Source organism: Winogradskyella sp. A3E31 (genome assembly GCF_046720935.1).
GTDB lineage: Bacteria > Bacteroidota > Bacteroidia > Flavobacteriales > Flavobacteriaceae > Winogradskyella.
Window position 1 is genome coordinate 403701 of the sequence record NZ_JBHNWH010000002.1, and the last position, 48522, is coordinate 452222.

The 48522-nt window shown below is 36.2% G+C and carries 35 protein-coding genes and 1 tRNA gene (1 of these 36 cut by a window edge); 12 read left to right on the forward strand and 24 right to left on the reverse strand.

Annotation, left to right across the window (positions count from 1 at the left end; all coding sequences use genetic code 11):
- From ACFEMA_RS04230 to ACFEMA_RS04270, 9 genes are all read right to left on the reverse strand, one after another.
- A protein-coding gene (locus ACFEMA_RS04230) for a gliding motility-associated C-terminal domain-containing protein (protein WP_411766767.1) crosses the window boundary here: on the reverse strand, positions 1–980 show its beginning. Its footprint begins 3172 nt before the window's first position; 980 of the gene's 4152 nt are visible here — the first part of the coding sequence; its start codon is at positions 978–980; its stop codon lies beyond the left edge, outside the window.
- A gap of 187 nt (positions 981–1167) precedes the next feature.
- Complete coding sequence (locus tag ACFEMA_RS04235) at positions 1168–2964, reverse strand: cbb3-type cytochrome c oxidase subunit I (protein WP_411766768.1); 1797 nt, start codon at positions 2962–2964, stop codon at positions 1168–1170.
- 28 nt (positions 2965–2992) lie between these two features.
- On the reverse strand, positions 2993–4057 hold the full coding sequence (locus ACFEMA_RS04240) for a cytochrome c oxidase subunit II (RefSeq protein ID WP_411766769.1): 1065 nt from the start codon (positions 4055–4057) through the stop codon (positions 2993–2995).
- 24 nt (positions 4058–4081) lie between these two features.
- Positions 4082–5464, reverse strand: a complete 1383-nt coding sequence (locus ACFEMA_RS04245; protein WP_411766770.1) for a quinol:cytochrome C oxidoreductase — start codon at positions 5462–5464, stop codon at positions 4082–4084.
- A 21-nt stretch (positions 5465–5485) separates the two neighbouring features.
- The gene (locus ACFEMA_RS04250; RefSeq protein WP_411766771.1) at positions 5486–5953 is read right to left on the reverse strand and encodes a c-type cytochrome; all 468 of its coding nucleotides are present in this window, start codon (positions 5951–5953) and stop codon (positions 5486–5488) included.
- 91 nt (positions 5954–6044) lie between these two features.
- Entirely contained in the window at positions 6045–6584 is a 540-nt protein-coding gene (locus ACFEMA_RS04255) for a DUF3341 domain-containing protein (protein ID WP_411766772.1), read from the reverse strand.
- An 8-nt stretch (positions 6585–6592) separates the two neighbouring features.
- The gene (gene nrfD / locus ACFEMA_RS04260) at positions 6593–8329 is read right to left on the reverse strand and encodes an NrfD/PsrC family molybdoenzyme membrane anchor subunit (RefSeq protein ID WP_411766773.1); all 1737 of its coding nucleotides are present in this window, start codon (positions 8327–8329) and stop codon (positions 6593–6595) included.
- Between the two features lie 85 nt (positions 8330–8414).
- Positions 8415–11516, reverse strand: coding sequence for a TAT-variant-translocated molybdopterin oxidoreductase (locus ACFEMA_RS04265; RefSeq protein ID WP_411766774.1), 3102 nt, complete (start codon positions 11514–11516; stop codon positions 8415–8417).
- A gap of 24 nt (positions 11517–11540) precedes the next feature.
- Positions 11541–12890 carry a c-type cytochrome gene (locus ACFEMA_RS04270; protein WP_411766775.1) on the reverse strand — a complete coding sequence of 450 codons (1350 nt, stop codon included), beginning with the start codon at positions 12888–12890 and terminating at the stop codon, positions 11541–11543.
- A 213-nt stretch (positions 12891–13103) separates the two neighbouring features.
- On the opposite strand from ACFEMA_RS04270, the gene ACFEMA_RS04275 reads away from it, so the two are divergent.
- Complete coding sequence (locus ACFEMA_RS04275; protein ID WP_411766776.1) at positions 13104–13478, forward strand: SPOR domain-containing protein; 375 nt, start codon at positions 13104–13106, stop codon at positions 13476–13478.
- 154 nt (positions 13479–13632) lie between these two features.
- Here the strand turns inward: ACFEMA_RS04275 and infB are convergent, their stop codons facing one another.
- The 4 genes from infB to ACFEMA_RS04295 form a co-directional block, all read right to left on the reverse strand.
- On the reverse strand, positions 13633–16299 hold the full coding sequence (infB, locus tag ACFEMA_RS04280; protein WP_411766777.1) for a translation initiation factor IF-2: 2667 nt from the start codon (positions 16297–16299) through the stop codon (positions 13633–13635).
- A gap of 69 nt (positions 16300–16368) precedes the next feature.
- Positions 16369–17601 carry a transcription termination factor NusA gene (gene nusA / locus ACFEMA_RS04285; protein WP_411766778.1) on the reverse strand — a complete coding sequence of 411 codons (1233 nt, stop codon included), beginning with the start codon at positions 17599–17601 and terminating at the stop codon, positions 16369–16371.
- A gap of 12 nt (positions 17602–17613) precedes the next feature.
- Positions 17614–18078 carry a ribosome assembly cofactor RimP gene (rimP, locus tag ACFEMA_RS04290; protein WP_411766779.1) on the reverse strand — a complete coding sequence of 155 codons (465 nt, stop codon included), beginning with the start codon at positions 18076–18078 and terminating at the stop codon, positions 17614–17616.
- Between the two features lie 183 nt (positions 18079–18261).
- Positions 18262–18334 (reverse strand) — tRNA-Gln (locus ACFEMA_RS04295).
- Positions 18335–18658: 324 nt separating this feature from the next.
- On the opposite strand from ACFEMA_RS04295, the gene ACFEMA_RS04300 reads away from it, so the two are divergent.
- Positions 18659–22054 (forward strand): DUF2723 domain-containing protein, encoded by a 3396-nt coding sequence (locus ACFEMA_RS04300; protein WP_411766780.1) that lies wholly within the window; start codon positions 18659–18661, stop codon positions 22052–22054.
- A gap of 8 nt (positions 22055–22062) precedes the next feature.
- Positions 22063–22815, forward strand: a complete 753-nt coding sequence (locus tag ACFEMA_RS04305; protein WP_411766781.1) for a polysaccharide deacetylase family protein — start codon at positions 22063–22065, stop codon at positions 22813–22815.
- On the opposite strand, the gene ACFEMA_RS04310 is transcribed toward ACFEMA_RS04305, so the two are convergent.
- The 6 genes from ACFEMA_RS04310 to ACFEMA_RS04335 all read right to left on the reverse strand — a co-directional run bounded on the left by ACFEMA_RS04310 (position 22795) and on the right by ACFEMA_RS04335 (position 30725).
- Positions 22795–23271 (reverse strand): hypothetical protein, encoded by a 477-nt coding sequence (locus ACFEMA_RS04310; RefSeq protein WP_411766782.1) that lies wholly within the window; start codon positions 23269–23271, stop codon positions 22795–22797. The two genes, ACFEMA_RS04305 and ACFEMA_RS04310, sit on opposite strands and share 21 nt — an antisense overlap.
- A gap of 133 nt (positions 23272–23404) precedes the next feature.
- Positions 23405–23701: a thioredoxin family protein gene (locus ACFEMA_RS04315; RefSeq protein WP_411766783.1), complete on the reverse strand. Its 297-nt coding sequence runs from the start codon at positions 23699–23701 to the stop codon at positions 23405–23407.
- Positions 23702–23833: 132 nt separating this feature from the next.
- Positions 23834–25075, reverse strand: a complete 1242-nt coding sequence (locus ACFEMA_RS04320) for a metallophosphoesterase (protein ID WP_411766784.1) — start codon at positions 25073–25075, stop codon at positions 23834–23836.
- A gap of 31 nt (positions 25076–25106) precedes the next feature.
- Complete coding sequence (locus ACFEMA_RS04325; RefSeq protein ID WP_411766786.1) at positions 25107–27587, reverse strand: beta-mannosidase; 2481 nt, start codon at positions 27585–27587, stop codon at positions 25107–25109.
- Positions 27574–28266 (reverse strand): copper homeostasis protein CutC, encoded by a 693-nt coding sequence (locus ACFEMA_RS04330; protein ID WP_411766787.1) that lies wholly within the window; start codon positions 28264–28266, stop codon positions 27574–27576. Before ACFEMA_RS04330 ends, ACFEMA_RS04325 begins: the two co-directional genes overlap by 14 nt.
- A 110-nt stretch (positions 28267–28376) precedes the next feature.
- Positions 28377–30725, reverse strand: coding sequence for a beta-N-acetylhexosaminidase (locus tag ACFEMA_RS04335; RefSeq protein ID WP_411766788.1), 2349 nt, complete (start codon positions 30723–30725; stop codon positions 28377–28379).
- 40 nt (positions 30726–30765) lie between these two features.
- On the opposite strand from ACFEMA_RS04335, the gene ACFEMA_RS04340 reads away from it, so the two are divergent.
- The 4 genes from ACFEMA_RS04340 (at position 30766) to ACFEMA_RS04355 (ending at position 37292) form a co-directional block, all read left to right on the forward strand.
- Positions 30766–33684, forward strand: a complete 2919-nt coding sequence (locus tag ACFEMA_RS04340; RefSeq protein WP_411766789.1) for a GH92 family glycosyl hydrolase — start codon at positions 30766–30768, stop codon at positions 33682–33684.
- A gap of 2 nt (positions 33685–33686) precedes the next feature.
- Positions 33687–34529: a hypothetical protein gene (locus ACFEMA_RS04345; protein ID WP_411766791.1), complete on the forward strand. Its 843-nt coding sequence runs from the start codon at positions 33687–33689 to the stop codon at positions 34527–34529.
- A 2-nt stretch (positions 34530–34531) separates the two neighbouring features.
- On the forward strand, positions 34532–36205 hold the full coding sequence (locus tag ACFEMA_RS04350; RefSeq protein ID WP_411766792.1) for an MFS transporter: 1674 nt from the start codon (positions 34532–34534) through the stop codon (positions 36203–36205).
- 79 nt (positions 36206–36284) lie between these two features.
- A complete protein-coding gene (locus ACFEMA_RS04355) occupies positions 36285–37292 on the forward strand; it encodes a N(4)-(beta-N-acetylglucosaminyl)-L-asparaginase (RefSeq protein WP_411766793.1) in 1008 nt (335 codons plus the stop codon).
- Here ACFEMA_RS04355 and ACFEMA_RS04360 read toward each other — a convergent pair.
- Positions 37289–38701: an aldehyde dehydrogenase family protein gene (locus ACFEMA_RS04360; RefSeq protein ID WP_411766795.1), complete on the reverse strand. Its 1413-nt coding sequence runs from the start codon at positions 38699–38701 to the stop codon at positions 37289–37291. The genes ACFEMA_RS04355 and ACFEMA_RS04360 overlap by 4 nt on opposite strands.
- A 180-nt stretch (positions 38702–38881) precedes the next feature.
- Between ACFEMA_RS04360 and ACFEMA_RS04365 the strand changes: the two genes are divergently transcribed.
- On the forward strand, positions 38882–39133 hold the full coding sequence (locus tag ACFEMA_RS04365) for a hypothetical protein (RefSeq protein ID WP_411766796.1): 252 nt from the start codon (positions 38882–38884) through the stop codon (positions 39131–39133).
- 147 nt (positions 39134–39280) lie between these two features.
- Here the strand turns inward: ACFEMA_RS04365 and ACFEMA_RS04370 are convergent, their stop codons facing one another.
- Entirely contained in the window at positions 39281–40825 is a 1545-nt protein-coding gene (locus ACFEMA_RS04370) for an Rne/Rng family ribonuclease (RefSeq protein ID WP_411766797.1), read from the reverse strand.
- Positions 40826–41140: 315 nt separating this feature from the next.
- A complete protein-coding gene (locus ACFEMA_RS04375; protein WP_411766798.1) occupies positions 41141–41431 on the reverse strand; it encodes an HU family DNA-binding protein in 291 nt (96 codons plus the stop codon).
- A gap of 133 nt (positions 41432–41564) precedes the next feature.
- Here ACFEMA_RS04375 and mutY point away from each other — a divergent pair, with 133 nt between their 5' ends.
- From mutY to gldD, 4 genes are all read left to right on the forward strand, one after another.
- A complete protein-coding gene (mutY, locus tag ACFEMA_RS04380) occupies positions 41565–42611 on the forward strand; it encodes an A/G-specific adenine glycosylase (RefSeq protein ID WP_411766799.1) in 1047 nt (348 codons plus the stop codon).
- A gap of 78 nt (positions 42612–42689) precedes the next feature.
- Entirely contained in the window at positions 42690–43136 is a 447-nt protein-coding gene (locus ACFEMA_RS04385; RefSeq protein WP_411766800.1) for a single-stranded DNA-binding protein, read from the forward strand.
- 22 nt (positions 43137–43158) lie between these two features.
- Positions 43159–44472, forward strand: coding sequence for a gliding motility-associated protein GldE (locus tag ACFEMA_RS04390; protein WP_411766801.1), 1314 nt, complete (start codon positions 43159–43161; stop codon positions 44470–44472).
- A complete protein-coding gene (gene gldD, locus ACFEMA_RS04395; RefSeq protein ID WP_411766802.1) occupies positions 44469–45041 on the forward strand; it encodes a gliding motility lipoprotein GldD in 573 nt (190 codons plus the stop codon). The genes ACFEMA_RS04390 and gldD overlap by 4 nt, the downstream gene beginning before the upstream one ends.
- A 74-nt stretch (positions 45042–45115) precedes the next feature.
- Here gldD and ACFEMA_RS04400 read toward each other — a convergent pair whose 3' ends face one another.
- Entirely contained in the window at positions 45116–46768 is a 1653-nt protein-coding gene (locus ACFEMA_RS04400; protein WP_411766804.1) for a choice-of-anchor J domain-containing protein, read from the reverse strand.
- Positions 46769–46781: 13 nt separating this feature from the next.
- Positions 46782–48522: TonB-dependent receptor domain-containing protein (locus tag ACFEMA_RS04405; RefSeq protein WP_411766805.1), on the reverse strand; the 1741-nt coding region annotated here is incomplete at its 5' end.

Sequence of the window (48522 nt, forward strand, 5' to 3'; positions counted from 1 at the left end):
ACTGTTCCTAAATGACCGTTGCTAGTCGCTAGAGGCCCTGTCCATGTACCAGTTGTATCTGGAGTTCCTCCTAATTCATCAAACAAATTAAAATCACTCACCGGAACACTATCTATACAATAGTCTAAACTAGCTGAAGTCCCTGGGTCTTCTGGTGTATCTATAGTTACAGTTACCGCAATTGGATTACTAGAACAAAACACATCCATGGCTTGCACATAGTATGTTGCACCATCAACTAATGGAGCTGTATTTGGCAACGGTGGTTGAATTGGATCACCAGAGCCATTAAGGCTATCGTACCATCTAAAGGCATCTGCCGTCCCTGGATCTAAATCCGCAACTGTTGGTGTTGTATCCGAACAAAAAAGTTGGGGACTTGGAGGTGTAGGATCATCAGGTGCTTCAAAATTGGCTGTGCTTCCTATTTCAATCTGACTTCGACATCCTGAGTTATCAACAAAAACGATATAATATATGGCACCACCAACAGGAATCGGGTCTGTACCATTTGCCATCATTGTTAAATCGAAGTCTGTAAAAACTTCAACAGAACCTCCAGGAGGAATACTCGATGACAGAATATCATCACTATAAAGCTGAATTGTTGGGTTTTCATTACTACAGTATATGGCATCCAAATTTTGATTGGTTGCATCAACTTGAAAATCTACGGTGATTTGTTCTCTTGCACCACATGTGCCAGAATTATCATCTGCGTAGTAGACGCCTTCCGAAACCAATTCATTGCTATTAAAAGGACTGCCTCCTGTAGCAACGTCATACCACACAATTCCATTGCCATTATCCGTAGCAAAGGTGTTTAAATCACTAAATGTAAAGCCTGAAGCATCACAAATAGGAGGTGGTGTAGGATCAGTAATTGTAGGGCATTGGGCATTTACAGAGAGTGAAGCCCAAAAGAACACAAAAACATAAAACATAGGTTTACCTATGCTAAAAGCGGTTGAAGTTTTCATGGTTAGTTTATTAGATTTTGGTTTAATAGAGTGCAATATATATAATTTTATGTATTTCACCGAATTTTTTTGCGTTTAATCTGCAAAAAAATACATTTTGTCGGACTTTAGGCACAAAAAAACCACATTCAAAAATCCTTTAAATGTGGTTTTTACTAAGCTAAATAGCTTATTATAAATGTTATAGCTAATGTTGTAATTCTTCTTCGCCTTCTTTTAATGGAATATTCTGGGGGACAAAATCTTCTTCATGTCCGGGCTTACTATAGTCGTAAGACCAACGATATACATGAGGAATTGGACCATCCCAGTTTCCGTGGATATGCTTTATTGGTGCTGTCCACTCTAAAGTATTCGATTTCCATGGGTTTTGTACTGTAGGTTTTCCGTAGAATATACTTCTAAAGAAATTATACAAAAATACCAATTGGAACACACCACCTACTAAAGCAAACATTGTAATCACTGCCTGTGTATTGGTAGTATCATCAAATAACGGGAAGTTAGAGTTGGTGTAGTAACGTCTTGGCAAACCTGCCATACCTATAAAATGCATAGGGAAGAAAACCCCATAAGCACAGATTGCTGTAACCCAAAAATGGAGATACCCTAAATTTTTATTAAGCATTCTACCAAACATTTTAGGGAACCAGTGGTAAATCCCTGCAAACATTCCATACAATGCAGATATACCCATTACTAAGTGGAAGTGAGCAACAACGAAGTACGTATCGTGTACATTGATATCCAATGCGGAATCACCAAGGATTATTCCTGTTAAACCACCTGTGATAAATGTCGATACCAGTCCGATAGAGAATAGCATCGCAGGGTTTAACTGTAAGTTACCCTTCCAGAGGGTGGTTATATAGTTAAATGCTTTTACTGCTGAAGGAATTGCAATCAATAAGGTTGTAAATGTAAATACAGAACCTAAGAATGGATTCATTCCTGAAATAAACATGTGGTGACCCCAAACAATTGTCGATAAGAACGCAATGGCCAAAATCGAAGCAACCATAGCACGGTATCCAAAGATTGGCTTACGCGAATTTGTCGCAATAATTTCTGAAGTAATCCCCAAGGCAGGTAATAGTACAATATATACTTCTGGGTGACCTAAGAACCAAAATAAGTGTTCAAACAATACTGGCGATCCTCCTTGATAATGCAATACCTCACCTTGAATAAATATATCTGACAAGAAAAAGGACGTACCAAAACTCCTGTCCATTATTAATAATAAAGCTGCAGATAATAATACCGGGAATGAAATAACACCAATAATTGCAGTTACAAAAAATGCCCAGATAGTTAAAGGTAATCTCGTCATAGACATACCTTTTGTTCTCAAATTGATAACCGTTACGATATAATTCAGTGAGCCTAAAAGCGACGAGGCAATAAAAATGGCCATAGAAACCAACCATAAGGTCATACCCATCCCAGAACCTGCCTGTGCCATTGGCAATGCAGATAACGGCGGATAAATTGTCCATCCTGCAGCTGCAGGACCTGCTTCTACAAACAAAGAAATGACCATAACAACACTAGAGACAAAGAACAACCAATAGGATACCATATTTAAGAATCCTGAAGCCATATCCCGTGCTCCAATCTGTAATGGAATTAAAAGGTTACTAAATGTACCACTTAGACCAGCCGTTAATACAAAGAATACCATAATGGTTCCGTGTATCGTTACTAAGGCCAAATAGATATCGGCATCCATAACTCCACCAGGAGCCCATTTTCCTAGTAATGCTTCAAATAATACGTTTGGCTTTTCTGGCCAAGCGATTTGCATTCTAAACATTAGGGACATCAAAACCCCAATAACTCCCATAATAGTACCAGTAATTAGGTACTGCTTGGCAATCATTTTATGATCTTGACTAAATATATATTTTGTGACAAAGGTCTCCTTATGGTGGTGAGCCTCTTCGTGATCGTCGTGAACGTGTGTTTCTGCTGTTGCTGACATAATCTCGTTATCTTTTTCTTAAAAACAATTAGTTGTTTAGTGAATTTGCAAAAGTAGTTTGCTCTGCTATCCAAGCATCGAACTCTTCTTGCGTTTCAACTATAATCTTCATTTGCATATTGTAGTGCGACTTACCACAAATTTTATTACATAATAGTAAGTAATCAAATTCGTAGGCCAAATCTTGTCCTCTTGCTTCAACTTCTTCTCTGTGCTCTACTCTATACTCGTTAATATTCTTTACTTTCTCTTGAATGTCTGGATTTGCACGCATCTCTTGTGTTGTCACCGTAGGTGTAAATGCAAATTGTGTTACCATCCCAGGTACGCAATTCATTTGTGCTCTAAAATGTGGCATATAAGCAGAGTGCAATACGTCTTGAGAGCGCATTTTAAATAGCACTGGTCTTCCGACAGGTAAATGTAATTCTGTTACAATAACATCATCCTGCGCATTAGGATCACTTTCTGCAACCCCAAGGATATTTGCTTTATCCAAATCTATTAATCTAACGTTAGCTTGGCCAAGAACATTGTCATCTCCACCATATCTTGCTTTCCAGTTAAATTGTTGTGCATATAACTCTACGACCATTGGGTCTTCGTCTTCAACATCGATATTCATGATGTCGTTCCAAGTGAATAAACCATAAATTATTAACCATGCCAATACTATAACTGGGATGATGGTCCATACAGCTTCCAAGGTATTGTTATCAGCATAAAACAATGCTTTTTTACCTTTTTCGCCTCTATATTTATAAGCAAAATAATGTAGTAGAAATTGGGTCACCGTTTGAACAAAAAAGATGATGATCATAGAAACAACCATAAGGTTATCTAGACCAGGACCATGTTCTGAAGCTGAGTTAGACATTAGTGGCAAATCCCCTAAATACACAAAACAGGCAATAGTCATGACGTAAATAAAGATGAGAAAGCCCATCATTAAATACCCATTTATTTTATTGTCTTTGTCAGTTGCTACCTCAGTATTGGAAGTACCGACTTGAGCCAAATCAAAAATCTTAACCATTTGCCAAATGGCTATGGCTACAAAAATTACGATTATAAAAATTAACAACGTTGTCATTATCTCTTCTGTTCTATAATTTAATTAATAATGAAAGTGTTCACTTTCCTTAATAAATGGGTTTCCTTTTGCCAATAATGGTGCTTTGCTGAGTGCTGTAAATACTATGAGTAAGAACAAACCTCCAAACAGTAATATAGCCCCCAATTCTGGAACACCAATAAACCATCTGTCACCTACTGTAGCTGGCATAATCATATTAAACACATCCACATAGTGACCGCATAATATAACGATACCTGTCATGATAACAAACCATGGAATACGCTTGTAGTCGCTATTCATTAACAATAATATTGGGAAAATAAAATTCATGGCTACCATACCAAAGAATGGTAAGTTATAATCTTCAATACGTGTGATAAAATAAGTGACCTCTTCTGGAATGTTTGAATACCAAATCAACATGAATTGTGAGAACCATAAATAGGTCCAAAATATACTGATAGCAAACATGAATTTTGCTAAATCGTGAATGTGACTATCGTTTACAAATTCCATTAAGCCTTTAGACTTTAAGTAAATTGTAATCATGGCAATCACTGTAATACCACTTACAAACATACTTGCAAACACGTACCATCCAAATAAGGTTGAGAACCAGTGTGGATCAACACTCATAATCCAATCCCAAGACATCATCGATTCTGTATAGATATAGAATACTAAAAACGCTGCTGAGATTCTAAAATTCTTTTTAAAGTTTCTATTATCGTCAGCTGAATCCTGTGCGATTGAAAACTTACGAGAAAAATATCTGTACAATGACCAGCCTCCTAAAAAGATTAAACCTCTAATAAAGAATCCTGTTTTATTTAACCAGCCAGATTTGCCTGCAACTAATTTATCGTAGTTCTCGTGCCCTTCAACAGTTATACCTTCTTTTAACCAAACAAATAAATGACTATCCGCTACAAACGCAATGGCCAATACAATTAATCCTCCAGGTAGTACATAATAGGTAATCCCTTCCATAACCCTGAATAATACAGGTGACCAACCAGCTTGTGAAGCATATTGTATTCCATAAAATGCTAGGACACCCAGTGCTATCATAAAGAAAAAGAAAGCTGCAACATACAACGCTGCGTAAGGTCTGTTATGAATTTGATGCAGTACGTGCTCTTCGTGACTCATTTTGTGTCCTTCTTCAGCGTGCGCTTCGTCAACGTCATGTCCATCAGTCACATGAGTTTCTTCGCCATGAGATTCGTCTGCATGCTCCTCTCCGTGAGTTTCAGTAGCATGACCTTCCCCATGATGGCTTTCACTTGCCAACAACTCTCTTACATCGTCTTCAGTTTGATAATGATGTGAATCCCAAAAACCATAACCAACACCTAATGCACCTAAGATCATTAAAATGATAGCTGTTATTCTTAATCGATTTGAAATTTTATATTCCATTATATAATCTTTATCTAAATCTTAATTTTCTAAATCAGCCTTTAGCTTTTCAACATAGGCTGTAACTTGCCAGCGCTCTTCTTCATTAAGTTGGTTGGCATAAGACCCCATTGTATTTCTACCATAATAAATAACATGGTAAATACTACCTGTAGTTATAGCTCTCCCTGCATCGTCATAACTTGGCACACCTAATATTTTTTCGCGATCTACTAATTTACCTTTACCATCCCCTTTGGTGCCATGGCAGATGCCACAGTATATATCATAAAGCTCCTTCCCTCTAGTGTAATCAACTTGTGTAGAATCTAAAGGGCTTGTCAACGAATCCTTTGCCAACTGGTAGCCTTCATTGGTATCTTCAATTTCGTATAAAGAACCACCTCTTGGTATAGTACCATTTACTGGCAATTGTGCTTCAACATTACCATTAAACACATCCGCTTGTTGATAGGTTTCATATCCAACAGACTCATACATATTAGGCATGTACTGGTAGTTTCTTCTGGCATTTTTTTGGCATGATGCAAAGCATATTAGTAAACCTAATACTACCGTTATTTTAAATACTGATTTCATATTAGTGTGCATCTTCTTCTTTATCTACAATATTAACTTCTACAGCCCCGGTATCTTTTAAAAAGTTAGCTAATTCCTCTTCATTATCATGTATAGCTATCTCCATTAAAAAGTGATCGTCTGTAGTTCTTAAATCAGGGTTTTCAGCTTTTTTAAATGGCCACATTCTACTTCTTAGGTAAAACGTAATTACCATTAGGTGAGCAGCAAAAAACACTGTCAACTCAAACATAATCGGCACAAAGGCTGGCATGTTTTCTATATAACTAAAACTTGGCTTACCACCAATATCTTGTGGCCAGTCTTGTATCATTATAAAATTCATCATAACAATAGCTACCGTCAACCCAACACAACCATACATAAACGAGGTTATAGCTATTCGCGTTGGTGCAAGACCCATTGCTTTGTCTAGTCCATGGACTGGGAATGGGGTATATATCTCTTCAATATGATGTTTCGCTGCCTTTACCTTTTTTACGGCAGACATCAGTACATCATCATCTGTATAAATAGCATGAATTACTTTTGAAGCTTCCATAGACTATATTAGTTGTTTATTAATTTTTTAGCTTGCCCTGCCCAATCATCACGCTCTGCTCTTCCTGGGAAAGAACCTGTAATTGAATCTAACAAGTCGTATTCTCTTTTGGTCATTTTACTTACTTGCTCGTATTTGTAAATACCAATACTGTTAAGGACATCTTCCATTTTTGGACCGACTCCACTAATCTTTTTTAAATCATCAGGCACATCCGTATCTGGATTGTATTTCCCAATTGTATCGAGAAGACTCGACACTTTCTCAGAATCTTTTGGTAATGGTTCAGTAGTTGATGCAGTAGCAGAATCTGAAGGTGCTCCAGATGTTCTTGCATCAGATCCGGTTCCTACCAAACTATCTCCACGATCTCTAATCTTTTTGTAGCGTTCTCCTGAAGATTTCAAGATTGTTTTTACCTCTGCCTGTGCAATTACAGGGAATGTACGTGAGTACAACAAAAACAATACAAAGAAGAACCCTATTGTACCGATAAATATCCCGATATCCACAAAAGTTGGTGAGAACATTGTCCATGACGATGGCAAGTAATCTCTGTGTAATGAGGTGACGATAATTACAAAACGCTCAAACCACATTCCAATATTTACGATAATAGAAATAAAGAATGAAAACATAATACTTGTTCTCAATTTCTTAAACCACATAAACTGTGGCGAGAACACGTTACAGGTCATCATTGCCCAATATGCCCACCAGTAAGGTCCGGTTGCTCTGTTTAAGAATGCATATTGTTCGTATTCAACTCCAGAATACCATGCGATGAACAGCTCTGTAATATAGGCCACACCTACGATAGAACCTGTAATCATGATGACAATATTCATCAATTCTATATGTTGTACCGTAATGTAATCTTCAAGGCTACATACCTTTCTCATAATGATAAGAAGCGTGTTCACCATAGCAAATCCAGAGAAAATCGCACCCGCAACAAAGTAAGGTGGGAAAATCGTAGTATGCCAACCAGGAATAACCGATGTAGCAAAATCAAAAGATACAATGGTATGTACAGAAAGTACTAAAGGTGTTGCTAAACCAGCCAATACCAATGACACTTCTTCAAAACGTTGCCAATCTTTTGCACGACCAGACCAACCAAAACTCAACAAAGAGTATATTTTCTTCTGAAATGGCTTTACAGCCCTATCTCTAATCATGGCAAAATCTGGCAATAAACCAGTCCACCAGAATACTAAGGATACCGATAAATACGTAGAGATTGCAAATACGTCCCAAAGTAATGGCGAATTAAAATTCACCCATAACGACCCAAATTGATTAGGGATTGGTAATACCCAATACGCCAACCATGGTCGACCCATGTGAATAATTGGGAATAAACCAGCTTGTACAACTGAGAAAATGGTCATAGCTTCTGCAGAACGGTTAATTGCCATTCTCCATTTTTGACGGAATAAGAGTAGTACTGCGGAAATCAGTGTTCCAGCATGACCAATACCAACCCACCAAACGAAGTTAGTAATATCCCAAGCCCAGTTTACAGTTCTGTTAAGACCCCAAACTCCAATACCAGTTGAAATGGTATAAATAATACAACCTATTCCCCAAAGGAATGCAACCAGCGCAATACTGAATACAATCCACCAGGCTCTGTTGGCTTTTCCTTCTACAGGTCTAGCAACATCGACAGTAACATCGTGATAGGATTTTTCCCCAGTTACTAAAGGTCTTCTAATAGGTGCTTCGTAATGAGACGCCATTTTTTAGTGTTTAAATGTTTATTTGTTTCGAAAGTTTAAAGTTTTAATTTTTTCAACCTTTAAACCATCTCACTTTTTTACTTTATTATACTTCTTTTGTATTTCTCACTTTAGTATGATAGAATACGTTGGGTTTTGTTCCAACACTTTCTAACAAGTGATACATACGGTCATCTTCTTTTAATTGAGCTACTTTACTCTCCTTGTCATTGATGTCTCCAAAAACAATGGCTCCATTACCACAAGCTGCAGAACATGCTGTTTGGAATTCTCCATCCTTAATCTCACGTCCATCACGCTTGGCATCCAAAATAGTTTTCTGTGTTTTCTGAATACACATAGAACATTTTTCCATCACACCACGAGAACGTACTACCACATCTGGGTTTAATACCATACGCCCAAGGTCATCATTCATAAAGTAATCAAACTCGTCATTTTGGTTATATAAGAACCAGTTGAAACGACGTACTTTATATGGACAGTTATTAGCACAATATCTAGTTCCTACACAACGGTTGTATGCCATGTGGTTTTGACCTTGACGACCATGTGATGTTGCGGCAACAGGGCAAACAGTCTCACATGGAGCATGGTTACAGTGCTGACACATTACTGGCTGGAAGGCGACCTGAGGATTTTCAGATGGGTTTTCCATCTCTCCAAATTCACTCAACGAACTACCTAAACCAGAAATATTTTCTTTCTTTTCATTATCACCTTCAAAAGACTCCTGAGATGAGTAATATCTATCAATACGCAACCAGTGCATGTCTCTACTTCGTCTCATCTCTGACTTACCAACAACAGGAACGTTGTTTTCTGCATGGCAGGCAATAACACAAGCTCCACAACCAGTACAAGCATTTAAGTCAATAGACAAATTGAAATGATGCCCGATAGAACGATCAAACGATTCCCATAAATCAACATCTGGTGATGTTACGGGAGTTTCTATATGGTTAAGAGACACTTGAGGAACGGCATTCCAATAATGCTTATCCTTTGTATTGAATATCTCTAAACTTGTCTCTTTTATAATATCCCCACGGCCCATAAGTGTATTGTGCAATTGCACACAAGCAAACTCATGCATACCCGATGCTTTGCTAATACTTATAGGTTGAGATGGATTAAAATTTTGATATAGTGGGTAAGCATTTACACCAGTCTGTAATTCTTCTTTTACACCTGCTGTTCTACCATAACCTAATGCCAATCCGACAGAACCTTTTGCTTGTCCTGGCTGAATTAGTACTGGCACATTCTCAATAGTAACTCCATTAACAGTCACATTAGCATAGCTACCATTAAGTCCACCATTGGCTACATTTTCATTAATTAGCTCAAGACGGTCAGCATCTGCTTTAGATACTGTTAAATAATTGTCCCAAGATGTTCTTGTAATTGGATCTGGGAATTCTTGTAACCAAGGGTTGTTTGCCTGTTGACCGTCACCCATACCTGTTTTGGTATATAAGACCAACTCCATGCCTTCACCAGAAGCAGCACTTGCCAAAGCTCTTGCTGCATTAGTTGTGGTTGGTGTTGGTTCAGTAGTATCATCGGATGTCGTGTCTTCAGCAACAACCTCTGAAGTTGTACCAACAAAAACACCATCGTGTAATGCTTGGTTGTAAGATGCTCCATTTAGGATGCTATCTTTCCAAGTGGCTTTTATATAATCGCTATATGGAGTATCATTATTGGTCCAGACCAATAAGGCTTCCTGAAATTGTTTTGTTTTAAATAACGGACGAATGGTAGGTTGCGTTAAACCATAATGCCCTGCTTTAATTTCTACGTCGCCCCAAGATTCTAAATAATGAGATGAAGCCGCTATATAAGTAAAGTTTGAAGCTGTTTCATCTTCCTTCATTGAGAAAGCTATAGATAGGTCAGTCTTCCCTAATCCTTCAGCAAAATCAGCCGGATTTGGCAAAGTGTACATTGGGTTAACACCCGCAGTAATGATTGCCCCAACATTTCCTACTTTCATGTCTTCAATTAAAGTCATGAGAGCTTTGTCACTTCCTTGTCTTGTAAGGATTACATTCTTAGTATCAAATGCCTTACTTCCTATAGATTCATTGATTTCAAGCGCAACGGATTGGGCATTTACATCTTGAATTCCCGTCACAACAACACCATTACTACCAGCTCTCTTTAATTCTGAAGCTGCGGCCTGTACTGCCTTTTCAACTGATTCCGGTAAATTACCAGATACTGAACCTCCAACAACATAACCATGTAATTTAGCCAAGGCTAATTTTTGTTGGCTTGGTGTTATTGGCACTCGCTTATCCGCGTTAGCACCAGATAAGGACATATTAGATTCAAACTGAATATGTCTAGACATTTTCCCATTAGCAGGAATACGCTTAGAAGAATACCCAGAATCAAAACCTCCACCTTGCCAATCTCCTAAGAAGTCCGCTCCCACAGAGACAATAGTCATCGCTTTAGAAAAATCGTAATTTGCTAAAGCACGTCTGCTGTATCTTGCCTGAAAGGCATCTAAAGCAGCAGATTCAGAAATAGCATCGTAAGACACATGCCTTACATTACTATATTGTGTTGAAAATTCAGATATTAATTTTGAAGTTGATGGGCTCGCAAAGGTTTGTGTTAACAACACAATAGCCTTACCTGAAGCCTGAACTTCTTTTAATTTTTGCGATGTCTCTGCATTGAAGGAATCCCAAGTAATTGGCATACCTTTCTTCATAGGTGCCTTTACACGTTGACTATCATATAATCCTAATACAGATGCATTAACTCTTGCATTGGCATGGCCATTAGTGGCAGCCAAAGTATTGTTCTCAATCTTAATCGGTCTTCCTTCTCTTGTCTTTACCAAAATGCTGGCAAAGTCATTTCCATCAGCAATTGTAGTTGCATAATAATTAGCAACACCAGGAATAATCTCTTTAGGCTGTACCACATAAGGGATGGACTTAACCACAGGCCCTTCACAAGCTGCTAATGATGCAGCTGCGGTTGAGAATCCTACATATTTTAAGAAATCACGACGCGTGGTTGAAGACGATTCTAAAGCTTCCTTATCGCCAAGAAATTCGTCAGTAGGAATTTCTTCAACAAATTCATTTTGCTGTAGCGTCTCAACAATAGAGCTGTTTTCGTTTAGCTCTTCAACACTTTTCCAGTATTTCTTGTTTGATGACATATTATATTGAATTACTTCTTATTATTAATAATGACACTTACCACATTCTAAACCACCCATCATTGCAACTGTCAATTTATCGACATTGTATTTCTTCGACAATTGCTCATGGATTTTATCGTAGTAGGCGTTATCTTTTACTTTTACTTCTGTCTCTCTGTGACAGTTAATACACCACCCCATTGTTAATGGAGAATGTTGGTACATCACTTCCATTTCCTCAACAGGACCGTGACAAGTTTGACACTCAATTCCTCCGACAGAAACGTGTTGAGAGTGATTAAAATACGCAAAGTCTGGCAGGTTATGGATACGGATCCACTGCACAGGCTCAGTCTCGCCAGTGTATTGTTGCGTGGTAACATCCCAACCAACTGCTTTATATAATTTTTGAATTTCCTTATTATAATCTACACCATATTCTTGTCCTTCTGCAAAGGTTTCTGGCGCAACTTCAGAAATACTTTTGTGGCAATTCATACAGACATTCAATGAAGGAATCCCCGAATGCTTACTTACTCGTGCTGAAGAGTGACAATACTTACAATCAATACCATTGTCTCCTGCATGTATTCTATGCGAGTAATGAATTGGCTGTACTGGCTCGTACCCTTGGTCAACACCAACCTGCATTAGGTAGCCATAAACAAAATACCCACTTGCTAGCAAAAAGAATATTGAAGTTACCAATACTAAAAACTGGTTTTGAACAAATGCTTTCCAAAGAGGAATGCCTTTTTCCTTTTCTTTAATAGCAATACCTTTTTCTTGAGCAAATCGTTTAAGTGTACGATTAACAAGAATCAACGCCAGAGCTAATAATGCAAATAACAATGCTAGTGCTCCAAGGATAATGTTATTTGAAGCTGAAGATGTTTCACCAGATCCATCTCCTCCGCCATTAACAACAAAAGGTTCTGGTTTTGGCTCAGCCGTGTACGCTAAAATATTATCAATATCTTGGTTAGACAACTGTGGAAACGCTGTCATTGCCGTTTGGTTGTACTCGTTGTAAATTTTATTGGCGTACGCATCACCAGAGGCTATAACGCCTGCACTATTCTTAACCCAAGCGTACATCCACTCACGATCTAAACCTTCTTCTTCTGCCAGACGTGTCTCAACATTTCGCAACGCCGGACCAGTCATCGGGCCATCTAATTTATGACATGATGCGCAGTTGGTATTAAATAATGCCTTACCAGCTGTAGGGTCTCCTGCAGATGCTGAAGCCTCAGTAGTGTCTTCTGCTGCTGTATCGGCAGTTTGTGTTTCTGCGTCCTGGGCCAAAATAGAGGTTGAAAACGTAAGTAATATAATAAACCCTAAATGAAGAATCTTTGAGGTTAAATTACGGTAGATCACCTGTTTCATATTATGAGTTGAATTATCTTCTAAACTTTGGTATGATTTTTTCATTTAAACTGAAAAAAATATGATTGTAAAAACTCATGCAAAAGTAAGATATAAAGTCGATTTTAGAAATGTTAGCGTTCTGTTAACTTCTAATTTATAAGCGTTCTAAATAACATTTATATGAGCAATTACGTTATTAAAATTTACCTTTGTAATCAATTAAAATAAGACATGAAAATACTTAAATATAAAATATTCATTTTTAGCGCTTTATTGGCTTTCTCGAGCTCTAGTTTTTCACAGAATGCTGAAACTAAAGTCATTCAAGACAAAAGCATTGACAAATTGCTAGAGTACAAGCAAGACATAAATACGAACATTATCTATAAAATTCAAATCTTTTCTGGGGAGCGCGCACCTGCTGAACGTATTATGAGCGAATTTAGATCTGTGTATGGGGATATTCCAAGTAGCATGGAATTTAATACTCCAAATTATAAGATTTGGGTAGGGAACTTTAGGGATCGTCTTGAAGCCGACCGAGCTTTAGTAAGGATTAAGAAGAATTATATAAGTGCCTTTATTTTTCAGCCCAAGACAAAATAACACTGTTCATTATAAGTATTTTTGTCATTCCTGCGAAGGCAGGAATCTAAAGTTTTTATATAGCTAATGGATTCCGCATCAAGTGCGGAATGACAAATAAAATAGAAAAGGGTCTCGAAATTCGAGACCCTTTTTTATATATTGAAAACTAAAATTATTTCAACTTTTTCTTTACCTCAACTTCTTGGAATGCTTCTATAACATCACCTTCTTTAATGTCGTTATAGTTTTTAATCTGCATACCACAATCGTATCCTTTAGAGACTTCTTTTACGTCATCTTTAAAGCGTTTTAATGACGCAAGCTCACCTGTGTAAACTACTACACCATCACGAATTAGTCGGATACCAGAGTTTCTATAAATTTTACCGCTAGTCACCATACAACCAGCAATGCTTCCTACTTTAGAGACTTTAAATATCTCTCTAATTTCGGCTGTACCAGTAACTTCTTCTTTCAATTCTGGTGACAACATGCCTTCCATCGCATCCTTAAGATCATTGATGGCATCGTAGATGATAGAATATGTTCTGATATCGATTTCTTCCTTGTCAGCAATCTGGCGTGCATTACCCATAGGACGCACATTAAACCCAATAATGATAGCGTCAGAGGCAGTTGCCAATAACACATCACTTTCTGTAATGGCACCAACACCTTTATGAATGATATTTACCTGAATCTCTTCAGTAGATAATTTTTGGAATGAATCCGTCAATGCTTCAACAGAACCATCCACATCACCTTTAAGAATAATATTCAACTCTTGGAAATCGCCAAGCGCAATACGTCTTCCGATTTCATCTAGTGTAATATGACGTTGTGTCCTAACAGACTGCTCACGCTGTAACTGTGTACGTTTGGTTGCAATTTGTTTAGCTTCACGCTCGTCCTCGAACACATTAAATTTATCACCTGCTTGCGGAGCTCCATCTAGTCCAAGTATTGAAACTGGTGTTGATGGGCCAGCTACTTTTACATTATTACCACGTTCGTCTTGCATGGCTTTTACCTTACCAGACGTTGTGCCTGCTAAAACGTAGTCTCCAACTTTTAAGGTTCCTGCCTGTACTAAAATTGTAGACACATAGCCTCGTCCTTTATCTAAATAAGCTTCGACGACTGTTCCGCTTGCAGCTTTATCAGGATTTGCTTTAAGCTCTAACAATTCAGCTTCAAGCAATACTTTTTCTAATAGCTCTTTTACGCCAGTACCCACTTTAGCTGATATATCGTGAGACTGAACTTTACCACCCCAATCTTCAACTAATAAATTCATGTTAGCAAGACCTTCCTTAATTTTTTCTGGGTTAGCAGCTGGTAAATCAATTTTATTAATTGCAAAAACAATTGGCACTCCTGCTGCTTGAGCGTGCGAAATAGCCTCTTTAGTTTGTGGCATAATATCGTCATCTGCCGCCGCTACAATAATCGCAATATCCGTCACTTGTGCACCACGAGCACGCATCGCCGTAAAGGCTTCGTGACCTGGTGTATCTAAAAATGCAATTTTTTGACCGTTCTCTAATTGAACACCATAAGCACCGATGTGCTGAGTAATTCCCCCAGACTCACCAGCAATAACATTTTCTTCTCGGATATAATCTAATAAGGATGTTTTACCGTGGTCAACGTGACCCATAACCGTTACAATTGGAGCACGAGGCTCTAAATCTTCTGGTTTGTCCTTAACCTCCTCAAAGGATTCTTCTATATCTGCAGTTATAAATTCCACATCGTAGCCAAATTCTTCAGCTACAATAGAAAGGGTTTCAGCATCGAGACGCTGGTTCATAGTTACCATCATTCCTAATGACATACATGCCGAAATGATCTCGGTAACACCAACATCCATCATTGTTGCAATTTCACCAACGGTAACAAACTCTGTTACTTTTAATGTTTTACTCTCAGCAGCTGCAATTTCTTGATCGATTTCAGTCTGTTGACGGTGCTGATCTCTCTTTTCTCTTCTGTATTTAGCCCCTTTTCCTTTATTGCTTTTTCCTTGAAGTTTCTCTAGGGTTTCTCGGATTTGCTTTTGTACATCTTCCTCGCTAGGTTCTTCCTTAACCGTTTTTGAACGCTGCCCTCTTCCTTTTGCTCCTCGCGATCTGTCCTTAGAGTAATTAGGCTTACTATCACCACCTTTACTTATACGACGCCTTTTTCGTTTACTACCTCCTTTTTTATCATCTGAAGGTTTGTCCTCTTTCTTTTTCTTAGGCTTTTCAAATTTTGAAAGATCTATCTTATTACCTGCAATGGTAGGACCTGATAATTTTTTATACTTAGTCTCTAATACTTCTTCGTCTTCTTCTGCCTCCTCTTTTTTCTCCTCTTTCTTAGCTTTCTCGACTTTCTTTTTTGGAGTTTCTTTCTTGGCTGCAACCTTTTCTTTTGGTTTTACCTCCTCTTTCTTTTCCTCTTTTTTCTCTTCAGCTTTAGGGGTATCTTCTTTTTTTGCCTTAGGTTTATCTAAGTCAATTTTACCAACTTGCTTAGGCCCTGACAATTCACTTTTGGCCTTAACAACCTCTTCTTTTTTCTTATCGGCTTGCTCTTTTTCTTCAAGTTCGCGCTCTCGTTTTAGTCGAAGCGCCTCCTTCTCTTTCTGCTTTGCTTCACTAACTTCCTGAGCTTTTTCACGCTTAGTTGCATCTGTCTGAAATTCATCAGAAAGCGTATCATAAACCTCTTGAGATATTTTTGTATTGGGGCTTTTCTCAATCTCGATTCCTTTAGACTCTAAAAAGTCTACAGCACGATCTAATGAGATATTTAGTTCCCTTAATACTTTATTAATTCTAATTTGAGCCATAAATTGCCTGTAATATACTTAAATCTGTTTTATATCAATCTAACTTCATTTTTAAAAGCTAAATTGCTATTAGTCCTCGAATTCTTCTTTTAGAATTCTAATAACTTCAATAATTGTTTCTTCTTCTAGATCTGTACGTTTAACAAGATCTTCTACATCTTGCTCTAATATACTTTTAGCAGTATCTAGACCTGCTTTGCTAAATTCTTCAATAATCCAACCTTCGATTTCATCAGAGAATTCTTTTAATTCTACATCTTCTTCTGCACCTTCTCTAAAGACATCTATTTCGTAGCCGGTTAATTTTCCTGCTAAACGAATATTGTGACCTCCACGTCCAATGGCTTTAGACACTTCTTCTGGCTTTAACAATACCTCAGCGCGCTTAGTTTCTTCATCAATTTTTAAAGAAGTAACTCTCGCTGGGCTCAACGCTCTTGTAATATATAGTTGAAGGTTATTGGTGTAATTGATAACATCAATGTTTTCATTACCCAACTCACGAACAATTCCGTGAATACGAGACCCCTTCATACCCACACAAGCTCCAACCGGATCAATTCTGTCATCGTAAGAATCTACAGCTACTTTTGCTTTTTCACCTGGAATTCTCACTACATTTTTAACGGTAATTAAGCCATCAAAAACTTCTGGAATTTCTTGTTCAAATAATTTTTCAAGAAAAACAGGAGATGTTCTTGACATGATGATAGCAGGCTTACTTCCTTTCAATTCTACACTTTCAATAATACCCCTTACGTTTTCTCCTTTACGGAAAAAGTCTGAGGGTATTTGTCTGTCTTTTGGCAAAATGATTTCGTTGCCCTCATCATCTAAAAGAATAATTGCCCTGTGACGGATGTGGTGAACCTCAGCCGTGTAAATTTCACCTTCTAATTCCTTAAATTGTTTATAGATATTAGTATTATCGTGCTCATGGATTTTAGAGATTAAGTTTTGTCTTAATGCCAAAATAGAGCGACGCCCAAGGTCAATTAACTTTACTTCTTCTGCTACATCTTCACCAACTTCAAAATCGGGCTCAATTTTTTGGGCCTCGGATAATTCAATTTCCTGATTTGGTTCTTCGACCTCACCATCAGCAACAACAATTCTATTTCTCCAAATCTCTAAATCCCCTTTATCTGGATTTATAATGATATCAAAATTATCATCATCACCATATTTTTTCTTCAATGCATTACGTAACACATCTTCCAAAATCGCCATTAGCGTAACTCTGTCTATTAATTTATCATCTTTAAATTCTGAAAATGATTCAATTAACGCTACATTTTCCATAATTGATAGGAATTAAAATTTTATTATAACTTTTGCTTCTTTAATATCTGTAAATGCTACTTCTGCTTCTTTAGAAACTGTAACCTTTCCTTTACCTACTGGTTTTGGCTCTCTTGCTTTCCATTGCAACACCAATTTTAGGTCGTCTACCTCAGCAAGTTTTCCTTCTATTTTTTTGTCATCGATAGTCCTCACCTCTAAGTGTCTGCCTTGATTTTTTTTGTACTGCCTTGGTAATAACAGAGGTGACGTTGCACCAGCTGAAAGTACCTCTAGAGAAAAGTCTTCCTCTTCTCTATCCAAATTGTGTTCTATGGCGCGACTTATAAACATACAATCCTCAACAAGCACACCATTATCTCCATCAATGACCACTTTGATATGATTATTGCTTGAGATATCTAAAGAAATCAAGAATAAATCTTGACGTTCTTCTAAGGCACCATTTAATAAGTCTTCTACTTTCTGCTTCAACATATATTATAAAAAGAGGGGACTTCCCGTCCCCTCGTCTATTTAATTTTCGTAAACAACGCTGCAAATATACAATAAATATATTGATTTCTGCAAGGTTAGAGGGCTTGAATGTCAGTAACACTCAAGGTCTCACTTTTTAAAATTAAAAATCCCAACTCAAATGAATTAGGATTTTAATTTAAGTTGGCCTACTAGGGCTCGAACCTAGACTCTTCTGGACCAAAACCAGACGTGTTGCCAGTTACACCATAGGCCATCATCTCAAAATGAGGATGCAAATTTATAACAAAGTTTGGCTTGGGCAAAAAAAACATCCAAAAAATAATCTATTTTACTTAACGTTACCTTAAAAGGGTATTGATTGTTGTAATAATTAGTAAATTCGCCTGCAATAAAGAATTTTTTGAAGTCATGTTTCAAAATACTACAATAAATAGGTTTTAGCCTACTATATTGTTTGCTTTGGGCCTTGAAAACTAAAATTCTTTATTTAGATTCCGAAACAAGTTCGGGATGACAATTTTAAGCAGAACCCGACGTGTAACGTCTAGAATATTTTTGATAAAAAGCACTTATTTATATGACCGGTTTTAACTTTAAACGATGGAATACCATTTTAGGTTGGCTAGCATTTGCCATCGCCTTTATTACTTATGCGCTTACCATTGAGCCGACAGTTAGTTACTGGGATGCAGGAGAGTATATTTTAACTTCCTCTAAACTACAGGTTGGTCATCCTCCTGGAGCACCATTATTTCAAATAATGGGTGCATTTTTCTCAATATTTACGTTTGGGCAAAGCGAATATGTTGGAATGATGATGAACATGATGAGTGCAACGGCAAGTGCCTTCACCATTCTTTTTATGTTTTGGACCATTTCCATGCTTCTTAGAAAATTAGTGAAATACAAAAAAGATGCTGAGGATACTGCTAAAGCTATGGCTATTTTAGGTAGCGCCTTTGTTGGCAGTTTAGCCTTTACGTTTACAGATTCATTTTGGTTTAATGCCGTAGAAACTGAGGTTTATGCGATGGCTACGTTAATAATGGCTATTCTGTTTTATCTCGCTTTACGCTGGGAGCAAGACATGGATAAACCTCGTGGCAACAAATGGTTGATACTCATTGCTTTTGTTATTGGACTGTCTTTTGGAGTTCACTTTATGGGACTTTTAACCATCCCTGCAATCGGGCTGATTTACTATTTCAAAAACTATAAGACCATAACAGTTAAGAATTTCATCCTGGCTAATGTCATTTCTGCAGCCATCTTACTTTTTATCTTTAAGTTATTACTCCCAAGCTCCCTCCAATTTTTTGGTTGGATGGAAGTTAATGTCGTCAATGGTTTAGGCTTACCCTTTCACTCTGGGACGATTATTGCAGGCCTAATGGTAATCGCTGCGTTTTATTTTGGACTCAATTATACCCGAAAAAAAGGCTATATACATGCCAATACTCTTGTACTTAGTTTGCTCTTTATATTCATAGGGTTTTCGTCTTGGATGATGTTGCCAATACGTGCTAATGCTAATGTAATCATTAACGAAAACGATCCGTCTGATGCACGAGAGTTGTTAGCCTATTATAACCTCGAACAATACCCTGAAACGCACTTGTTTTATGGGCCACAGTTTACAGAAATCTATTCTGGAGCAGATAAAAATCAACCGTTTGTAGATGATAAAAAGAATTATGAAAAGGATTATGAAAAGGGAGAATACATTATCATCAATGATTGGAAAAACGCAAAACAAAACTACAATCACGAACACGCTACTTGGCTGCCACGGATGTGGAGTACTGAGCATGCTGAGAACTATATGATGTTTACCGGTTTAATTGATTTTAAATTAAAACCCGGGCTTGCAACAGAATTCTATAACATTGCTATCAACGGTGGCTATTCTGAAGAGGACGCAAATCAATATGCAAGTGCACGTATGCAAGAGCTTAATGCCATGGTTCAAGACTTTAGAATGCGTGTGGCTCAAGGACAAATAGATTATGAAGATTACGATCGGTTTTTAAGAGAGAATGCACAAAGCTATTTTGAAGTTAAACTGCCCTCACAGCTAGACAACTTTATGTATATGGTCCAATACCAATTTGGTTATATGTATTGGCGTTATTTTATGTGGAATTTTTCTGGTCGCCAAAACGATCTTCAAGGAAAATACGATGACTTTAATGGTAATTGGATTTCCGGTATTCCATTTGTTGATAAATGGCACTTGGGTATGTCCCAGGATAATCTACCGAGTGATGTGTTAGAGAATAAAGCCCGGAACACCTATTATCTCCTGCCATTGATTTTAGGGTTGATAGGCTTCTTTTTTCTGCTTCATACAGATAAAAAACGATTTTGGGTCTTGTTGGTATTCTTTTTATTGACTGGCTTAGCCATACAATTCTATACCAACATTCGTCCTTTTGAGCCAAGGGAACGGGATTATTCCGTAGTTGGGTCTTTTTATGTGTTTGCCATTTGGATTGGCTTTGGAGTTTATGCTTTGTTTGATTTGTTTAAAACTAAAGTAAAATCACCATTATTAGCACCAGGAATTGCTTTGGTTTGCTTAATTCTTGTACCTGGAATACTAGCCGCCAATAACTGGGACGATCATGACCGATCTGGTAAATACACTGCCAACGCAATGGCGCGAAAGTATTTAGAATCCTGTGCACCAAATGCTATTCTATTCACCATTGGGGATAATGATTCTTTCCCACTATGGTACTTGCAAGAAATTGAAGGAGTAAGAACAGATGTACGAGTGGTGAATACGAGTTTGTTTCAAACAGATTGGTATATTGACCAAATGAAGCGTAAAGCTTATGAAAGTGATCCAATCCCTTCAAAATTAACACACAAGCAGTATAGGGGTCGCAACAGAGAGTACATTATGAGGCGTGAAATCACTCAAGATACGATTCCGATTTCAGATTTTATGGAATTTATCAGCAGTGATAAACCAAGTACTAAATTGAAGTTTATTGTAGAGCGACAAGGTGAAGACCCAAGAGGTTACCCAAGCACCATGCTGAACTCAAACTATTTCCCAACACGACATATTAGCATTCCTGTAGATAAGGAAAGTGTTCTAAAAAATGGAATTGTTAAACCAAAAGACGCTGATAAAATAGTAGATACTGTACACCTCAACATTACAAGTAGTGCAATCTACAAGAACAGATTGTTAATGCTCGATATTTTAGCCAATAACAATTGGGAACGCCCTATTTATTTTAGTGGAGGCGCTTTTTCGGATGAAGATTATATCTGGTTAAAAGACTATTTACAATTAGATGGCATGTGCTATAAACTAGTGCCAATTAAAACTCCTGTTGATAAATCCAATCCATTTGATATGGGTCGTGTGGATCCTGATTTAATGTATGAAAAAGTAAAATCCTGGGATTGGGGAGGTAGTGGCGAAGACATCTATCATGATGTTGAAACCCGTAAAAACGGTATTACCTATAGAAGTAATATTGCACGTTTAATTGAAGCCCTTATTAACGAGGATGAGTATGCTAAAGCAGAGGAGATTGCAGATATTGCAATGGCTAAAATGCCAGTTGATGACTTTGGTTATTACACACTGCTAGAGCCTTATATCAGTGCCTATTACGAAGTTGACAAAACAGAAAAAGCTCAAAAATTATATAAGCAGGTTGCTACAAAATATCAAGAAAACCTTACGTATTTCGGCAGCTTAGATATTGAGACACAAGAACGATTAATTGAGGAAATCTATACCGATATTCAAAAATACAGATCCTTGGTTGATTTAGTTGTGGTGTATGATGACGAAGATTTTGCGCTTCAGGAAACACGGACATTCAATGATTATTTAAAGCTGTTTGATCGTCTATTAGGACAAGATGAACCATTGGATGAACCTGAAGAAGTCGATTTGGATATGCTTTTAAATGACAGTTCGGGAGTCTCGATTGACCCTGAACAATAACTCTTATAATGAAGCTTATTCCTGCAAAGACTCCAGAGTTGGTAAAAACTATTTTTCCAAGTTTTATTTGGACTATAGACACCTCTGAGAAGGAACTATACTTAACCTTTGATGATGGGCCAACACCAGAAGTAACCGATTGGGTTTTAGAGCAATTAAAATCCTATAACGCTAAGGCCACATTTTTCTGCATAGGAAGTAATATTAATAAGTACCCAGACGTTTTTGCGAAAATACTAGAAGATGGTCATGCGGTTGGCAATCATACTTACAATCATTTAAAGGGCTGGAAAACGACATCTAAACTGTATTTGGAAGACGTGAAAGCTGCTCAAGAAATTATTGATGATTCTATTAAAAAGTATGAAGTTGGAAGTGGGAAGGTAGAAGCTGGAAGCTGGAAGCTGGAAGCGAAAAACCAAGATGACAGTTTAGAAGAATCAAAAATCGTCAATCGTCAATCGTCAATCGCAAATCTTTTCCGTCCTCCGTACGGAAAGTTTAAATCGAAACAATCTAAAGCACTTCAAAAATTAGGCTACAAAGTTATTCTTTGGGATGTATTGTCTTTTGATTGGGATGCTACTGTAAGTGAAGTTACCTGTCTAAATGGGGTGTTGTCTTCAACTAAAAAAGGAAGTATTATTGTATTTCACGATAGTTTGAAAGCCAAACGAAATTTAATGTATGTACTACCTAGATTATTGGAATACTATAGTGAAAGAGGGTTTAATTTTAAATCAATTCTTTTCAAAAATTAATTCATTTTCCATGAAATTTTCCACTTCCGAGTAATAATCTGTTCCATAAAACTTTAAGAATTCTCCATTTGATTTAACGAGTAAAAAAGCTGAGCAAACTTCTTCAAGTGTAAAAATATTTCTTTTAAAAAATCCTGAATCCTTCTTATAAAAATCTATTTTGTCATAAAAACCTCGGTAAAAAGCATCCTCAGAAAAAACAAAGAAATCTTGAATTTTATAGGATTTGCTCATCTGTTTAGAAATTTTATGCCCTCTCTTAGCATAAGAGTTTAAAGCCTTTTCTTCAAAATCAAAACAATTAGAACCACGCTGCTTATAATTTATCAAGACCGCTAAATCCCTGGACAGGGTCGTATTAAGATGATAATCTAAATTATTATAAAGTTTATCCAATTCCTCAGTATTAAGTTTCCCTACGAATGATTTTCTTGTTTTTTTGAATTTAGCATTCATTTTGGTATTGACAGAATCTGAAATTTTATAATTTAAAATAGAAGGGTCTGACCCTATCTTTGCACTTGATTTACAGTTAAAAAACTGAAATGTGAATAAGAAAATTAGAAAAAAGTAAGTTACTCTGAAACTTTTAAACATACTCCTGCATAATACCTATCAGTGTATTGGCATCTTGTTCTCCGCTGTGGCGCCATTTCATCTCACCATTTTTGTAGATAATTAAGGTTGGAAGGCCTTTAACCCTTAGAGCTTCTGCAAGCTCCTTGTTTTTGTCGACATCAATTTTAATAACTTTAGCCTTATCGCCCATAGCGGCGGCAACATCCCTTAGCACAGGGTGCATGGCGGTAGATTGTTCGTTCCACTCTGTGAAAAAATCGAGTAGAACAGGAATATTTACATCTATTAATTCCCCAAATTTTGACATACTTATAAGTTTTAAGCCAAATGTTGTACTACAAACCTACGTAATTTTTTTATACTATACTTTAAATTACGCCATGTAGGTCATTCAGTTTTACGTCATTATAAAAATAAACAATTCTACTGAATATAACTATTATACGGTCTGAGTAATGCTTTTAGATCCTTTTTTTAATTCAATAACCGTGATTTCTGGCCAAATTCCGACACGCCCAGGATATCCCAAATAGCCAAACCCCCTATTAACATTGATATATTGGCCTAGTTGTTCGTAAATACCCGCCCATTGCTTATAACGCCATTTTACGGGACTCCATTTAATCCATCCTGGGATTTCAATGCCAAATTGCATGCCGTGCGTATGCCCACTCAGGGTTAAATGATAATGATAATCGTCATTGACAACTTCAGCTTCCCAATGACTCGGATCGTGGCTCATCAAAATTTTAAAATCCTCCGCAATTACTTTAGATTTAGCCTTCTGCAAATCCCCAGCTTTTTTAAAGCCTCCTTTTCCCCAATTTTCAACACCTAACACAGCTAAACGCTGACCATCTTTTTCTATAAATCGGCTGTCATTTAATAATACATCGAAGCCTATTTCTTTTTGAAGTGCCTTTAAGTCTTCTAAGTTCTGTGCCTTTGCTTCAGCACTTGGCCAATCTATATAATCGCCATAATCATGATTACCCAACACAGAAAATTTTCCGTCATTTGCCTTAAGTCGACCAAAAGTGTCTTTCCAAGGTAACATTTCTGTTGTTTTATTATTGACCATATCTCCCGTAAACAAAAGCAAATCAGATTTTTGCTCATTGATTAAGTCAATGGCATATTCTATTTTTTTCTTGTTATCAAAACTACCGGAATGGATATCACTGATCTGGGTAATTTTATAGCCATCAAAGGCTTCAGGCAAATCCTCAAAGTGTAATTGGTAACTGAGAACCCTAAAATTATATTTGCCTTTGTACATGCCGTATAAAAGAGAAGCAAACGGAATAGCAGCCAATCCGAGTGCTATCTGGCTGACAAACTTTCTACGAGATGGCAGATAAAAGGTTTCGTTTGTAGTAACTAATTTGTCATACAAGCCCATCACTATTCTGATGATATCTTCTACAAATAAAATAGGAACCAAAACAAGGTTTAATGACAAAAAAGATAACAAGAAGCCAAAAGCATAACTCTTTTCCGGGCTTAAAACACGACCTTCTGAGGATGCCGAAAATTGATAAATAAAATTACCTAGAACGACCAATGCAATAAACAGATAAAGTATATACAACCAATTTTGTTTGGTCACTGTTTTTAAGGCCTGAAAACCATAAATACAAATAAGTGTATAAATAACTATGAAAATTATCCAGCGTGTCATGCAGTTTTATTGATTTGCAAATTTAAACATATCAAATCCCTTCGGGTCTTATGAAACTGTTAAAGGTTTTTAACTGCAAGTCGTCAAGTTGTTTTGCTTGTGTTTGGAACATTACAGTTTTAGTTTCGTTTGGTAATAGGTCGAAAAAATTATCTGAGAGATGGCCTTGCTCCTTAGTGAAAAGAAAAATATCTTTTTGAAGTGATTCACTTCTTAACTCTATTGAAAATCCATTTTCATTGTTTTTAATCGTCATTTGAATGTCTTCCTGTGGCAGGTTTAGTTCTTTAGGTTTTACAAAATAAAACACCGATTGCCTCTCTTTGAATGTGCTAATCAAAACTAGTTCATTTTTATTCTCAGGCCATGTATTTATATTATGTTGAGACACTAAACGACTCGTGCCGCCCTCAACGTTGACATCATAGGAATCTTGCCAAATAACATCCCCAGAAAAGGTCATTACTTTCATCTCTAAAACACCATTTTCTGGTTTCAGATTGTCATTAACAATCCAAGTCTCCAATGAATCGTTTTCAATTGTTGATGAGATCAACACGTTTTCAAAACTGTGCTTTGCTTTGTATTGCAGAGCTTTCCAATTGCCTAAAAAGTCAATACTACTCCAAGACACCGCTGGCCAGCAATCGTTTAATTGCCAGTACAATGTGCCCATGTTGTAAGGTCGTGCTCGACGATGCGCTTCAATCCCTTTAGTAATGCCATAAGCCTGAAGCAATTGACTCATATACACATAATCCTCAGGGCTATCTGGCACAGGAAAGTCGCGTTGCATGTACTCTTCGATAAGCTGGAAACCTCTACTGTGTTTTTGATGATTTTTGAACCCAGCAGAACTGATGTCAATGGAGTCTCTTTGATTGATATATTTTATAGCTTCATAGCTTGGAAACGATTGAAAGCCAAACTCGCTCATAAATCGCGGTACATTTTCTTCGAGATGTTCAAACGGATATCCATCATGCCAAATCCACCAATCATGGGCATCACCTTCTGATTTATACAATGGGTTTCCCCGACCATATTTTGGAGAAGATTCCCAATAATCAATATCAGAATAATTAGATACTGTTTGAGGCAAAATAGAATCAAACAGCTTTAAATAGTTGTTCCAAATTTCTTCTTTTTCGGTCTCAGACCTTCCCATTTGCCAACCCCAACGGCTCCAGCCTTCGGAACTCTCATTGTTACCACACCACAAGGCAATAGAAGCATGATTTCTCAATCTCTTCACTTGCTGCTCAGCTTCTTTTTTAACGTTATTTAAAAAGTCATCGTCTCCAGGATACATTGCACAAGCAAACATAAAGTCTTGCCAAACCAATATGCCTTTTTCGTCACATAAATCATAAAATGTATCTTCTTCATAAATACCTCCTCCCCAAACTCTAAGCATATTCATATTGGCACCCACTACATCGTTTAAAAGTTTATCGTAATCTTCATGACTTACTTTATTCTGAAAACTGTTTTGAGGAATATAATTGGCCCCCTTAGCATAAACAGGAACATCATTGACCTTAAAATAAAAGGATTGGCCGATACTATCTTCTTCTGCTACTAAATCTATTGTTCGCAAGCCTTTTTTTATAGAAAGTGAGTCGAGGACAGTTCTGCCATCTTTAACAATGACTTTTATATTGTACAGATAAGGCTCTCCTAAATTATGTGGCCACCAGCGTTTTGGATTTTTAATTTGAAGTGGAATCCAGCTTGGCATCAAGGGATTTGGGTTTTTGAATTCAGAATACAAACTATCATTGACATAAACATCAAATGTGAAATCTTCATTAATGATATTATTGTCATTAATCTCAATCAAGAGGGAAGCTTCATTTTCATCAAGGCTTAATTGTTGAATATTTATATCTTCAATTCTAAAATCATTCCAAGAAGTTAAGGATATAGGCTTCCAAATTCCAGAGGCATTTAACTTTGGACCCCAATCCCAACCGTATTGAAATTGTGCTTTTCTGGTAAAAATCCGGTTACCTTCTGGCAATTGATAAGGTAGTTTTGCTTTCTCAGATTCTTCATATTTTGAAGTCGATTGAAAAACAATCCGTAATTCGTTTTCTGCTTTTAGTAGGTCTTTAACCCTTTTGTTCCAAGAACGAAAAGCATTATTCGCATTTAAAATTAAAATGTCATTTAAAAAGACTTTTGCATAAGTGTCCAAGCCTTCAAAATTGAGTTCAAGATGCTTCTTTTCTAAAGTTCTTTCATCTAATACAAAGGTGGTTTTATATTCCCAATCTGCTTCAGAAACCCATTGTACCTTTTCCTCATTATTACCGATAAATGGATCTTCAATTAAATCTGCATCCATTAAATCTGTAAACACGTTACCAGGAACAGTTGCTGAATACCACGTTGAGTCACCAACTTGTCTAAATTCCCAATCGGACTTTAAAGTGATTGTTTCTGGAACATCATAATTTTGCCCACAACTGAGACATAACAGTAAAATCAATAGACTAAGATATCGCATCTAATAGGGCTTTTATTTTTTTTAGATCTGAAACGGTTTGAGGTCGTGAAAATAAAGAATCCCCATTTTGAATAACACTTGATGCAGATGCATGAATTTCTTGAAAACCAACTTCTTTGAACTTTAGTCCATTTTTAGCTGATATCCCTCCACCAGAAAGAATCGTAATTCTGCCTTGAGATAGTTCATTAAGTTCTTTGAGCAAATCTAAACCTTCTAAAGCTGACGGTTGCTGCCCTGAAGTCAAAACTCGTTCAACTCCTAAGTTTATTAACTGTTGTAATGCTTCCTTGGGATTTATAACCTCATCAAAGGCTCGGTGGAATGTAAATGGCAAAGGCTTAGATAATTCTACGAGTTCTTTTGTTCTTTTGATATCGATGGTTTTATCTGAATGTAAAACACCAGAAACAATCCCAGAACAACCCAATGTTTTACAAATTTCAATATCCGTTTTCATAATTTCAAACTCTTCGTCAGAATAGACAAAGTCTCCACTTCTTGGGCGAATTAACACAAACACTTGGATTTTTAAATGCTCTAAAACTTGTTTCAACAATCCATAAGATGGTGTTATGCCACCAACCGACAATTCTTGGCATAATTCTATACGATGCGCTCCTACCTCTTGGGCATTAATAGCAGATTGGTATGAGTTGGCGCAGATTTCTAATTTCATGTTTTCTTGTCATTCCTGCGTAGGCAGGAATCTCATTATTTTTTAGTTCAAAGTGGATTCCGCATCCCCGCCTGACTGTCGGGCAGGAAGTGCGGAATGACAATAAGTTGTCAATTCACAATAATCTCATCAATAAAAGTCCAGGCCTTATTACCTGCTCCTTGTTTACCTTCTGGTATAACTCCGTAATTTGGGATTTTTAAAGTAATCGATTTTACTTTGATTTCAAGACCTATTGGTCTGGGGAAATTACAATCCATATTGATTATTTTATTTTCTCTAAACTCGAATTGTTTACTTCTGATATCAGTTGCCTTAGATCCATCTTCAAGCAAATACTCAATCATTATTTCTTTTGGCGCATAAATCCATTGTCCATTACCGTTGTAAAAACGAGTTGAAATACTATCAATTTCTTTTGCCTTATCAAACTCTATTGTAACTTCGATATCCTCTCCCCAAAATCCTAACCATTCTTTATCGCCGTAACGCGAATCACTACCACTTATCCCATTAATTAATCCATCAGCCCCACTTCCAGAATAGGCCTTATGTGGCTCTTTATTAATCGAGATTTTTGCACCTACTGCTTTGTGAAAATTTATTGTTTGAGAAAATGTTTCTCCTAGTTTTTTGTCACCATTAAAAACAGCCGCTTTTATGGCTAAACTTTCGGAAACCGGAATTTGGGAATTATATATTTTAGAATTTAAATCGGTTTCACTACCATCTAATGTGTAGCGAATCGTTTTATCTTCGGTTAGTGTTTTTAATTGGTAATATGATTTATCATCCAATGAAGTCAGGTAGCCTTCAATCTCATACAAATGATTCGCATAATTAATTTCCAAAGCATCTAATCGGCTATGAAAATTTTCTACTCGTGATACAAAATCTTGATAGTCCTTGTTTTGTGGTTGAGACCACACCACCTCACTCATGGCCAGTATCCGAGGAAAAACCATATACTCAACATGGTCTTCTGTCTGCATATACTCTGTCCAAACATTGCCTTGTGCTCCAAGAACATATGTTGATTCCTCTTCTGTTAACTCTTCTGGAATCGGGTTAAACCCATAGACTTTCTCTAATGGTAAGTACCCTCCAATTGCGGTTGGCTCGTCTTCGTGTTCAGATTGGTAATAATCAAAATAGCAATGTGACGTTGGAGTCATAACTACATTATGGCCTGATTTGGCAGCCTCAACTGCTCCACTTGTTCCTCGCCAGGACATTACCGTTGCGTTTGGTGCTAATCCACCTTCTAAAATTTCATCCCAACCAATAATTTGTCGTCCTTTGGAATTCAAATATTTTTCAATTCTAGTTATAAAATAATTCTGAAGTTCGTGCTCATCTTTTAAGCCTTCGGACTTAATTCTTGCCTGACATACTTTACAAGTTTTCCAACGTGTTTTAGGAGCCTCATCCCCGCCAATATGAATATATTCACTTGGGAAAAGCGCTATGACCTCATCCAAAACATCTTCTAAAAATTGAAAGGTTTCATCCTTAGTGCAATAAATGTCTTCAAAAACACCCCATTTTTTTGCGACTTCAATTTGGTTGTTGGTTACTGAGCTGCCAGGCTGAGCGTGTCGAAGTCCTGTCGAAGTACAACCCAATTCTGGATAAGCAGCTATTGCCGCTTGGCTATGGCCTGGCATTTCAATTTCTGGTATTACCGTGACAAAACGTTCTTTAGCGTAGTTAACCACTTCTTTAATTTCTTCTTGTGTGTAATAGCCTCCATATTTTTTGCCATCAAACTGATGGGGTTGGTCACTGTAGTGACCTACTAGAGTTTCATCACGATATGCAGCAATCTCTTGAAGTTTAGGGTACTTTTTAATTTCAATACGCCAACCCTGATCCTCGGTTAAATGCCAGTGAAACGTATTCATCTTTAGCATGGCCAAAGCATCGATATATTTTTTAATAAAATCCACTGAAAACATATGGCGACCTACATCGAGATGCATACCTCTATAACTAAAATTAGGGGCATCGTTAATCGTTACTTTCTGAATTGGCACTTCTTCAAATTGATTAGCTCCTTTTTCAAAATCTACAGGAAGTAGTTGTCGTAAGCTTTGTACAGCGTAAAACGCTCCTTGATCGGAAGAGGTTCTTATAACAATCTCATCATCACCAACCTCAAGTGCATAACCTTCTGCCTCAGTCATTGAACTATCTTCTATAAATCGGATTTGATTTGGCTGACTATTAGATGGTATTAAACTTTGAGAAACAAATGACTTTAAAAATTCACCTGATACTTTAAAATTATCCTCAAACTGAATCTCGGTATTTGCAGACAACAAAAAACGCCCATCTTTAACTTCTAACTCTGTTGGTTCGGGAATAATGAGTGGCTCAGAAGCTTTAGTGGTGTCTTTAGTGCCACAGGACAAACAAATTATGAAGAAGAGAAGTCGGCTTACTTTTTTGAATGGCATTTTAGTATATTAGATGCTTTAAAATTAGTAATCTTTTCTTATGAATCTAAGGCTTATTTCGGCAATACTCATTTTTACTTCAATAACGAGCTGTAAAACTGAACCAATCATCTTAAAAGCTGAAAAAGATCAACCTCTAATAAATTACGTGAACACCTTTATCGGTACTGGTGGACACGGCCATACCTATCCTGGTGCTACCGCCCCTTTTGGGATGATGCAATTGAGTCCAGACACACGATTGGAAGGTTGGGATGGCTGCTCCGGCTATCACTACACAGACAGTTATATTTACGGCTTTTCACATACGCATTTAAGTGGGACGGGCATTAGCGATTATGGTGATGTGTTATTAATGCCTACTAATAAAGTTGTTTTTAATAATGGCGCAGATGGTAAAGAAGGATATCGCGCTCACTTTTCGCATGATAAGGAAATTGCGTCACCTGGCTATTATAAGGTGCATTTAGATTCAACCGATATTGACGTGGAATTAACCGTTTCTAAGCGAAGTGGGATTCATAAATATACTTTTAAACCAACCGACAACAAATATATCATTCTCGATTTAGCGCATAGAGATAAAGTTTTAGACCATAAGATTGAACAAGTATCACCAACAGTTTTTCAAGGGTATAGACATTCTAGCGCTTGGGCAAAAGACCAACGTTTGTTTTTCTATATTGAATTATCTCACGAAGCATTGGCCACATATCCCTCTGACGACAATCCGTTAAAAGCCGCTTTAAGCATCAACAATCCCAATAACGAAGATGTTATTGTTAAAGTCGGAATTAGCCCAGTAGATATCGAAGGTGCTAAACGAAATATGGAAACCGAAATTGGTAATAAAGATTTTGAAACGGTTAAAAAAGAAGTTCAGGAAGAATGGGAATCACAACTTGAAAAAATAGTCATTGAAAGCAATGATTTAGATAAAAAAACCAACTTTTATTCTGCGCTCTACCATACAATGATTGCTCCCAATCTTTATCAAGATGTGGATGGCCGTTATAGAGGCATGGATTTAGAAATCCATGAAACACAGGATTTCGATTATTACACGGTCTTTTCACTATGGGACACTTATCGTGCTGCACATCCACTTTACACGATTATTGAACAAGAACGCACCAATGATTTTATAAATACGTTTTTAGCAAAATACGATGAAGGAGGCATTATGCCAATGTGGGATTTAGCTGGGAACTATACGGATTGTATGATTGGCTATCACGCTGTACCTGTAGTTGCTGATGCCTACTTAAAAGGCATAAGAAATTATGATGTCAATACCGCGTTTGAAGCCATGAAATACTCTGCAACAAGAGATAAATTTGGGTTAGAAGCCTACAAAAAATATGGATTTATTCCTGTAGATGAGGAGAGTGAATCTGTTTCTAAAACTTTAGAATATGCCTACGACGATTGGACGATTGCACAAATGGCAAAAGACATGGGCAACTCTGAAGACTACCAAACCTATATAAAACGTGCTCAATATTATAAGAATGTGTTTGACCCTGAATCAAAATTTATGAGAGGGCGGTTTAGAAATACGTGGTTTGCCCCTTTTGATCCGTATGAAGTGAACTTTAATTACACAGAAGCCAATTCTTGGCAATATAGTTTTTATGTGCCTCAGGATATTTCAGGATTTATAAATCTTCTAGGTGGAAAAGGTAAATTGGAAGCGCAACTCGATGAATTATTTAACGCAAAGACCGAAACCTCGGGTCGAGATCAATCAGACATTACTGGTTTAATTGGTCAATATGCACATGGAAACGAACCAAGTCACCACATGGCTTATCTCTATAATTTTGTCAATAAACCTCATAAAACCCAAGAGAAAGTACATCAAATATTAACTGAACTGTACAATAATGATCCCGATGGTGTCTCAGGAAATGAAGACTGTGGACAGATGAGTGCATGGTATGTTTTAAGTTCCATGGGCTTTTATTCGGTAACACCAGGCAGCAACGAATACATCATTGGTACTCCATTGTTTGATAAAGCTACTATTAATCTTGAGAGCGGAGAGCAATTCACTATAGTCGCTAATAATTTAAGTGACACCAATATATATGTTGAAAGCGTAACACTAAATGGGCAAAATTTAGATGTTACTTACCTAAAGCATGACGCTATTATTTCTGGCGGAACCCTTGAATTTAATATGAGTGATCAACCTTCAAATTGGGGAACAGAAAAAGGCACTGAGCCTGTTACTGAAATTACAGAACATATTATTCTTCCATCCCCTTATATTGAAAAAGGAGATATCACCTTTAGGGATTCAACACAGGTTGTTTTAAACTCTTCCGAAAAAGAAACTGCTATTTTTTATGCTATCAATGATGGAAGTTTTCAGCTCTACAAAGAGCCATTTACAATAACTGAAGATGTAGAAGTTAAACTCTATTCTGAAAAAGGGGACTTAACAAGCCCTGTTTTAACCACACCTTTTTACAAAATTGACCCAAATCTCAGTATTACCTTAGAAAGTGAATTTGCCAATCAATATTCAGCAGGTGGCAATGATGCGTTAATTGACGGGATTAGAAGCACTAAAAATTACAGAACTGGCAGTTGGCAAGGCTATTGGAATACCGATTTAGTAGCAACAGTAGATTTGGGTTCAGAAAAAAGAATTGAAACTGTAAGTATTAATTTTTTAAGAGATCAAGGAGCATGGATTTTCTACCCAACAGAAGCGCAGGTTTTAGTATCCAAGGACAATATTAATTTTAAAACTGTGGGCTCACAATCTATAAATACGATTGAACAAAATAGTGATATAGCAATTAAAACGACTGACTTTAATATTCCAAATGGTACATACAGATACGTTAAAGTCATTGCCAAAAAGCTTGGGGATTTACCAGAATGGCATATAGGTCATCCTATGGATGGAAAGAGCTGGATTTTTGTAGATGAGATTTCTATTAAATAAAGATGAATAGAGTTTTAATTATTTTAAGTATTGGGTTTATAATCTTCTCATGCAAACCATCCTTTAATTTAGTTAATGAAAAACCACTAATAGAAAACTTAGTTTCTGGTGATTACACCAATGATGATTATCTTAAAAACTTGCCGAATAATTTTAAAGATTCATTGCCACAAGAAAAATTATTTAAACACTTAGATAGTTTACATAATGGTTTTGACTCTCTTTTTTATAAAGCAAGTGATTTAATAAATCAAAATGTCAAAATAGAAAAGTTAAGTTCTACTAAGAGAATTGATGATTATTATTTTAAAATTGTTGAATACAGTAACTCTATCAAAGTTCAAAAAAATAAAAAGAACTTTTACTTATATGACTTTAAGCAATTCTTAAATCAAAATCTAATTGATTATGAAGACAATATTTACAAATTAGATAGTCATTTAGAAACAAAGCTTAATGGAAAAATATTAGCATATTGGGGAAAAGAATCAGGAAAATGGAAATACTTAGCTTATAATGATTTATTAAACGAAGGCCTGTTTGGATTAAGAATAGCACAAAATATTATTGATTTATATTTTGATGATATTTTTGTTGCTTCAAAAATAAAATGGGATAAAGAATCAATTTCTATCTTTAGAGAAATTTATGAAGAAGAACGTAATAATTACATTGAAGACGGTATTGATTTTGAGAAGTTCTTAAAATGTAGAATAAAATATCTAGAAAAAGCTGAAGAAGATTTCAATTATGATATCCCTGATGAATACTATGAGAGTGCCTATGTTTTTAACCATTCTATTAAATGTAGGATCTATTCAAAAAAACTAACTAACAACAACTAATAATGAGCAATCAAAACAACAAATCTGCCTTAGCCACTTTAGTCACGGTCTTCTTCTTTTGGGGGTTTATAGCAGCGTCTAACGGGGTGTTCATCCCTTTTTGCAAAACCTACTTTAATATTGACCAGTTTCAGTCACAGTTGGTTGATTTTGCATTTTATGGAGCGTACTACATAGGTGCCTTACTGCTTTTCATAATGTCAGGTTCTATTAAAAAAGACATCATGAATAATTGGGGTTATAAAAACGGTATTATTTATGGCTTATTGTTATCAGCAATAGGTGCTTTTGTTATGTATCCTGCAACGGCAGGTGCTGAGCAAGGCCAAACAAATGTGTTTTATTTAGTACTAATAGCCTATTTTATTGTGGCATTGGGTTTCTCGTTACAACAAACTGCGGCTAATCCTTTCGCCATTGCCTTAGGTGATCCTAAAACAGGTTCGCATCGTTTAAATTTGGCAGGAGGCATCAACTCATTTGGAACCACTATTGGGCCTATAGTTGTGAGTCTTGTTATTTTTGGTTCAGCATCATGGAGTACTGACGAATTAGCGTCGATGATTGCAAATAATGAAATTACCTTAGTCACCGTACAGAGCTTGTATTTAGGTGTTGGTGCATTGTTTTTGGTTGCGGCAGCCCTATTTTACTTTTCAAAAAAATTGCCTGCATTAAAATCAGATACAACATTTGAACCTGCCAATAAAGCACGAAATTTATTAATCATACTAACCCTCATTATTGTAGGTTGTTTTGGCTACATCTTTAGCACTTATACAGAAGGGTCTGTAACAACTGAGAGTGTAGAGAAGACAAGATTGATTGTTTTGTTTGTTGCTCTCTTTGCTGTTATTGCAGCCGTTTTTGTAGCCAATAGTAGTGCCAAGAAAAGTGCTATAGGCTGGGGAGCGATGAAGTATCCACAATTGGTTTTGGGGATGTTGGCGATTTTTATGTACGTAGGAGTTGAAGTCACTATAGGAAGTAATTTAGGTGAACTCTTAAAACAAAATGTTGATGGAACAGGTTCAAACTTATTGGGCTTGCCTGTATTGAATGATTCCCAACTCGGCATTTATATTTCTATGTATTGGGGAGGCTTGATGATAGGACGTTGGGTTGGTGCAATAACGGTTTTTAATCCGAGCAAAGGTCTTAAAAAAGTATTATTAATCCTTGTACCGTATGTTGCATTTGGTGTTATCCTTGCCGTGAATTATATAGCAGGAAATGAATTTTCATCTGATGAAATCTTATTCTTCGGCATCTGTATTGCAGTACAGATTGCAGGATTTTTCATTGCAAAGGATAATCCTGTTCAAACGCTTAAAATATTCAGTTTATTAGGAGTCATTGCAATGCTCGTTGGATTATTTTCATCTGGAAATGTTGCACTCTTCGCTTTCTTGTCTGGTGGCTTATTCTGCTCAATTATGTGGCCTTGTATTTTTACGTTGAGTATCGCAGGACTTGGGAAGTATACGTCACAAGGTTCAGCATTTTTAATTATGATGATTCTAGGTGGTGCTATTATTCCGCCAGTGCAAGGTAAATTAGCTGATGTATTTAACATTCAATCCTCATACTGGATTGCAGTAGCTTGCTTTGTATACCTTTTGTTTTATGCGTTTAGGACAAAAACGGTATTGGATAAGCAAAACATTGAATATTAAACAGTGTACTAATTTAACTTCAGGGTTGTTATTTATAAGATATTGAAATAAATTCAGCACAAGTAAATTCGGGATAAAAATGAAACGTAGACACTTTATAAAAAATGCATCATTAACTGGAGTAGGAATTGCTATAGGAGCTACAGTTTCTTCATGCAGAAACTCTTCTGAAGAAAAACCAATTCTACCGAAACATAATCAAAATTCTAAAGCAATATTACCTGTTGTTGTTGCGACATGGCACGTTGAAGAGGCCACTGCAAAGGCTATGGAAGTATTAAAGGCTGGCGGTAATGCTTTGGATGCCGTTGAACAAGGCTGTATGGTCGAAGAGGCTAACGAAAAAGGGCAATCAGTTGGTAAAGGAGGCTTACCAGATAGAGAAGGTAATGTAACACTAGATGCTTGTATCATGGACAAACACGGTAATTGTGGTGCCGTTGTGTATTTAAAAGATATTACACATGCTGTATCTGTTGCCAGAAAAGTTATGGAAGACACACCCCATGTAATGCTTGCAGGAGAAGGTGCCAAACAATTTGCTGTTTCTAGTGGGTTCAAACCTGAAGATTTATTAACGGAGGCTTCAAAAAAAGCATGGGAAAAATGGAAGGTTGAAGCTAAGTACAAACCAATTATCAATATCGAGAACCACGATACTATTGGGATGCTAGCTATTGATAAAAACGGAGATATCTCTGGAGCATGTACTACAAGTGGCCTTGCGTATAAAATGGCTGGGCGGGTTGGTGATTCGCCCATAATTGGTTCTGGTTTATTTATAGATAATGAAGTTGGTGGCGCTGTGGCAACTGGTCTTGGTGAAGAAGTTGTTAAAACAGTTGGGAGTTTTTTAATAGTGGAACTAATGCGGCAAGGAAAATCGCCTCAAGAAGCCTGTGAAGAAGCTATAGGACGGATTGTAAATAAACCCGGGAAAGATTACAAAGATTTTCAAGTCGGGTATATTGCCCTTAATAAAAAGGGGGAGACTGGCTGTTATTCTATTCATCAATGGTTTAGTATGACTAAATTTCAAGATGGGGTAAACGAGCAGATTCAATCAGATTTTTACAATAAGGCTTAAAACCATTTAATGGTTATATCCACCAACTTTTGTACAAACTTTGTATACGGTGGACGCATTAAAGAAATAAAGCCAGGGTAATTTCTTTTTAAAACTGAGCGTTTGTTAGAGAATTCCTCAAAACCAAAAAACCCATGAGACTTCCCAATGCCGCTATTGTTTATACCTCCAAATGGCAGATAGTGATTAGAAAACTGTAAAGCAGCATTATTTATACCCGTAGAACCTACTCTAGTTTCTGAAAGCACTTTTTCAATGGTTTTATTTGATTTGCTATATAAGTATAATGCCAATGGTTTTTCTTTAGCATTGATGTAATTAATAGCTTCAGCAAGAGTGCTGTATTCTACAATCGACAAAATAGGCCCAAACACTTCTTCATGGAGTAGTTTTGAATCTTCAGGTAAGTTCGAAATTATAGTGGGTCCAATAAAGTACTCTTCGGCAAAAACATCGCCTCCAAGTTCAAAAGTAGCATTTCTGTTCTTAGTCTCTTTTAGATAATCCTTTAACCTATCGAAATGTTTTGAATTAACAACTCTGCTATATGATGAAGACTTTTCTGGGTCGTCGCCATAATACTTTTTAATATAAGTTTTACAATGTTCTATAAACTCAGATTTAACTGATGTATCGATTAACACATAATCTGGAGCAATACAGGTTTGCCCATTATTCAAGAATTTTGTCCAGACTATTGTACGTGCCGCCAATTTTAAATCAGCAGATTTATCAATTATAGTCGGTGATTTACCGCCTAATTCGAGCGTAACGGAAGCCAAATGCTTTGAAGCGGCTTTCATAACAATCTTTCCAACAATCGGTGACCCAGTGAAGAAAATGTGATTGAAAGACAAGGCCAGTAATTGTTCTGACACCTCTATGCCTCCTTCAATTAAGGCAACCTCATCCTCATCAAATAGCTCTTTTATCATATTTATCATAACCCTAGAACTATTAGGCGTAAGCTCAGACGGTTTTATAATAACAGAACAACCAGCTGCAATTGCGGCGACCAAGGGAGACATTGTAAGATTAAAAGGGTAGTTCCAAGGTGAAATAATTAGGCAAATTCCTTTAGGTTCAAAATAGTAATATGACGATGTTCCAATTAAAGCAATAGGTGTTTCTACCTTTTGTCTTCTCATCCATCGATGAAGATTTTTCTTTGCATACTTAATTTCAGCCACGACTAGGTAAATCTCTGTAAGGTCTGTTTCTACATGTGGCTTCTTAAAATCGGCATGTAAAGCAGCCCGTATCTCACTCTTGTAGGTCTTTGTTAACGCTGTTTGAAGTTGATTGAGCTTATTTATACGCTCTTTATAAGTATTTACACCTATTGTATTTCGACGTGCTTTTTGTGTTTCGAACAGATTTTGGTACCGATTATCTTTCCCTTTGGTCATTTTATCTAAAATTTTAACGTATTTATTGGGCTACGAGCCGATTTTGTGCATTTCGTCGATGTTTTTTGTATCGATATTCCGTTTATCTATTTGTCTTTGGGTTTCGTCCAATATATGTATAGGTATGTGGTAATCTGTTGCATCTTTGAACCGAAGTTAAAAACAAAAACGCTTTAAACAATGAAAAACGCAGTAATCATATTAGTATTTATGTTCTCTTTAGGAGCTTTCGCTCAAAAGGGTAACACTGAGACTAAGGTTACTCCTAATACTATAGAAGTTAAGGGTGTTGAGACTGCTGCTGTTAAGAAGATGTCAACGATTAAAGCTAAGGTTATACAAATCGACCAAAAGAAAAGTAATGATATTATTAGCATTAAAGCATACAGAAAAAGCTTGAATGTTAAATTAAAAACTAAAAGACTTTGCTAAGAGTTTTTAGGAAAATAGGTTTAAATTTTTGTTTTAAAAGACCTTGTCAGAAATGACAAGGTTTTTTGTTTCCGTTTAAATCTAAAACAGCTTTCATAAAAAAAACCCATCCAATAAAAATACTGGACGGGTTTTTACTAATAGATATTATTTGATTTTGTTACCATTTTTATCGTAAAAATGATATTCAAGATAGGTGTAAGCATCTCTAGGTAAAACTTTTACCCATTTTTTGTGTTCAAAAAACCACTTTGAACGTATTGATGGAAACCCTTTGGTTAAAAAGGCTGCTATAAAAGGGTGCGCATTTAGGGTCACTTTTTTATAGTCTTTTTTGAAAATCGTCTCTAAGTCTTGCGTAATCCGCTCCACTACTTTTATTGGTGCTTCAATTTCGTCACCACCAATGAAATTAGGATTTTCTTCTTTGGTTTTAATATTGTGTTCTGGCCTAACGCGTTGTCTGGTAATTTGTACTAAACCAAACTTACTCGGCGGTAATATTTTATGCTTTGCTTTATCATCTTTCATTTCGTCACGAAGATGATTGTACAATTTTCTTCTGTTCTCAGCTCTACCCATATCAATAAAATCGATAACGATAATACCGCCCATATCGCGCAAGCGCAATTGACGGGCTATTTCTGTAGCTGAGATAAGGTTAACCTCTAAAGCAGTTGCTTCTTGGCTCTTTTCCTTGTTAGAACGATTGCCACTATTAACATCTACAACATGTAGAGCTTCGGTATGTTCAATAACCAAATAAGCTCCTTTTGCCATAGAAACGGTACGTCCAAATGATGTTTTTATTTGACGTTCTATACCATACTTTTCATAAACAGGTACTCCGTTTTTGTAAAACTTAACAATCGATTCCTTATGCGGTGCAATTTGATGCACATAATCTTTTACTTGTGTATATAGAGCTTCGTCATCTACAATGATACTAGAAAATGAATCGTTAAAAATATCCCTTAAAATTGAGGATGCTTTGTTCATTTCTCCAAGCACTTTTGTAGGGTGGTGTGCTTTATATAACTTTTTACACATTGCTGTCCATCTATCCAGCAAATTCTGTAAATCACTATCAATTTCTGCTACCTTTTTACCTTCGGCAACAGTACGAATAATAACCCCAAATCCTTTAGGCGTGATACTTTTTACCAGTCTTTTTAATCGGTCTTTTTCTTCTTGAGATTCAATTTTTTGAGAAATTGAAATACGGTTAGAAAAAGGCACTAAGACAATGTATCTCCCAGCAATAGACAATTCTGAACTAATGCGGGGGCCTTTTGTGGAAATAGGTTCTTTTACTATTTGTACCAATAGTGATTGATTAGACTTAATGGCATCGGCAATTTTACCATGCTTATTTAAGTCTTTTTCAAAAGGAAAGTTTTTTAAAGAGTAATCTCTTAATTTCCCTGTGCTTACACGTTTTATGAATTTTAAAAGTGAAGGTAATTGAGGTCCTAAATCATGATAATGCAAAAACGCATCTTTCTCATAACCCACGTTAACAAACGCAGCATTTAGTCCTGGCATAACTTTTCGGATTTTGGCAATAAAAATATCACCTACTGAGAAGTTATTATCATCTTCATCTTTGTGCAATTCAATAAGTTTTCCATCTTTTAATAAGGCAAAATCAACAATATCTGAACTCGATCTTACGATTAATTCCTTGTTCATAATGTTAATTTATATCCATCCCATAAGTGAGACAGATGGATTTTACTTAATAATTTGACACAGGATCCCGATACTTTATCGGGTGAATCCAACAAATTTGAAAGTACTCTATTATATACTTCAAATTCTATATCAAAGAACGTACTGTTAAAAGCGAAAAAAGTAGTTTAAAACTACTTTTTATACGCTTTATTTCTTTTTGTGACGATTAGCGCGTCTACGTTTTTTACGCTTATGCGTCGCTACCTTGTGTCTTTTTCTTTTTTTACCACTTGGCATAAATAATGCTTTTTTAGATTAATATTTTATTGTGTTTTAATTTACTTCTACGTTGGTCTTCACCCCTTCTAAAAACACTTTAGCAGGTTTAAATGCTGGGATATTGTGAGCTGGAATCTTTATAGTGGTGTTTTTTGAAATATTACGTCCTGTTTTCTCTGCTCTTGTTTTGATGATAAAACTTCCGAAACCTCTCAAATAAACGTTATCTCCACTTTCTAAAGAAGTTTTTACTTCATCCATAAATGATTCTACAGTTGCCTGTACATCACCTTTTTCCATACCTAATTTGTCAGATATTTTCGCTACTAAATCAGCTTTTGTCATTTTTTTAAATTTTTTGTTACTATTAATTATAAGGGATGCAAATATAGGTAATTTAATTTCAATATTTCAAGCCTAATATATTAAAATTTAAGAGGATAAAGATTTAGTTTTGCAGTAGTAATTTAAATTTTTAATGAATTTCACCAAAGAAGTAATAATCTGGTACTCAATTAATAAGAGGAATTTACCATGGAGAGAAACAACTAATCCATACTTTATTTGGCTGTCAGAAATTATATTACAACAAACACAAGTTAGTCAAGGTCTTCCCTATTATTTAAAATTTATTGATGTCTATACAACTGTTCAGGATCTTGCCAATGCCCCAGAAGAAGACATCTTAAAATTATGGCAGGGCTTAGGTTACTACTCAAGAGCAAGGAACTTGCATACTGCAGCTAAATATATAGTTAATGAATGTGAAGGCAAATTTCCCAATACCTATAAAGAGATTATAAAATTAAAAGGTGTAGGAGACTATACTGCAAGTGCTATTGCCTCTATTGCCTTTAACGAACCGACAGCAGTAGTAGACGGCAATGTTTACAGAGTACTGTCGCGCTTTTTTGGTATTGACACCCCAATAAATTCAACAAAAGGGATTAAGGAATTTAAGTCTCTTGCACAATCGTTAATTGACAAAAATAAACCAGCGACTTTTAACCAAGCCATTATGGAATTTGGTGCGAGACAATGCAAACCTAAGAATCCAGATTGTAAGTCTTGTCCATTAAGTTCAAGTTGCGTTGCACTCCAAAAAAACAAGATTGGTCTTTTACCGGTAAAACTTAAAAAGCTAAAAGTAAAGCATAAGTATTTTAACTACCTAGTCTGTATTGACTCTAAAAAACAGACGTTGTTTGAACAACGTACAAAAAAAGGGATTTGGCAAAACCTCTATCAATTTCCGTTAATTGAAAGTGGTTCACCTATACCAATTGATAGTTTTTCAGAATTAGAAGCCGAAAGAACCGCACTTAAAAATTACAGCTTTGATTATAGCCTTTATAACGAAACGGATGTTGTCCATAAACTATCTCACCAGCACTTGCATACAAAGTTTTGGATCATTGAGATTGATGGTGAATTAAACGATGGAATTTCGATTTCAAAATTAAATGAGTTTCCTACCTCTGTCCTTATTGCTAATTTTATTGAGGAATTCAATTTTCAAAATTAAATGCATCGATAAATTTTTATTACTTTTAAAGAAACGATATTGAAATGCGTAATTTTGCGCACTTAACTTATAATTATTATGTCTGGAACTTTAAATAAAGTAATGTTAATCGGTCATTTAGGTGATGAGGTGAAGATGCATTATTTTGATGATAAAAATTGTGTAGGACGCTTTCCTTTAGCTACAAATGAAACATACACCAATAAACAAACCAACGAACGTGTTTCTAACACGGAGTGGCACAATATTGTGGTAAGAAACAAAGGAGCTGAAATTTGCGAAAAATACCTCACAAAAGGCGATAAAGTTTATATTGAAGGCCGGATAAAAACACGTAAATGGACCGATGACAAGGGCATGGAGCGTTATTCTACCGAAATACAATGTACGGATTTTACGTTTTTAACCAATAAAAATGAGCAAAATCAAGATTCAGCGCAACAACAACGTACTGAGCCTTCTGCTTCAAAACCATCTTCGGTTAACGAACCTATAGAGGATGATGGTGATGATTTACCTTTTTAACACACACTGAAAACAATTAATCTTGGACCCAGAACCCCCGCGTTTATTAGTTCTTTTTTTAATTACAAATACATCTTTGATACTTAGTATTGCTGTACTGGTATTATTGCTTTGTTGCTCCGCTTTTATATCTGGCGCAGAGGTTGCCCTATTCTCTTTAACAAAAACCAATATCAACGAAGGTTTAGACAACAATTCTAAGTCAATGGCTATTATAGCCCGTTTGTTAGACCGACCTAAAAAACTGTTAGCAACAATCTTAGTCGCCAATAACTTTATTAACATAGCTATAGTCTTATTATTTGCTTATGTTGGTGATTTTCTGTTTCAATCCATTTCAATTACTTGGCTTCGGTTTTTATTGGATGTTATTATAGCCACCTTTCTGATTTTGTTATTTGGGGAGATTATTCCAAAGATTTATGCCAGTAGAAATAGTGTAAAATTTGCATCTATGGTTGCCAAACCGCTAAATGTATTAGATGTATTCTTTTCGCCTTTGAGCCTACCAATGCGCTATTTAACATTAAAAATTCATGGAACTTTAGGAAGGCAAAAATCCAATTTAAGTGTAGATCAATTATCCCAGGCATTGGAATTGACAAATAATGAAGATACGACGCAGGAAGAGCAAAAAATACTACAGAGCATTGTCTCATTCGGAAATACGGATACCAAGCAAGTGATGCGACCAAGGATGGATATTTTTGCGTTAAATTCCGAGTCAACTTATGAAGACGTTATCCCAGATATTATAGATCATGGGTATTCTAGGATTCCTGTTTACAAAGACAATGTAGATAATGTTATAGGTATTTTATATGTGAAAGATTTACTGCCACATCTTAACACTAAACAGTTTGATTGGATTACTATTTTGAGGGAGCCATTCTTTGTGCCCGAAAACAAAAAGTTAGATGATCTAATGGAGGAATTTCAAACTAAAAAAGTCCATTTAGCCGTTGTGGTTGATGAATATGGAGGTACTTCTGGTTTAGTTTCCTTAGAGGACATTATTGAAGAAATTGTCGGAGATATCAGTGATGAGTATGATGATGTAGATGTAGTCTTTACTAAAATAGACGACCAAAATTACCGTTTTGAAGGTAAGACTCCGTTAAAGGATGTCTATAAAATTGTTGGTATTGAGGATTCTTCAGAATTTGAGGAGCGTAAAGGTGAAGCAGAGACATTAGCAGGTTTTGTATTAGAAATTTCGGGTGGTTTTCCAAGAATCAATAGTAAAATAAATTTTAAAAACTACGTTTTTACCATAGAGGCCATTGAAAAGAAACGCATAAAAGATATAAAACTCACCTTATTGGATATTCAATGAAAAAGATAATTATTCCATTATTTGCGCTATTCTTAACAGGCTGTAAGGATCATTATCTACCTAAGCCTCAAGCCTATTTACGCTTAGAGTATCCTAGCCCAAAATATGTGCGCTCTGATATTCCTGTGCCCTTCGAGTTTGATAAAAACACCTTGTCAGAACCCATAACATCCATTACATCTGAAAACAATGGACAATCATTAGGTGTTACAATTAATTACCCTGAGTTGAAAGGCACAATTTATCTTACCTACAAAAAAGTAGATGATAATCTTATTGATTTACTAAGAGATACGCAAACCTTGACACAAAAGCACACCTTAAAGGCAGATGCGATAGAAAGCAACTTATTTGAAAACCCTAATAATCGTGTTTATGGTATGTTTTATGAAGTTGGAGGTAATGCAGCGTCTCAATCGCAATTCTATGCCACAGACAGCTTAAACCACTTTATAAATGGCTCGTTATACTTCTACGCAAAACCTAATTATGATTCTTTATATCCTGCGGCAGTCTATCTTAAAAATGACATCAGACGGATTATGGAAAGTTTAGAATGGAAGGATTAATTTAAATTTAAGCGAATAAAAAAATGCCACTGAAATTCAGTGGCATTTTTTGTTTTATGTGAGATTATCGAAATCTATTGGTAAACCCATTCACCACCAGATTTAATAACAGCAAAATCTTCCGTACCATTACTACCAGTATAGACATCTACTGTAACAATATATTTCTGCTCTTCTGCAGCACCTGGATTTAACATGTCTAAAACGATGTTTAATGCTTCTAAAACCATATCATTGGTCCATTCTGCAGCATTACCTGGTCTTCTTTCAAAGTTGCCGAAATTATCCATACTTCCTGTTGCTTCAGGATACGTAGAACTTAAAGCAGAAACTATTGCTGCGTAATCTGTACCTACTAAAGTATATCTTATGGTATTGTCTGGAACCCATACACCATTTTCAAAACCAAACTGAAGTGTTGTTTCAATAACAGATTCGTAACCAACCCATTCTCCGTCAGTAAACGTATAAAGGTTTCCTCTTGTACCTAAACCACTACTACTAGAGAAGTATTTATAGATGACAAAAATCTCATCCTCTTCTTGTGCAAAAGGATACTTTATGCCTAAAAATGTGTCTAAATAATTTGCAGCAGGTGTTGAACTACTAAAATTATCAAAACGTCCTGGCTGTCCAAATTCTTCACCCATGGAATCATAATCTGCTGAACTCAAATAGTAAACCCCTTCTGAAGCTTCCCATTCAGAACCATCATATGTAAAATATTCACCAGCTTTATTTATTTCTCCTGAAACACCTAAAAATCTTACAGCAAATGATTCAACTCTCCATCTTGCAGAAGCAGAATCTGTAGACGTATATTTAAAAGCTACATGGATTGTTTCCCCATCGTAAGCAGAAAAATCTAAATCTTCAGAAGTCGTTAAATCACCGAATGCAGTTTTATCAAAATCAAAAACATTCCAAGTTGCATCACCAACAGTTCCACCGGTAGTATAGTCGGTTGATATTAAAATATCGAAAGAAGTAGGATCAGCACCAAAAAGATCGATTTCTTGAGTGATTTGAAATAACAAATCCACTTCACCAGATAAATCAATTTCTGGAGAAATTAACCATTCTTCAACCGCATTAGAACTTCCGTTAAAACCTGAACCTGTAACGTTAGATGCTGTGGTATTCCAACCTAGTTCATCTAAGCCAGAAACAGAAACCACTTCAAAATCTCCGAAATCTCCAGGAAAAACAGCTGCATATAAGTTAGCTAAACCAACTTCTGGAGTTTCAAAATACTGGTCATATAAAGCCAAAACGATATCACCATCTGCAGGCATATCAATTTGAGCATCTAAAATAGCCGGAATCTCTTCCGTTGGATCAACGTTTGGATAAAAACCAAAAGCATCACTTCCTGTAGCAGCATAATCATCATTTGTGAAACTATATTCTGCCGATCCAGTAAAATCACTTACACCTTCTGCCGAACCTTGAAATAAGTTAAACCCTACATTTACAGAAGAACCATCTCCCCAAAAAGGGTACTTTTCAGCTAGAAAAGGTGGTAATAGAGTTTTTGCATCGTCTAAAGAACTAAAGCTACCAAAACCAAGTTCTAAATCAGCATAGTCATCTGCAGTTAAAGTATAGTCTGTACTACCAATAACTGTATTTTCGTTTGCGTCTAATTCCGCATTAATATCTTCTAAAGGATCACACGCTGTTAGCGTTAAGCCCAAAAAAGCCATTACATAGATTATTCTTTTCATTTTTCTAATTTTTTTAAAATTTAACTTTAGTGCCTATACTAAATGTTCTTCCAAACCCATAATATACTAAGGCTGATTGTGCATTTGATCCAGACCCATCTAAAGCATCTGCAATATAGGTAGTATCGAATATGTTATTAATACGACCTATTAAAGAAGCCTCAAAATTCCCAAATTTAAAATCGTGCTTTACAGCAGTATCAAAAACTCCATAAGCAGGAACTTTCCATGCATCTGGTCCTGGCGCACCACGATCACTAGGGTCAAAATCTGCATAAAGATTATCAAAGTAATTATAATCTACTGTTATACGAGTAGTTTCACCTACTGTATAGTCTACGCCAACAGCCATTGTTGTTTGAGCGGCATCACCTACATGTAAATCCTCGATAAATAGATTAACTGTATCTACAACTTCTTGTTCTTCATTTAGGATATTTACGTCTTCAACGTTATTTTCCCATCTCCAATCACCTAAAGATACCATTCCTGTTATATCTAAGTTCGATGTTGCTTTATATCTAAAATCAACTTCTATACCTTGGTGAATTGCATTAACCCCAAGAATATTAGCAAACCCTGTTTCATCATTGCTTAGCTGGAATCCAATAGTCTCGGTTCTATCTCTCCAAGCTGTTCTATATAAATTGACGTTTGCAGAAAATTTATCACCTCTAAAACCGTAACCTAATTCATAACTAACGATTTTTTGGTTTTCAGCGTTTTCGTTGATATCCTCATTATTAAATCTAATAAACACGGCGTCAAAATCAGGGGCTCTTTCAAAATACCCAAGATTAACGAACACATTATGGTTATCATCTATACGATAGTTACCACCACCTTTAGCACCAAAGCCAAAGAAATTATAACGATCCGTTTCTCTAAATTCACTGTCAGGTGTATAATTAAAGTAATCTACTCTTTTATAAGATGTGTTTGCTGCATTCAATGAAACAAACGTATTGAACTTTTCATTAACATCGTATTCCAACTGAGCAAAAGCTCCTAACCAACCTACAAGGCCATCGTTAAAGTAAGCAACTTTATCACCTTCTCTAGCAACACCTGAAGGGTTGTTTACATTATCTTCATTAATGATAAACTGTCCTCCTAATAAATCTGTTACTTCTCTAAAGTGAATACCTTTATAAGATCTAAAATCTAAACCTCCTAAAAATACCATTTGATCATTAAGGTCTGACTTTAATGTAGATAATACACCATACCAGTTATGATCGTTACGAGAAGCTCTTAAAGCTGCACTAGAGCCATTTGCTCCGTTTTCGATATTTTCTTGAACAATTCTGTCGAAATCCAATGGTCCAAAATTACCTATCCTGTATTCTGGACTTGTAAATTTAAAACGACCATCTCCTTCAAATCCTGGAGTTTCAGCATCGCTCCCCAAGGTACCACCTCCACCACCTGAGCCAAAAGACACATAGGCTGCAGTAGATACACTTGTTCTATCACTTACATCCCAATAGTGATTTAATGAAATCTGTGGTTTGTGATAAAAATTATCTTCTATACTTGTTAATTGACCGTTTTTCCATCCCCAGTCAGAATTGTACTTAATTCCATCAGGACTTTGTCTGAACGTTTCTATTAAATGTCTGTTCTGTCTTTGACCATGTCTTTGCTTTGCACCAAATGCAGTTAAAGACAAACTATGTTGGTCATTAATTTCTTTCGAAAGATTTACGAAATAAGATACAGAATTAAAAGGTGTTCCGGCAACATAACCATCA

Coding starts and splice junctions, on each gene's coding strand:
- infB (WP_411766777.1), bottom strand. CDS start 16,299: ATGGCTCAAATTAGAATTAATAAAGTATTAAGGGAACTAAATATCTCA.
- ACFEMA_RS04245 (WP_411766770.1), bottom strand. CDS start 5,464: ATGGAATATAAAATTTCAAATCGATTAAGAATAACAGCTATCATTTTA.
- ACFEMA_RS04270 (WP_411766775.1), bottom strand. CDS start 12,890: ATGAAACAGGTGATCTACCGTAATTTAACCTCAAAGATTCTTCATTTA.
- ACFEMA_RS04310 (WP_411766782.1), bottom strand. CDS start 23,271: ATGAATGCTAAATTCAAAAAAACAAGAAAATCATTCGTAGGGAAACTT.
- ACFEMA_RS04375 (WP_411766798.1), bottom strand. CDS start 41,431: ATGACAAAAGCTGATTTAGTAGCGAAAATATCTGACAAATTAGGTATG.
- ACFEMA_RS04335 (WP_411766788.1), bottom strand. CDS start 30,725: ATGCCATTCAAAAAAGTAAGCCGACTTCTCTTCTTCATAATTTGTTTG.
- ACFEMA_RS04345 (WP_411766791.1), top strand. CDS start 33,687: ATGAATAGAGTTTTAATTATTTTAAGTATTGGGTTTATAATCTTCTCA.
- ACFEMA_RS04400 (WP_411766804.1), bottom strand. CDS start 46,768: ATGAAAAGAATAATCTATGTAATGGCTTTTTTGGGCTTAACGCTAACA.
- ACFEMA_RS04365 (WP_411766796.1), top strand. CDS start 38,882: ATGAAAAACGCAGTAATCATATTAGTATTTATGTTCTCTTTAGGAGCT.
- ACFEMA_RS04305 (WP_411766781.1), top strand. CDS start 22,063: ATGAAGCTTATTCCTGCAAAGACTCCAGAGTTGGTAAAAACTATTTTT.
- ACFEMA_RS04360 (WP_411766795.1), bottom strand. CDS start 38,701: ATGACCAAAGGGAAAGATAATCGGTACCAAAATCTGTTCGAAACACAA.
- ACFEMA_RS04350 (WP_411766792.1), top strand. CDS start 34,532: ATGAGCAATCAAAACAACAAATCTGCCTTAGCCACTTTAGTCACGGTC.
- ACFEMA_RS04240 (WP_411766769.1), bottom strand. CDS start 4,057: ATGACAACGTTGTTAATTTTTATAATCGTAATTTTTGTAGCCATAGCC.
- ACFEMA_RS04325 (WP_411766786.1), bottom strand. CDS start 27,587: ATGCGATATCTTAGTCTATTGATTTTACTGTTATGTCTCAGTTGTGGG.
- ACFEMA_RS04330 (WP_411766787.1), bottom strand. CDS start 28,266: ATGAAATTAGAAATCTGCGCCAACTCATACCAATCTGCTATTAATGCC.
- ACFEMA_RS04300 (WP_411766780.1), top strand. CDS start 18,659: ATGACCGGTTTTAACTTTAAACGATGGAATACCATTTTAGGTTGGCTA.
- ACFEMA_RS04235 (WP_411766768.1), bottom strand. CDS start 2,964: ATGTCAGCAACAGCAGAAACACACGTTCACGACGATCACGAAGAGGCT.
- ACFEMA_RS04250 (WP_411766771.1), bottom strand. CDS start 5,953: ATGCCTAATATGTATGAGTCTGTTGGATATGAAACCTATCAACAAGCG.
- ACFEMA_RS04320 (WP_411766784.1), bottom strand. CDS start 25,075: ATGACACGCTGGATAATTTTCATAGTTATTTATACACTTATTTGTATT.
- ACFEMA_RS04265 (WP_411766774.1), bottom strand. CDS start 11,516: ATGTCATCAAACAAGAAATACTGGAAAAGTGTTGAAGAGCTAAACGAA.
- rimP (WP_411766779.1), bottom strand. CDS start 18,078: ATGTTGAAGCAGAAAGTAGAAGACTTATTAAATGGTGCCTTAGAAGAA.
- nusA (WP_411766778.1), bottom strand. CDS start 17,601: ATGGAAAATGTAGCGTTAATTGAATCATTTTCAGAATTTAAAGATGAT.
- nrfD (WP_411766773.1), bottom strand. CDS start 8,329: ATGGCGTCTCATTACGAAGCACCTATTAGAAGACCTTTAGTAACTGGG.
- ACFEMA_RS04355 (WP_411766793.1), top strand. CDS start 36,285: ATGAAACGTAGACACTTTATAAAAAATGCATCATTAACTGGAGTAGGA.
- ACFEMA_RS04275 (WP_411766776.1), top strand. CDS start 13,104: ATGAAAATACTTAAATATAAAATATTCATTTTTAGCGCTTTATTGGCT.
- mutY (WP_411766799.1), top strand. CDS start 41,565: ATGAATTTCACCAAAGAAGTAATAATCTGGTACTCAATTAATAAGAGG.
- ACFEMA_RS04385 (WP_411766800.1), top strand. CDS start 42,690: ATGTCTGGAACTTTAAATAAAGTAATGTTAATCGGTCATTTAGGTGAT.
- ACFEMA_RS04370 (WP_411766797.1), bottom strand. CDS start 40,825: ATGAACAAGGAATTAATCGTAAGATCGAGTTCAGATATTGTTGATTTT.
- ACFEMA_RS04255 (WP_411766772.1), bottom strand. CDS start 6,584: ATGGAAGCTTCAAAAGTAATTCATGCTATTTATACAGATGATGATGTA.
- ACFEMA_RS04340 (WP_411766789.1), top strand. CDS start 30,766: ATGAATCTAAGGCTTATTTCGGCAATACTCATTTTTACTTCAATAACG.
- gldD (WP_411766802.1), top strand. CDS start 44,469: ATGAAAAAGATAATTATTCCATTATTTGCGCTATTCTTAACAGGCTGT.
- ACFEMA_RS04315 (WP_411766783.1), bottom strand. CDS start 23,701: ATGTCAAAATTTGGGGAATTAATAGATGTAAATATTCCTGTTCTACTC.